We start from the raw sequence: 57,671 nt of genomic DNA, 5'->3' as shown, positions 1-57,671 counted from the left end.
TTTTCCGGCCCCCGAGTGTCCCGCAAACATATAGGCTCTGCCTTTATCTATCGCACAGGATGAGTGAATCAGCAGTCCGCACTGATGGTAGACCAGATAGGAGCTGTATAGATTCATCAGCGCGTGTTTTAACGCCAACTCATTATGCACAGAAATGTTGGAGTCCTGATAATCCAAGCTGGTCTCGATGCAATAATCTGCCCTTTGAAATAAGATCTTGTGCGATTCTTTGGAAATCTCCACGTGATAGTCAACAAAAGGAGTCCCATATCCCCCTGTAAGTTGAATGAAGAGATCCGGGTTCCGATTGCTCGTATCTGCCACGGGGAAATTCCGCTCTATCCAGTATGTCATCTGATCGGAGTCGCAAATCATTTGAACAAGATGCTCCCCAATCATTGTGTGAATGCGCGCCATTGTACATCCCCTTGGGACTTTATTGATTGTTGAGGCCAACGGCAGTTAGCCGTTAACCTCTTTGAATAAATTCACTTATTCTTGCCGTTTCCATTGCCATTATGAGGTCCAGTATACGGAGGGTTGGGATAATTAATGCCGCCATTCCCTTTACCAGGGTGATTCAAATTGCCGTGGCCTTTATTCCAGCTCTGCGCTGTCTCAAAGCGAACCGGCTGTTGACTTAGAACCATGGGGCGAGTATACAATTTGGGTACCTTCTTCGCTTCCTCTTTCATCGCATTCGCTCTCCTATCGTTTCACAGTTTGGACAAGGCGTCTTGCTTCACCAAATGGCGTATCAATGATTTCATAGATCCGAAGATAGACGGTATTTTCCAATCGGTCCGCGTTAAAATCGATGGATTGTGCGCCGCTAACCAGCTTATTATCGCCTGTAAAGGATAAGACCTTGGAAGCCATGACTCTGTTTTTGGCATCGGCGAACTCGAGTCTCATCTGGGAAAAGCTTTGATCAACGACGATTTCATCCTGAAGTTTAACCCCAAAATCCAGATTGTTTTTATATGTGTAGGGTAAACTTCCTTGTCCCATACTGTAGTTGACTCCACCTGACCAATTGTTCAATGTGACTTGGAAAGGAAAGAAGGCTGCATCCTTATCGTCCGTCTCATCCATAACTTTCGTCTTGAAGGCTGCAAGTGGAAGGTTGTAAGGCTCTACACTTTTCCCATCCGTAATTTCCATGGCTAACTGCTCACCGTTTTCTGCATTCGGAATAATAAAGGAATAGTAGATGACGTAGCTTAGGTTAGGAATAAGTGTTTCTACCTGCGTATTTTGTCTTGTACCCACATATTTTTTACCGCTGATGCTTGTTAGGACTGTCTGAAAGTGTGGAACCTGCAAGGGACTTTCGCTCTTATTGAGCAGCTTGAATTTGGCCACAGCTGCTTTAAATCCGCCACCTGCGCTTTCATATACACGAAGATCTACCATGGAAACACTGATTTCTGGTCGAATCAGCTTCGTTAAAGGGTCTATCTTAAACGGTTTGTTCCACTCATATTGTGTCAATTGATTCATAAAGTACCGTACATCGTTAGCTCCTGGCGGCGTGATCGTCAATCTGCCGATTAAATATTCGGTATGTTTGTTGTCTTCTCCCACAAAGTCTTCTGGCGTCAGGACCGACAAACTTTTCAAATCCATCTTGTTTCTGATCGGAATGGCATAATGGACATAATTTTCTTCACCGGGTTCGAGGGTGATCGGATCTTTCTCGATTCGCTTTCCGCTGTAAATCTTATTCTCTGATTTGCCATTGATCCGGAAGTCAGGGATATTGGTTTTCTTATCCCCTGTATTCTTAGCCAGTAATGCTACAATAGTCATAGGCCCGTCCGGCGTATTCTGTTCAGCAAGACTGACCGGCTTGTATGACAACGTGCTGGACAGCACCGGGATCGCAAACGGATCTTCCCACTTCTTCGTCGTAGAAGGATCTGTAAGGATTGCCTTTTCACCCTTCCATTCTAAGTCTGAAATCGGCAAGGATATAATTTTCTTTTCTTGCTTGGGATAAACGAATTCATCTACATCATAGAAGGAAAGATCCGTTAATGAAAAAACATCAAAGCGCTCGATGTTCGTCATGTAACTAAGTTCTACCGTCTCTTTGGGCTGAATGTTTTTGGCGTTAGCCTGACTTGGACGCACGATATATTCCAAGCCCTCTTGCGTCTTGGCACGAACTTCATACTCCGGTACGCCCGTCAGGCGATCCCCGTCGTTATACAAACGTACAACCGTGCCGATTCTAGCTCCTTCGGGGGTTGATTCGTTTAAAATACTTTTCACTTCTACCTTGATATCACTTGTCAACGAATAGCTTTTCTCCGTCGTTGTTGATGCATATTTTTCATCGGCTGCTACATGAAAAGCCGCTGATGGAATCACGAGTGAAACGGATAAAATGAACATAACCATCGTATGTTTCCAATTTATTTTCAAGTCAAGTCACTCCAATTTTATTTATTGCTCTTCAATAGCCGTCATTTGAACTTTTTGTTTATTGCTTAACTGACTTGGACTCGTTTTTACGACCAGTTCTCCCTCTTTGAGGCCCGAGAGCACTTCTTGATTAGGCTCGTTCAATCTGCCTAATTGAATGCTGCGTTTCTCTACGGTGTCTCCATTGAGCACGAATACGAAAGCATTTTCACCTTCTTTAACAATACTGTAGGTAGGGACGGTCACTACAATCTGATCCTGCTCTTCCGTCAGTTGAAGCTTCAGCTTCATGCCAGGTTTCAATGCCAAATCTTTATTCGGCACTTCGAGATTAATTTCATAGGCCTTCGTTTCCGGATCGATCACTTTGGAGAGATAGCTGATGGCTCCCTTGTATTTCTCATTTGCTCCCACGATGAAATAAGAAAGCTGGGTTTTATTACCGATTTGGTTCGTTTCCGCTTCCGATAGCTGTGCTTTAATTTTAATCGGATCCAGCCTTTGAATAACCCCGACCTTAGATCCCGCCTGCAGCGCCATCCCTGCTTCCATCGGCATCTCCGTCAATAAGCCGCTTACCGTAGCTCTCACTTCAAGGTTTTTCATCGATTGGTCAAGCTGCTGCAGGTTAACCTGGGCATTTTTGAGCTGCGCGTCCAATTCAGGAGAAACTTCCTGCGGTTCTACTGCGCTTAGCTTCTGTTTAAGCTGATCCAGATCCATACGGGCACTCATCATTTGAGTCTCCATCTGATATAGCTGAGCTTTCGTAACCAATCCGATATCATAATCGTTTTTCATTTTATTGTAGTTTCGCATTAATCCAGTCATCGATAGTTCCATCTTTTGAATGGCATTGCTCATATCTAACTTTTGGTTTTGCGTCTCTTTTTTAGCTCTTAATTTCGCTTTTTCTATTGCATCCTGAGCCGTTTGTACAGCAAGAGCCGCGGTTTCTCTCTGCGTCTGGAGATCGCCGGATCTCAACCGGAGAATCACATCGCCTTCTTGAACCATATCTCCGCGTTTTTTCAAAATTTGATCGATATCTCCGGATGCCTTGGATGTAAGATCAAATTGAGCTGATGATTGTGCTTCTGCCGCACGTTCCAACGGATCACCGATTTTTTGTTTAATGACCTTGAAAGCTTTAATGCTTTTCGGCGCTTGATCACTGTACATGGAATTGCTGTCTGCATTGTTCACTGCCGTATCCGAGCACCCGGCCAATATGCCAATGCTTAAAGTCAAAATACAAAGGGTTCTCACGACTTTCGGTTGCTGCTTCCGCCGTTTTTTTCTCATTGGATATGAACTCTCTCCCCTTACTTTGATTTCCCGCAACAATTAAAGATACGACGACGCATGATCGCTCTTCACTTCATTCATGACGACGCCAATTAAATTCACATTGGCCAGATGAAGCTCTTCTTTCACTTTCTTGGCGATCCCGCGTTTGACTTTACCGGATTTGACGATGAGGAGCGTGCCATCGCACTTTGTTGCCATAATCTTGGCATCCGTTACTGTTAGAATGGAGGTTGTGTCCACAATAACCATGTCATATGTCGCACTAAGCTCTGCCAGCAAGACATCCATTTGTTGGGATGCCAGTAAGCCGGAAGGATTTTGAGGAGCAGGACCCGACGTAACGAATGATAAATTTTCAATATAAGATTCCCGTACGATCTCGTGCAATGTACTTTGATTAGCCAGATAATTGGTCAGCCCTTTAGTATTATCCTCACGAAACGTTAAGTGAATGGAAGGATTTCGCAGGTCAGCATCTACAAGCACCACTTTCTTGCCCGTTTGTGCATACGCAACGGCTAAATTAATAGCCGTCGTTGTTTTCCCTTCACCTCTGCCTGAAGATGTGACGGTAATCGTCTTTGCTTCACGCCCGAATACTGAACAATCGATATTAAATCTTAAAGATCTATAAGCTTCGGATGCAGGAGAGTTAGGATTCTTTTGCATCGTTATGGAAGAATCAGTGGATAGTTTTGGCATATGCAATATCCTCTACTTTTTTTCTGGATTTATTTTTCTGCGCCGCCCTTAGTGCTTTGGTTTTCACTTTCGGTATGTAAGCTAAGGTTGAGAGTTCAAATGCCTCTCGGACATCTTCATCCGTTTTCAAAGTATCATCTAAAGCGTCCACCAGAAGAATGATACCAACTGTAACAGCGAGTGATGCAACAAAACTAAGAATGATGTATTGATTTGACTTTTGTTTCACGGGTATAGGATTGTCCTGAACTTTGGCTCTATTCAGAATGGTGATATTATCGACCTTCATAATTTTGGGGATTTCTGTTTGGAAAACATCCGATACGGCATTCGCAATCTTCACCGCTCGATCATGGGAAACATGCCGGGCCGTAATCGACATCACTTGCGTTTCATTGAGGTTCGACACATTAACAATAGAAATTAATTGGTCGGTAGATACGTTGAGGTCAGGGTAGCGTTGAACGACTTTATCCATAATTGCCGGGGTTCTAATGATTTCTTTGTAGGTATTAATGAGGGCCATATTAACACCGATGGCTCCATAATCGATTTGCTCCGTGCCTAGTTGACCTTGTTCAGATGTTTTGTTGACAATCAATTTTGTCGAAGCCTGATAAATCGGAACGTAATTGGCTGTCGTATACATGGCGGTTAGAAGGGTACAACCACATACAATTAATGCAATTAGCCACCAACGCTTCTTTATAATCATCAAATAATCTTTTAAATTAATTTCCATGTTTCCCCTCCGTGAGAAGTCATCTTTTTCGAAATTCAATGATACTATTTGTATCTTAATTCTATTACTACTTTAAGATACTTTTCGTATCATGTCAACAAAATATTCCATTTCTAAGTTCCAAATTGTATCGGAAAAAATGCCCATAAAAAAAAAGAAAAGCACCTCGAAAGGCCTTCTCTTTTTCTTAATTCATCCCCACGGATTTCACTAAATTCTTCTCACTTGTAAGCCCTGAAACCATCAATGCTTGCTGCAAAAGTAGTGCCAGCAGCCGGCGCATCGAGCCTATGCCAATTTTGCTCATAATATTCGCTAGGTGAATCTTGACTGTTTTCTCGCTGATGCAACAGCTTTCAGCAATTTCCTTGTTTGTGTACCCGTGAGTTGCGATCAGGGAAAGAATTTCCGATTCTCGCTGCGTCAGCCCATAATTCGTGAAAAATTGTTGCAAAACTGTATTCTCTGCGTTTGAATTATGCATCATACAACAACTTCCTTTATATGAATGTGGCGTTCTCGGCTAAGGTCTACAAATGCTTCATCGACTCTTACAAGTGGATTTGTATCATCTGTAGGATTAATATAGACGACTTCCGCCCATCGACCATCCGTCAATTTCACTTTCCTGCCAACTAAACTTCGAATGATATTCTTTAGAAACACGGATACGATATGTGGATCCAACTCTCCAAAAAGACCTGCGCGCATCTGTCGCACAACTTCGTAGAACGGCATCATTTCATGATAAGGCCTATTCGAGGACATGGCATGGAAGACATCGGCAACGGCAACAATCCGGCTCAAGCGATCGATTTGGCTATCTTTTAAACCCATAGGATATCCACTTCCGTCTGCTCGCTCATGGTGCTGCAAGGCAACAAGTGAGACTCGGTAGTTGACTCCAACAGTCTCCCTCAGCATGTTATAGCCCCGAATGGTATGCTGTTTCATGGTGTTAAATTCATCTTTTGTTAATTTCCCCGGCTTTTGGAGAATGTCTTGCGATATTTTAATTTTACCAACATCATGCAAAGTAGCAGCTAGCGTCAATAAGGCTATCTCTTTATCATCCATCTTAAGCCACTTACCGATTAGTGTCGAAAGTACGCCTACTCCGACATTGTGCTGATGCGTGTACTCATCTTTGGCTTTGACAGCTTCAAGTAATTCGAATAAATCAGGATGTTCGGCAGCTTGCAGAACAATAGGAATGAGTTGACTCTTAATTTCAAGCAATGGGATTTTATTCTCCGACTCTATTTGCTCAAATATTTTCTTGGCGAGCTGAGAAGCTTGCTGTACTAGAATTTCTGAAGAATCTTGGGTGTCGGCGACGACTAGTTCTTGTTCCAGTTGCTCTTGGGGATTTGTCGTAATAATGTCCATGAAGTCAATACGATGCTGTCTAAATAAATCTAAATGCTCTGCCGTAAGAACGGTTAAGCTTGGTGCCAATACAAGCCCATAGCTCGTTGTTACATCGTATTTCAACATTTTCCCCGTAAGTTCTTTCAATTAACCCCGCCCCAATTATTTCAAAATATAACCAATTTCTATTATATACGACAAATTAGGTTCCAGCCATGGGAGGTAAATCCCGTATTTTTCCTGAATTACTAGGATAAAAAGCCTAGAGCCTTCATAAATCAAAATATAATTAGGACTAATGGTATAGTTTGGCAAAATCACTCCCATTGACCAGTTCTAACCGTGACATTCGTCTAGCCTCCTGCATATAGTAAGTATCGAATAATCCGCTTTAACCTAAGGAGGAACTTACATCCATGACTTCAAACAAAAAACAAGAGACTCGGCAGTTGGAACGGGAAACTGACGTATTGCAGCAGCCCGAAATTAACCCTGCGTATGCGGAAGCCTATCCTCAAACCGCGCCTTATGCATACGGCTATCCTGTACCGCAAGCCTACGCTTGGGTACCTGTATATGACACACGCATGTTTGGGCTTCCCGGCTTGCCTGGCATGGGCTTGCCTGGATTCCCAGGGCAATCTGGATTCCCGGGGCAGCCTGGATTCCCGGGGCAGCCTGGATTCCCGGGGCAGCCTGGATTCCCAGGGCAGCCTGGATTCCCAGGGCAACCTGGATTCCCGGGGCAACCTGGATTCCCGGGGCAACCTGGATTCCCAGGGCAGCCTGGCGTGCCTGGCGGCAATGAGCAAGCGCCAACTTCGGCTCCGCCTGCGTATACCCCGCAAAAGCCGCAATCTTTGGCTGGTTCTACATTCGCAGTAGATCCGGGTGGCATTAGACGCTGCATGTTCCGCTTTACCTATGTATGGCTAAGCAATGGCCAGCAGTTCTGGTATTATCCGACGTTCGTCGGTCGTAATTCCATTGCCGGCTTCCGTTGGAATGGTTTCTCCTGGATGTTCTTCGGTATCGATTTACGTTTTATCGATTCCTTCACCTGCTAACAGAGCAATGAAAGCACAAAGTCCGACACACGTTAAGTGGGTGTCGGACTTTCTGCTTTACACGGCGGCTGTATAGACGGCCATCCCTGCCAGGCCCGGATCGCCAGTTACCCGTCGTACCTCCATATTCAGTACGCCTGCCTTCACGATGACACTGTAAGGACCATATTTGGCCCAGCTGTTTAGAGCTAATAAACCGATTGGAGCCGGTGTTACCTGCACACCTTCAAGAACCACATCAAATGAGCAAGGATTTGCTTGAGAACTTTCAAGAGACCAAACATACACTTGATAATTGCCATTGGAGAGCGCTTGAGCAACCGTAACACTGGATTCTGAAGCATAAATTTTAGAATTAAGCATTACGCTTGAAACGCTGTCAACAGCTGGAACCGGTGTAATTGCCGGCGAATTGACGTAAGTTTTGACATTGGAGGAATACGTGAATAGTACATGATCTCCTGCTAACCATGTTTGCTCATCCATCGTGACAGATGCTCCTCCGAAATTAATCCCACGAACAAAACTCGTATAAATGGCATCCGTTGTCACCGTGAGCGGTGGCGTAAAAGCAGAATTATTCCCCGCAGCATCTTTTGCTTTTACTAGAAAACGGTACGCCGTATTCGCCGTTAAACCCGTGACCGTAAAGCTGGTCGTGGTCGTAGCTCCCGCTAAGATTGTGTTATTCACATATATTTCATACCCCGTAACGCCAATATTATCTGTGGATGCCGTCCATGTCAGTGTAACTGAAGTCATTGTCTTGGAAGACGCCGCCAAATTCAACGGCATTGTCGGTGCTTGCGTATCCGGAGTTGGTGTCGTGGGGATATTGACCTTACTTCGATTCAACATTCTTTCTACGGAAGTCGAGTATAAGGCATTTCGCTGAGATGAGGTATTATAGTCATATAAATAATTTGCCCACTCCATAAACCATACCCATTTGGGTTGCTTCGCAAAGGTTGAGCTCGGAAATAATTGGCCGATTTCTGCAATAGCAACCGGTTTTCCACCTGAAATAGCGACGAGACCATCATAATATTCCTGCTTAAAGGGTTCACTGCCATACATATATAAATCTGTTCCTAAAATATCGCATTTGCTTGTCCCTACGAAATGTGTCAAGTAAGGGTTAATGTCTGAGCTCTTAGGCGCATTCGCATTCCAAACCCATAGCAAGTTATTTAAGCCGTGAAAGTTTGTAAACCGATCATACATAATGTCCCAAAGGAGTTTAAAATTTTGCTTCTTCCCCCACCAGAACCAGTTCCCGTTCATCTCATGGTACGGGCGCCATAGAACGGGAACATCGGCATCTCTGAGCTGTTTCAAAAAAACCGCAACCTTGTCATACTCCGAAATCAGCCAATTGTACTCTGCTGTTCCTGGCGTGCACACACGGTTGAATTCCGCATCCGTCGTATTCCTTTGAACATTGGACCAGGTGTAGGTTGTCAGCGGATAGTTCTGATGCCACATCATGGTCACGAGACCGCCGCTTTGAACATATTTCTTTGCTGCATTCGTTACATTTTGCCTTTGAGCTGTGACCTGCGCTGCTGTCTGGCCTGAAATGGGCCCCATCTCGTACCCGGCAACACCAGGGTAATCACCGTACAGCTTGTTAATCTCATTGACATAACCGCTCGGGTCCTCCAGCCAGTTATGAATACCTGTTAATGTTTTGGAACCTGATATCGCATACAAATAATTCAAAACATCAATGGCTCTCTGGCTAGCCTTTGCATTAATCGGAAGCATCCTCCTACTCACCTCGCAATGTATTGGTATAATGGCGTACATGTTATATGAATCTAGCATGTTTTATGACTGCCATAATCCTATACTATGTATCTTTAGCACTATTTGCTTAGGTTACCTGTAGTAAATTGTAGAAAATACAAAAAAACCTCTAATATATCGAGAGAATCTCTCTCGCATACTAGAGGAAAGAGCTATTTCCTGCCAGAAATCGACAAAGAAAATAGAACTTTTTGAATATAAAATCCGCCGTGACAGAATGTCTTCAATCCCTGCTTGCCGTTTCCCTCAACCAGCCCTTCAGCTTAACGATTTCCGTACCCGCCAGCATCATAATGCCTACCCCGTGGTTATCGTTCGTAACGGTAAGCAGATCCTTTTTGTAATAATCCGCTGTAAAAGCGTACCGCGAGCCGCTGCAAACACCGTGCACGTTACCCTGCGCGTCAATGGCATACCGCGTTAAGCCATCCCATGCTTGGAGCGCAGCCTGGATGAAGCGCTGCGGCTCCGCGAGCCAGCCAAAGCGGACGCCTCTGGCAAACGAATACGCAAACATCGCCGTACAAGAAGCCTCTTGATACGCATCAGGATCATTCAACACCTGATGCCATAGTCCGCTTGCTGCCTGAAGCTCGGCATAGCCTGCGCACAGCTCGTTAAAGAAGCGGACAAGCTCAGCGCGAAGCGAATGATCTGCCGGCAAAGCCTCCAGCACCTCGGTCAGGGAGAATAAGGTCCATCCGTTGCCGCGCCCCCACGGAATCCTTGTTGGCATCCCGTATTTGAAATCAAATACGTGGGACATGATGCGCTGCTCCGGCATAAACAAGTAGTTCCGGAATAACAGGAACTGCTTCGCCGCCTCATCCAGCGCTTCGCGATTCCCCGTTACCGCCGCATAGCGGCACAGGAACGGCGTGCTCATATAGAGGTCGTCCGCCCACATGGTATTCTCCGAATACTCATCCTGGCACACCCGATAAAAGGCTCCGTCTTCTTTTCTCTCCAACTGCAGAAGCATGAAGTCGGCAATCCTTTGGGCAATCGGCAGATAACCTATATGCTGATCTTCTTTATACGATTCCAACATGGCCGATCCGAATGATCCGCAGTTGTCGAGCATTTTCATCATGACCAGCTGCTGATTGATGGCCGGGAACCCGTACTGCTCGCGGTCCCATAGCGAGTACTCGAACATATCCGTACAACTCTGGACATGCTGCAGCGCATACGAGAGAATATCCGGCCGTTCCAGCAATCGGCCGGTTTGCAGCAGCCCGTAGATGGTCACTCCTAGCGGATAGTCCCAGCGGGCAAAGTTGGTCACATGGCCAACGGTCCATTTATTGCTCAGCATGGCGTTCTCATAATAGGGACGAATCCACGTCTCCGGGCGGTCCAAGCGCCAATAATTGCCTGCAAAAACGCGCTTCGTCGTAGCGATTTCATCCTCATTCAGTTCCACATTGGCATCAAAAGGACCCAAATAGAGCCAAACCTCATCCGAGCCATGCACGTCCACAGGCGAATGGAACGGTACCTGCTCTCCGCCTGAATAAGCCTGCACGGTGAAGCCCCACGCACGCGAAGTCGGTTCGCACTCGCTGCGGATCACCATATCGTGTTTGCCGAAGGCCAGCGGTACTTCCACTTCGAAGCTGCCCGCCGTCTGAACCGCAGCGACTGGATGACCGTTCACCCAAACCGTCAGCGGCCCGGTTGTGCTCCCCTTTAACACATAAGGAGCCTTACCCATGCCGGTAGCATTCAGCTGGGTCCATGCGTATGCCCGCTTGCCTGGCTGAAGGCCAAATAAGCGCTCGCAAACCTGTAGAGCCAGCTCCTTTTCACGCCAGTCGGACTCCGGGAGCCAATTGACGCCGTGCTCTTTCTCGGAAGAGAACGCTGCCGGCAGCGGGCTCTCCTCGAACAGGTCAGCGTCGATTGGAGCGGAATATACCCATCCCGCTTGCCCCATTCTTTCAGCAAAAGGAGAACGCACATTCAAAATTCTTACTTTGGCTTCATCCGAGCCGAATAAACAGCCAAATCCCGCCGCCGTTACCCTCGCTTTTATAAAAAGACGATTCCAGCCTTTGACGAAATTGAGATTCAACCTGACGGTCGCATCCGGTTTCAGCTCATCCATAACGTTGGAACGGTAGAATAGCTCATCATTAAAGTAAAACTGAATCGGGCCCAAACAACGTATCAACACGTCTAGATTCCGGTCACTATCACTCCATACTAGCGAGTAAGCATAAGAAATTTGCCCCTGCTTTGCCTCTGGGAATCTGTGACGAAGATTGAGATCAAATAAGCCCTCGTCATTTTGCAGAATACCTGCTCGATTGAACGCCCGAAAAGCAAACGGTACAGGCGGATTGGCCCCGATATAGCGATCAGCAAGCACTTTCAGCGTGCGTTTTTCGTCCTTACCTAAGCGGGACTGGATGCTCTCTTGTTCATTGAAATAGGTGGTCATCTCTCCACAATCCTTTCTACAGCAGTCGTACCGTGAAGGTTCGGTCAAACGGCGTTACCAAGTTCACATGGACATATTGGCAGCCTGCCGGGTGCTGGTCTTCACGAAGGATAGGCAATAAGTGTTCGAAAGCTCCTGAAGATATTTCAATGCTGTCTTCCTCCACCCGATAGGTCATAGACCCGCTTTTGAGGAAATATTTCCCGTCGCCTGCATCCTGCAGATCTTCTCCCTCTACGGCTCCTTCATTGCCCAGAATAAAGGTTAGCTGCGTAAAGACGTCTTCACGCTCATCGGAATGTATGCGCACTGTCCATTCGGACGAATTTTGGTTAATCTCCACCTGCAGCTCATGAGTTTGCAAATGCGTCATCGGCCGGTGTTGATGCGGCAGCAAATACCACGGACTTACCGACCCTTTCGCCGAAAGGGGAAGATGCTGCTCTGGAATAGGTCCATTGTAGCCTTTTTCCATAACGACACCTAGCCGATAGACGCCGTCTTGGGCGGTTAGCTGATCAAATTTAACGATACCCGGAGAAAAGGACGTGGAAAGCTTAATGCCCAGCAGCCTGACTTTCCCATGGCGAAGCGAGAAAAAGGACGGCGTTTGCGGCATAATCGTTATGCTCTTCTCCTTCTCGCGAATGCGCACCACCGGCGCTCCGAATGCCAGATGCATGGAACTGTGCTGAATTTTCAGATGATGGCCGACAGCATCGATTAACCCCAGGTGCTCATTCATAGGATGATGCTGATTCAGCATACAAGCATATTGATTGGGAAGGTCGGCGCGTTCCAAATCACGGATGGTTTCTTCTACTTCCGGATAAAGCAGCACGTGCAGCAGAGCATTATTGTTTACGCCGTCAGGACGCTTGACGAAACCAGCGGCATAATCGCACATAGCGGCGAAGAGCGGGTCCTTGTCATGTGCAGCCATCAAGCGGTAAATTGTATAATAGGTAGCCATATCATAGGTTTGGCCAAAATCCTGCCGGCCCGAATAGTCGGTTACCACTTCACCTGACGGATGGATGAGGTAGACCATCATACGCAGATTCCGGCGCACGCTGTCCAATAAATCGGGACGATGCAAGATGCGAGCCGTATGATACATCGCAACATTGCTGACGGCATTGTAAATGCCGTTGCTCCGCTCCGTCCATTCGCCATCTGCCGTAATGTCCAGGCCTTCTGCGAGCCATTCATCCGCTCGCGCGAGGAGCTCAGGCTTTTTGAAAATATCATACAACTGGGCTAAGGCAGCCGTAAGCACCCATCGATGATTCGGCGTATGGCAGCCGCCCGTCAGCATGGCCGGTATCGTCCGTTCAAGAAACAGCTTTAATTGGCCCGCTATTGGCTGTAAGACCGACCAATCATGAGCGTCGAGCAGTTGATAAATCTGCGCTACGCCGCCAATCACGAAGCCGGTGTCAGGCGGGGAGTTGTAATTGGTTGATCCCAGCGAAATCGTCCCGTCCGGATGCTGCCTGTTCAGCATGAACGCTGCTGCTAGTTCCAAGGAAGCTGCTAGTGTCTCGCTATGGTAGAATCGGGAGTCTGGATTCACCAAGGCCGCTGCCCAGGCAGCTATATAAACAGGCGTACTGTGATGACTGGCACGTGCAATACCCGTCTCATCAATAATTCCGCCGTAATACTTGGATGCTGGATCAAGCACTTGGCTTTTAAGTGCAGATGCTGCCAGTTCGTCGTTATTTTCCACCAACCGTTTATATATGAAGTCCATGTGTATCACCTATTGCCCTTTCCCGGCCGCTATTTTACTTGTAATAAGTCTGTGGCTCTCCTCGATCTCATCTGGTTGACATACAGCCTTCAACTCGTACACTTTAACCTTGGCAATGTCGATAGCCTCAAGGAAATGGTCAAAGAAATGCAGATCCTTACTATGTACATAAGGGCACCAATGGTCGGAAAGCCCGAGTGTCTCATGAATATGAACACCGTAAATATACGGCTTAACTTCCTCCAGCTCCTTCAAATTGTCGTACAAACCCATTCGATCCATCATCATGGCGTGACCGATATCGTACCAAAGGCGAACGGGACTTCCCCCCAAATTGTCACAAATCGTCTTGGCTTCCATCAGCGTCGGCATCTGATACGATCTTGAACGCGTTTCGATGCCAATTGCGATATCCCATCCTTTTTTCGCTGCATAATCACTCACTTCGTCCAAGCTGTCCTGAATCCGTTTCGTATACCGAGGACTGAGCCTCTCGCGCCTTTCCAGCATATTCTGCCACAGCCCTTGATACTCCGCCGAAGCCCTTCCATGCTCCTGATAAAGCTTCTTCAAATCCAGATCAATATTATACTCAAAAGGGACTTCGCCAGGATGTACGACTACGGCTTTCGCTCCATAGCGGTTAGCATATTCCATGGATCGAATGAGCAGCTCAACAGAGCGTTTACGCTTCTCTTCGTCATCAAAGCCCAGCATCACGGAATCGGTATCATAATCCTTATCGTCGATGAACGGAAATACATTATGCACACTCGAAACGCCTATTTCCCCTTTTTCAATCATTGGTTCAATGGTTTTCATCATCTCTTCAGTTACATTGTAATTCAGTTCTACATATCGAAAGCCAAGCCTCTTAATTTCCTCCACCATCTCCCGGCCAACGGTATGTTTCTTAATATTCCAGCATGTTGAAAATGAGTATTCCCCTTTGTCGATCATCTGTGTGCCTCCTTAATATTATGACAAAGACCAGATCACCCTGCTTCCATATGCAGGGGATGAACTGGCCTTTCTGCGGAAATGCCGCCTTATTCGGTAAGATCTCGCAAATAAATAACTGTGCCCGTCTGTGCCGATTGCGTTGATGCTTCCATTAAACGTGTTAAATCAAGCGCTAATTGAATGTTCTCTGAAGCTGTTGTTTGGTTCTGCATATGTGACACCCACTGTTCGAACGGAGTCGGCAGACTCGCCGGAAGTTCCTGCACCACTTGCCATTCTGCTGCTGCCTCACCTGATAACTTGGAGCTGCGGATATAGACCCGATCATCAGTGCGAGAATACTTCATGCTTCCCTCGGTCCCCTGCACCTCAATGTCGAATTGCGAGTAGCTATTTACAAATCCCGCTTCAACAATCCCTAGTGCTCCGCTTGGATAACGCAACGTAGCTACAGCACTATCCTCTACCTCACGCCCCGTGATGTAGCCGAAGCTGGCGCTGACGCTTTCCGGCAAACCCAGAAATAAGCGGGTTAAGTACATTGGATGGCAGCCAAGGTCCATCAAGGCTCCTCCCCCGCATGACTTCAAATCGAAGAAATACGAAGGCAGCGAGCCGTCCGGATTTTTCTCTGTCGGGAGCGCGCCGTTATGAGCAAGCCGGATACGCACCGTCGATATCGTGCCAAGATAGCTTTCATGAATAGCCTTCATGATGCTTTGCGTGAACCCGGTGTATAACCGCGGCAAAGAGACGGTGAGCTTCACCCCAGCTGCTTCAACCGCCGCTAGTATTTCTTTGCTTTCCTTTGTTGTAGTGGCAACAACCTTTTCTGTAAAAACATGCTTACCCGCACGAGCCGCGGCGATAATTACATCGCGGTGCGCCGTTGTGGGTGTATCCACAATAACCGCATCGATCTCAGGATTTTCCAAGAGCTCCTCCAGTTTCTCATAAAACCTGACGCTGAACTCACCAGCTTTCTCTCTGCCACGCTGCGCATTTTCATCCCAAACAGCCACGATTTCGGTGTCGGGATGCTGACTTGCCATACGTGCGTAATCTTTGGCATGAACATGCCAAAAGCTCAACATCGCAACTCTAATCATCGTTTGAGACTCCTTTTCCTATCTTTTTTCGATCATTTAGTCAAAATATACGGCTTTTCCAGTTCGATTCGATTCATAAATCGCTTCAAGGATTTCCGATACGATGCAGGACTGCTCTGGCGTTACGATCGGCTCTTTATCATGCATAATGGCATCAATCCATAGACGAATTTCCTTATCCTGCATGCTTTCTTTCTTGCCTTCGTAGAAGTCTGCACCCTTGGCTTCAAACTGCAATTGGTTCACATATAGACGGCTATGGTTCTCGCCATTAATGCGCAACCCGTCTTGCATATCCGCTCCCCCTTCGGTACCGCAAAGCGTACACTTCGCTTCCTTGGTATCGAGCGTATTGAGCGCCCAACTGGCCTCCACCATAATGGTCGCCCCATTTTTCATGACAATCATAGCGAATGCCGAATCCTCAACCTTGAATTTATTCGGGTCCCACGGTCCCCATGCATTAGCAGCGTTCTCTTTGCGTGACAATTTATGATAAGCAGTGCCCAGCACCACTTTAGGTTCGTAGTTATTCATCAACCAAAGGGTTAAATCAAGAGCATGCGTACCGATATCGATCAGCGGCCCTCCACCTTGTTTATCTTCATCCAGGAAAACACCCCAAGTAGGGACGCCGCGTCTGCGAACGGCATGAGCTTTCGCGAAATAAATCTCGCCCAAATCTCCGTTTTCAACGACCCGTTTCAAATACTGACTGTCTGCGCGGAAACGATTGTTGTAGCCAATCGTTAATTTTTTGCCTGTCCTCTTGGCAGCTTCCACCATACGGCGGGCATCCGCAGCTGTTTTCGCCATCGGCTTTTCGCACATGACATGCTTGCCTGCTTCCAAAGCAGCAATCGAGATTTCCGCATGCGTATCATTCGGCGTACAAATATGTACAACATCAATCGCAGGATCTGCCAATAATTCGCGGTAATCGTCGTATACTTTAGCACCGGGAGCGCCAAATTTCGCTGCTACTTGGTGTGCGCTTGCAGGAAAGATGTCGAAAAAACCGATGATTTCCGCTTCCGCAACCTTGCTCAAGCTAGGCAAATGTTTCCCCGTTGCGATACCGCCACAACCGATGATAGCTACTTTAACTTTGTTCATTATAATTTCCCCCATGATGCAAGATGCTGGACACCGATGAGAGGCTTGAATGCACAGGCAGCCTAATCGATATCCAGCCCTTCTTCAAAAATGATTTACTTGACTGTTTCCATCTGTTGTTTCGCGATAATCATCGCATCCTTAGCCAGGAATGCTGTATCTTTATTCTCTTGGTACCATTTGTTCATAAAATCCTCGAGCTGTTGACCGCCTGCTTTCGCCCAAGCCGCTTGCGAGTCTTTGATCGCTTGCTCCGGCGTGTATTTAGCGCCGCTAAGAATGGCTTTCACGAATAAGTCGCCTTTTTCTTTCAAAATCGTGGTGTTAATGACTTGCAAATCTGCACTGTACACCGGCATATGGTCACCTAATGCAATTCCCGGATATTCTCTTTGCGGATCAAAATAGAGCTTCTGCACCTCTTTATACATATCCATTCCTGCTTTTTGCGCTGGTACTTCTGCATTAAAACCATTCAGTACATACGTACATTTATCTACGCCCGATGAGAAGAACATGGTGTAGTCGTACGCGTAGCTGACTTCATTTTTGGACTTAGCGGGATCTATCGCTTGCGGACAACCATTGGGAGCTTTCTTCCAGTGTGTGCCTTCGTCTCCATTGACAATTTTATTAGCGGTCTCCGGCTTCATAATAAAATCAAGATAGCGGCCAACGGCTTCCGGATCTTTCGCTTTAGCGTTCACAACGGTTGTCATTTGAACAGGGTTATCAATGGCGCCAGTAAATGTCCCCAGCGGTGATTTTGGGTAACCTAATGGAGCTACTTCCGCCCCAGGCGCGTTCTTCTGCAGTGTCGTAAGGTCGTTCATGATAAAGTCATACCAGCCTCCGGTGAACTTCACATATATGCCGATCTTCCCATTCAAAAAGTCCTGTTTCGCCTTGGCGCCGTCTTTATCGTTAATATAGTCTTTGTCGATCAGGCCTTCATCGTAGAGCTGCTTCTTGAAGGTGAGGGAAGCGAGCTCTTTGTCCCACGCACGGACAACTTTGCCATCCTTAAGATCCCAAGCCAGCAGCGAACTTGAAGAGCTCTCGCCGAACATCTCATTGATGGCTTGCTCGGAATAAGTGCTCATATTCAGGCCGTACGTATCTTTTTTACCATTCCCATCAGGGTCTTGATCAGCGAATGCCTTAGCTACTTTCAATAACTCATCCGTTGTCGTCGGCATCGCCAGATTCAATTTCTTCAACCAATCGGTCCGAATGAGCAAAATATGGGCCGGAACCGCCTCTTTCACCTTACCGATCTCGTACAGCTTCCCGTCGGGTTTCGTCCCCGCTTTTTTCAATTGAGGATATTGATCCAGCAGTTTCTTGTATTCAGGCATATATTGCAAAATGTTATCAATAGGAAGCAGTTGTTTCTGATCGTACAAACTTCCTCGAAACGGTGTGTTGTACTCGTTGACGATATCCGGAGCGGAACCAGAAGCAAACAGAACGTTCAATTTCTTGGTTGAATCACTGCGGAGGATAGGAACATACTTCACGTTGACAGGTCCGTTTTGATTGATCCATTTGCTCCAGCGATTCTCTTCATACGATCCTTCGGATGCAGGTACCGCACCCCGATCGTACATGGATACCGTCACATCACCACGCTTAGCCGTTTTCTCTTCACCCGGTTTGCTGCTTGTCGTCGCTGCTGCCCCTTCTTTTTTGTCACTGCTGCAGCCAACCAACGTTGCACCAAGCGCGACAACCCCTACGGTGATTCCAAGCCAGAGTTTCATGTTTTTCATGTGCATTTTCCCCCTGCAAAATTTTATAGTGAAGTTTTGTTAAACGGGAACACCAACGATTTTTACCCCTTTACGGATCCAAGCATGACGCCTTTGACAAAATACTTCTGCAAGAAAGGATAAATCACCAGCATAGGCACAACCATCACAACAACGCCCACAGCTTTCACCATCTCTGTAGCAACCGCTGCTTGCTCCTCTGTATTCAGGGAAGGAGAGTTCAGCAGATCGTTTTTTTGCAGCATGGCTTGCACAACGACCGTTAAATTCATCATATCGCTTTTATTGATATACATTAGAACACTCATGAACGCGTTCCAATAGTTGATGCCATAAAATAACGCCAGAGTCGCCAACATCGGCAAGGATAAGGGTAGAATGACGCGAATGAGCAGTGCGGTGTCACTGCATCCGTCAATGCGCGCAGCTTCCTGTACTTCATAAGGAATATTCTCAAAATAGCTTTTCATCAGCAGCATATTGTATGTACTAATGAATCCTGTCAGCCATAAGGACCAATAGGAATCGATGAGATGCATGTTTTTAACAACGAGATAAGTTGGAATTAAACCACCGGCGAATAACATCGTAAATACCATGCCGAGAACCAGATAGCGACGGGCGAACAAATAGGATCTGGACAACGGATAAGCAGCTAAAATGGTGCCCAATAAACTTAATACCACGCCAACCACGGTGATGAAGATGCTATTTTTGAAGGCGTTGAAAGCCGGGCTTGCGATGAAGAAAATTTTATAGGCCGTGAACTGCAGACCTACCGGCCAAAAGAAGACATGGCCTGAATCTACAGATGACCGATCGCTAAGCGATAACGCTATGATATGAATAAACGGCAGGATGCAAGTTAAGGCAATGAGTGCAAGCAGCACGTAATTAACTGTATAGAAAAGCTTTTCTCCTCTTGTCGCTTTCACTACATGTCCTCCTCTCTAGAACAGGGCTTGATCAAATTTTTTGGCAATCCGGTTAGCGATCAGCACGAGACTGCAGCTAATGACCGATTCGAATAGTCCCATGGCCGTCGTTAAGCTGAATTGCGAGCTACCTAGTCCTATTTTATAAATGTAAGTACTGATAACCTCCGACACGTCCGCAACGGCAGCGTTCTGTAAGTTATAGACTTGATCAAATCCAACTTCCATAATTTTACCCATCGCTAATATCAGCAATAAAATAATGGTGTGCCGAATGCCGGGAAGCGTTACATGCCACATCTGACGCCACTTGGTAGCTCCATCCATACAGGCCGATTCATAAAGCGACGGATCAATGGTCGTTAGAGCAGCCAGGTAGATGATCGTACTGAAGCCCATTTCCTTCCAAATGCCAGATCCGATAAAAATGCTTATCCATGAATGCGACTCATATAAAAAAGTAATGGGCTCCAGATTGAACAGCTTAAGCACCTTATTGATGGAACCATAATCGGTGGCAAATAACGATAATACGATACCTGATACGATGACCCAAGAGAAGAAGTGCGGTAAATAAATGATCGTTTGCACCCATTTTTTGAACCACGACTTCCTGACCTCATTGAGCAAAACAGCAAGGAAAATGGGAACCGGGAATCCGAGGACCAAGCTTAGAAAGCTCAGCCAAAATGTGTTCCAAATGATTTGGAGCGTGTTGGAACTGGAAAACAACAGTTTAAAATTCTTTAGTCCCACCCAAGGGCTATTCCAGATGCCATCTGCAAAATTATAGGTTTTGAAAGCGATAACAAGTCCGCCCATAGGCCAATATTTAAATATCACATAATAAGCGATAACTGGAATCAACATAATGAACAAAGGAATATTTTGTTTCAATCGCCTGCTCCGCTTTAAAGAAGCTGTCTTGTGCAGGTTCACAGATGATGAAGTGACAGGGGATTCTCCGATTCGACTGCTCATGCTTGCTCACTCCCTAATTCGTTGGTATGCATCCTATCATACCCGGGTTCGTGTATCAAAACCCTTAAAAAATTATAGAAGATTCTATAAATTCATTTGGTCATGTTTGAAAGCGATTTTTATATGAAAGAAATATTGTATAATGACCTCAGCAACGTTATAGCTTGCAAACTATAAGCAAATTGGGGAATCTGAGATGCAAATCTGGCGACAACTACTCATAGGCATCAACCGCAGCTTTCGAATCAGACTCATTATTAGCCTGTCCGCCATCATTTTACTTGCCTTCGGGATTACCGGTTATTTGACTTATCAGTATAATCTGAAATTATTCGAAGAGGAGATCAGCAAGCAGTTTTCCCGTACAAATGAAGAGGCTTTGGCCAAGATTGAGATGAAGGTTCAGGAAATTGTGCGCGTATCCCAGACCGTAGTATTCAATCCGCAAATTGAAATGCTCATCAAACGTATCAATTCCCAAGAGGATGCCGATGCCTTTAATCTGTATTATGATAAAAAGCAAATCGAAGAGCAGATTTTCCAAATCAAATCAGACGCGCCTTATATTACAGGGATGTATCTGTATGACTTAAACGGCAATCCCTCTTATTTCAGCTATACGACTTCTGCGATCAAAAACTTGGATGAACCAACCTTTCAAATGATCCAATCCAAACTAAACGATACCTATGGGAATCTCGCCTGGATGAGCATGCCTCTGCCCAGCTCCATTGAACCGAGTGGCTTCAGGCAAACCATTATTATCGCCAGGCTGATGAAAAATAGCGCACTGCAAACCTATGGTGTTCTCGTCATGGCTGTGGATGAATCCTTTTTTGCCGGGATATTGAAGGAGTTAATCAAGGACGGTACAGGCGAAGTCTATTTGTACAACGAAAACAAGGAATTGCTCTATAGCAATTCCACGCTTGAAACAGCGGAGAAAGCCCAGATGCTGCAGGATATGAGCGAAACCCGGGTGATGAACAATCATCTCTATGTACAGGGGATATCCAAAGCAACATCCTTCAAGCTTGTCAGCTCAACATCCCTTTCCGACATTCAAGTTAAAAATAAAATTTTATCCAAACGTATTGCGTATACCGGCTTCATCAGTATTTTGTTAACGAGCATTCTCATCGCCATCTCGACAGGCAAACTCTTGAGACCGATCAAGGATCTGCTGCTTGGGCTTCGCAAAGTACGTTCCGGTGACTTCAGCGCCCGTATTGAAATCCGTACCAAAGATGAACTCGCTTATATGGGCGAGAGCTTCAATGCCATGGCTGAGCAGGTCGGCAGGTTGATTACGGAAGTCTATCTCACACAGCTAAGCGAAAGGGAAGCTGAGCTCAAAGCGCTGCAGGTTCAGCTTAACCCTCATTTTCTGCACAATATGTTCAACGAAATTTATTGGAAGCTTTATTTGCAAAATGAAAAGGACACCGCCGCCTTAATCGCCACCATTTCGGAAATGCTCAAGTACTCCCTGATGCCCGTCCGGACACTGACAACCGTGCAGGAAGAATTTCAGCAAATTCGCAATTATGTGAAGCTGCAAACCGAATTGTTCGAACCTGATTTGGAAACGATTATCCAAGCGGATGAGCAGGTGCTGGACAACGAGATGATGCGTTTCCTTCTCCAGCCTCTCGTAGAAAATGTATTCGTACATGCCTTTCGGAATAAGGTGTCACATAAAATCTTGGTTATTCGAGCTCGTCAGCATCTGGAGCATTTGGAAGTAGAAGTGACCGATAACGGCTGCGGCATGGATGAATCCGCGATCGCTATTCTGCTCGGGCCGAAGGGGACTTCTCTGCCTCAACGCCCGGATGGACGGGAACACCTTGGCGTTCGCAGTGTCGTTAGACGGCTGGAGCTCGTTCACGGGCAGCCTTACCGGCTCGAAGTTGAGAGCGTTGTGAATAGCGGAACGACGATGCGCCTCATCCTGCCTAATCACCCAACTAAAAAGGAGCTGAGCCAACATGCTGAAGGGTAACGTGGTCATCGTGGAAGATCAGCCCAACTTCCGTAAGGGCTTGATCAAAATGTTCGAAGAAGGGCAAGTTGGCTGGAATGTTGTCGGCGAGGCCAGCAATGGGCAAGACGCGCTGGCCTTGGTAGATCGGGTCAAGCCTGATCTCGTGCTTACGGACATTCGCATGCCTGTCATGGATGGGATTGAATTTGTAGGGCACCTAAGGAAGCATTACCCGGACCTGCTGGTTATCATCCTTACAGGCTATAAAAATTTTGAGTACGCCCAGGCAGCCGTCAGGCTCGGAGCCCTCGATCTGCTTATCAAGCCTTGCACGGAACAAGATGTCATGCAGGTCATGAATAAGGCTTCCGAGCGGTACTATGAGAAATACGCGCAGCAGCAGCATCTTCTAGCTCAGCGCAAATTGCAGCAGGATCAAGAGCTGCGTGCAGCTTTATTAGATCTCCCTTCGTCTTACGAAGCCATGAAAAACATGGATGAGGTTCTTCTGACGAAGGAGCTGTGGCTGCTTCAACTGAACAGCGAAGACTTGGCCCTCAAAAACTATGGCAAAGCCGACCTCAGCCTCATCCAATTCGCCTTCTCCAATATCGCCGAGGAGCTATTGAAAGGCGCCGGCATTCCTGTCAGGCTCCTTTTGGTCGAACATGATCGTTTCGTCGTGGTTGCCGACCAGCCTGGGCCTGACGAAAGCTTCATCCAAGCTGTGCAGGATGCTTCCCTTGAGTACTTGAACATTCGTGTGAACGTTCAAGCTATGGGTGCGGCTCCCCCTTATAAGCAGCTGGCTGAATTCTATGACCAGTTCAAGAGCAGTGAGGCCCCTTCGGATTCTGACGGCGAACGAATGGATAAAGAAGCGGGTACAGGCTCAGGCATGACGCTTTCCTTAAATCAGGCGAAAGTCAATGAGTTGGAAATGAAGCTAATGTCCGCTATTCTGATCGCACAGGAAAACGCACTGCAGCAGCTTCTCAATCAGCTGCTTGCCGATTTATCCCATCAGCCGCCTGAAGATATGAAAATTCAGGCGCTCACGCTCTCGATTGCTTTGCTGGGAACCATTCAGAAACAGTTTGATCCCGACGGTCGTGAAGCGACAGCAAGAATACCGGCCGATATGCCGCAGGCCCATTGGGCGGTGGATGAAGTCCTTCGCTGGGCAGACGCACAAGTGAACAACTTCCTGCTTCTGTTCAATAACTGGCAAGCGTCCAAGAGCGACAATGTCATTGAGAAAGCTACAAAGTACATCGAGGAGCACTACAACGAGGAGTGCCGCCTAACGGATGTAGCCGCTCATCTTCACCTCAACTCCAGCTATTTTAGCGTGCTGTTTAAGAAAGCAACCGGGGAAAGCTTCACTCGCTTCGTGACCCGTCTGCGCATGGATAAAGCAGCCCTGCTGCTGCGAAACACGGATATGAAAATATTCGAAATCGCATGTGCCATTGGCTTCGACGAGCCAAACTATTTTACCAACGTATTTAAACAGCAATTTCAAATGTCTCCCAAGGAGTATCGGAATCATCGGTAACAGGGGTGTCGTTAAATCGACATCCTTCTCTCCAACACTTAAAAAATGCTAAAAAAAATCATCAAAAATTAACGAAATCCGTGACATAAACCGACATATATTGAATCCAACTTCGTTTATAATCTAAAAATATGAAGATTGCCAATTCTATACAAGAGTCGGGAGTGTTATCCGTTGGTCATCCAGATAATCAAACATATAGGTATCCCCTTTATTTGTTGCTTGACCATGGTATCATCCATAGCAATGGGGAATGCACCAAATACCGCAGCAGTCATCCTATTAGGCTGCGCTTTTTACCTCAGCATCGCCCTCGAGCGAAAGCTCCCTTTTTTACCCAACATCCAGTTTATCTTCCTCGCGCTGTTTCATTGGTCCAGTCATCTGAATTGGTGTTTGCTGCTGTATTATATGTTGATCGGCTTTTCGATACAAAATGGGCAAAAGTATGCCTACACCGTGCAGAAAGCACTCATGTACATCGGTTTATATACATGCATACGTTTATCCTATGTGCCTTTTACCACTTACAATCTCTTAGTTTCGATCTACGATATTGCAAGCGCCATTATGTTCGTGCTGCTTGTCCAATATGTGATCAGATCAGAGTTAGAAAAAAAACGTTTACGCGAAGAAAAGGACTATCTCACGACGCATGACCCGCTGACAGGGCTATTGAATTATGAAGGCTACGTAACCACCGTCGAAAACTTAATGGTTAAGCGCTTCAGTTTTGTTTTGGTGCTATTGGACTTTCAGGATTTCAAGTCGGTCAATTACGAGAATATCCACAACGGAAATGAAACCTTGAATCAGATTGCGCTGTTGCTGGGCAGCATTTTCTATGATTCCTATGCGATATCCCGTTACGCGGGAGACCGGTTTGCCATTATTTTACCTGCAAAAGAGAACCTTATTTCTAATATTAGCGAATCCTTGAATTCCAATATATTAGGTTTCCAAGTGACTTATAGCTTTGCCGAGCACCCTCTTGAGGCTGCAACGAAGGAAGAACTCATCTCTTTGGCCGAGGAGCGTTTGTTCAAGAGTAAACGGGAAATATGGCTCAAACGAGAGGAGCATTTATTCCGCTCCGAGAAAATGAAGATGATCGGTGAATTAGCGGCTGGGATGGCGCATGAAATTCGAAACCCGCTAACAACGATCAAAGGCTTCATGCAAATCGCGACCAAAAGCCAATACAATATCCAGCCATGGCATGAATTAATAATGAGTGAAATCCGTAGAATGAATGAGCTGACCGCGGAATTCCTGCAATTCTCCAAACCGCATATCAGCAACATGAAGCCGGAGTCCATCACGGAGTGCCTGGATCGGGTTCTATCGTTAGCGGAATCGGATGCGCTTTATCGCGGACACACCATCATTTTCGAGGATACGAAAGAGGCTCTTTATATCTTCATCGATCGGGATAAAATTGTACAAGTCCTGCTGAATCTGATCCAAAATGCATTCGAAGCGATGAAGCATCCCGGCGATGTTCACGTGCGCATAAAAAAGGAAAATGAACTCGCGATCATTGAAATTGAAGACTCCGGCGAGGGCATGTCCGAAAGCGAAATGGAGCAAATCTTCAATCCTTTTTATACTACAAAAGAAAACGGGACAGGTCTGGGCCTCTCCATTTGCCAAAAGATCGCCGTTGATCACGGCGGCTCGCTGGAAGTGAAAAGCGCCATTGGCCTCGGGTCCATCTTCAGCTTTAAGCTGCCGACCGTTGAAGTTTAGCCGCGGCTCCATTCTTCCACATAAAAAAGCAGATCGGGGAGTTCCCCGACCTGCTTTTTATTTTATGAAGGCTGACCGACAGCCTCAATTTCAATTGAAATTTTGACCTCGTCGCCAATCAAGACTCCACCAGTTTCCAATGCGGCATTATAGGTTAGGCCGAAATCAGCACGTTTGATGCTTCCCACCGCACTGAAACCCGCTTTCTCATTCCCCCAAGGATCTTTGCCCGTACCTTCAAATGTTACTTCGAACGTCTCGGGCCTCGTAACGCCGCGTATCGTCAAATCGCCGGTTAACGCGTATTCCCCATCTCCGGTTTTTGTCACTTGAGTGGACTGGAATGTCATTGTAGGGTGTTTCTCGCTATCAAAAAAATCGGCTGAACGCAGATGTGCGTCTCGATCCGTATTCCGAGTATCAATACTGCTTATATCCACCTGAAAGTGAATATCGGCCGACGAGAGATCCGTCGCATCCGCTTCAATCTGAGCTTCGAACGAGTGGAATGTGCCTTTAACCTTAGCAATCATCATGTGCCTAACGGAGAAGTCAATACTGCTGTGACTTGCATCTACTGCCCATTTTGACTTGGCCATAAAAGTTACGCCTCCTAAGTAATAACTTATTAAAAATAATTTACTAACTATTACTCATTCCATTTTATCGTAACTCGGCGCCTATCTTTTGTCAAACAATTTCTGGAAGGAACACGTTGTTTAATTCCTTTTACCGTCATACATTAATGTATCGGCAGTAGCCCAAAAAAATCCCTTTTGTAGGAGGAAACAGGAATGGCGGCAGAATCGAATAAACCTGTGTATTATGATGGAAGCGGTATCATTCAATTGCCACCCGGGAAAACCGCTCCCACGGACATCACGATTAAACCTGCCAATGTGAACAGTGCGCCCATCCCAATTCCGTATTTTCCTTATTTACGCTAAAAAACACAGGAAGACCGCCAAGGCCCCGAGCCCTGACGGTCTTCTTTCCTATGCCATATGGTTCAAGACAGCTTGCGCATAACGCGCCTCATACTCCTCTGCCTTTAAAGGAGCTGCAAACAAATAACCTTGCACCTGATGGCAGCCATGACTTTTTAAATAAGCAAACTGTTCCTCGGTTTCTACCCCCTAAGGGGCACCTTTCAATAACCTAAACCAGTTCCACGTCAATGAGCTTAAACTGAGTTACATCGACTATTCCACGGTTTGAAATCCGAACTTCAGGGATAACCGGCAGTGCGATCAATGAAAAAGTCATAAACGGTGCGTTTAACGGACAGCCGATTTGTTTCCATGCTTTTTCGAGCCCGGCAACTTCGTCAACGACTTCAAGCAGAGATTTGTCGGACATAAGGCCTGCTATCGTTAACGGCACCTGAGCCAACACACGGCCGTTCTCTACGACGATAGTGCCGCCTCCCAATTTGACCAGCTCATTAGCAGCGAGAGCCATATCTTGCTCGTTAATCCCCATAACAATCAAATTATGGCTGTCATGCGCAACGGTAGACGCTACAGCGCCGGATTTCAATTGAAATCCGCTCGTGAAGCCAAGCGAAATTTCACCTGTGCCGCGGTGCCGCTCAATACAAGCCAGACGGACAACGTCCTGCTGGATATCCGGTTGAATAATGCCATCCTCGACGCTTAGCGTGGCTGTCATTTTCGCTGTTCTTGCACTATTTTCAATCACCTGAATGACATTGACGCTTGTTCGCTCATCGTTACCGCGGCTAGCAAGCTGAAAGTCCTGCGCCGTCAGCTCCCGCTTCACATTCATGGAGCTGCGAATATGCGACGGATACACATACGTAGGGAAATCTGCAACAATTTGGCCCTGGTCAAAGATAATGTTCCCGTCAGTAATGACAGTTACAGGCTCAACTTTTTGCAAATCATCAAGCAATAAAATGTCTGCGCATTTTCCTGGCGTAATACTGCCCAGATCCTTCTCCAGATTAAAATAGCGCGCCACATTAATGGTCACCATTTGAATCGCGGTAACAGGATCGACGCCCTCTTCAATCGCACGGCGCACCACATGATTGAGATGTCCTTTTTCCACCAGTGTTTGCGGACTGACGTCATCCGTGACGAGGGAAATGTTAGAGGTGTTCACTTTATCTTCGGTAACCACCTTGATGACCTCTTTGACATCATGCCAAGCAGAGCCTTCGCGAATCATCAAATGCATGCCCATGCGGACTTTGTGCAGCCCTTGCTCGCGTGTTACGGTTTCGTGATCGGAGGTCACGCCGGACGCGATATAAGCTTGCAGCATATGGTCATCTTCGCTTGGAAAATGCCCCGTGACGGCTTTACCGCTGTTAATCGTCGCTTCAATTTCTCCGCACATTTTCGGATCCCCGTAGACGACACCAGGGAAGTTCATCACTTCACCTAGTCCGACTACATTTTCCCACTGCAATCCTTCTTCAATATCCTTCACTTCCAGGCTGGCACCCGCATCTTCCAAGTCTGTTGTCGCAGGCACGCAAGATGGAAACGTCGTGAACACTTTGAGCGGCAGCTGCTGCCCCTCTTCATGCATCAGCTTTACTCCTTCGGAACCGAACACATTGGCAATCTCATGAGGGTCCATGAAGATCCCCGTTGTTCCTTTGGGCAGAGCCGCTTTGGCAAACTCCGTAACAGAAAGCATCGTGCTTTCAACATGCATATGACCGTCCAGGAATCCAGGAGCTATGTATTTCCCAGCTGCCTCAATAACAATCGTATGATCACCAATCGTGTGGTCGGCGTTCCCGACAAATGCCACTCGTCCCTCGGCCACAGCGACATCCATATGCGCAATTAATTCCCCTGAATACACATTGACCAGTGTACCGTTTCTAATGACCACATCCGCATAAGCGCTGCCCATGGCGACTTTAGCCAACTTGCCGCTCACTTCAACCAATTTATTTCTTTTATATTGAGTCATGTTAGTTCTCCCTATTATGAATTTCAACTCCTATTATAGCCCATTTAGATGACAACCCAAAGCCGGAGAAGCAGAAAAAGACTATCCCTGCAACGCTGCAGAAAATAGTCTTCCTATCGCAAATCATGTAAATCAGTCCTCATACCTGTACCCGGCGACCCGCTCAAAAAAATCCACGCCGCCAACTTGGCCGCCCTTGAGAACAAGCTCCAGACCGTCAAACGAAGGCTCATTGGCATAAGCCCTGCAAAGCGGTCCGCCAGGGTCAAGAATGGAAATGCACTCAAGCGCGTAGACGCCAAGTTCTCTAGTCACATATCCTGAGGTGTCTCCTCCTGCTATCAAAACACGCGAAATACCGAGCTGCCGAACGAGCTCTCTCGTCAGCTCGCCTAGCGCATGGCCAAGCAGACGGCTACTTTCTTCCGATCTAATCCCCCGGGCGGACAGCACCTCTCGCAGGCGCCCAATGCTTTCATCGTTAGGCCCCGTGGCCGAGTATACAATGACGCTTCTGCCGCCAGCCAGCCATTGCTGCGCTTCTTGCTGCAAGGCAGTCTTTGCCGCTTCCCGCGTTTCTGGGCTAAGCAAGTCCTCCATAGGAACCCGGATGCCTGCAAAACCGGCTTGCAGCGCATGCCCGATCTGAGCCTCGGTTATCGGCGAACAGCTGCCTGAAACCACCAACAGTGGCCCAGCCTGTGAGGCCTCCGCTCGTAACCTGCGGCTGTCCGCTGCGGCATCCAAAGTCCCCGCGTCTATGCGCCATACGGCTCCAAGCGCGTATTCTACACCGGAAGACCCAATGACGAACAGGCCATCATGCTCCGCTGCTTCTTCCCAAATCATTCTGCCGGCCGCTTCCAAACGCTGCTCGTCCAGTACGTCAAATAGCAGCAGATCCGGCTGCTCTTGGCGGATGACTGCCTCCAAGCGCTCCCGCACATCCGCATACGAGCCGTCTAGCGCCTTAATATCCAGCAAAGCCGTTTTCAGCGCTGTCTGCTGCGCCAAATGCTTGCGAAGATCGGACTCCGCCATAGGCGTAACCGGATGCTTGGACATCGTTGGATGGCGATCCAAGCGATGCACCGTTCCTCCTACGCCCCCAGCTGCAAAATGGTTGCCGAACAGCGTATACCGGCCCAGATACGGAACGCCGACAAGCAGCGGAATGTACCGGCCGCCAAATACCTCGCGCCCGATTTCCGCCGCTTTGCCGATGCTGCCCGTGCCGGGCGAGGAGTCGAAGGTCGAGCATATTTTATAGTGCACGACGGCGGCTCCGGCAGCTTTTAGTGTCATAAAAATCGGACGCAGCTCCCGCTCCATCTCCTCGGGCGTTAAGGAGCGTCCCACACCGGCGACGCCGAAACAATCGACGTCTTGAAACTGCTCCTGCAGCAGCTCGGGCGTGGGAGGGTCCAGAAACAGGACGGTTTTCAGCCCCGCCTGAAACAGCGACTCCAATACATCCGTAGACCCGGTGAAATCATCACCGTAGTAACAGAGCGGCCTTCTGGCGGTTCGCCCAATGGCCACTTCCTTTTTAAACACTTTAGGGGTATCTTTCATCGGCTTTCACCCCTTCCCGTATTTCTCAATCGCCCTTTGCAGGGAAGGATGCTGCGCCGCATAGGCATCCAGCGGTATCCCCTGAACCGCCGCCTCCCAGCCCAGCTTCATGCTCTCAAAGCCGGCTGCAGGGCCATCCGGATGAGCCAGCATGCCTCCGCCTGCCAAGTGCATCACATCGACGTTCCCCGTTGCCGCATACGTAGCCGGAGCCATCCCCGCCCACTGGGCTGAGGATACGACAGGCATTGCTTTATAGCCACCGAGCAGCGGCGCCGTGCAAGCCGCAATCGACCGGACCACCGATTCGTTGCTTTCATAAAACTTGCTATTTAAACCGTTAACGTGCAGATGATCAGCCCCGGCTAACCGGCAAAGCTTCTGATAAGCCGTGAATTCAATGCCCAGCAACGGCGAACGTGTCAGCATGCCCCATTGATTGCGATGTCCGTGAATGGGAACCTCGCTGAATTGGTTCAAATACGTCAGCCCCGACAGCCCGACGCTTAGTATGCTGACCATCACGCAGGTGCCGCCGGCTTTTACAACCAAATCATGATTCCGGCGCAGTTCGTCATAATCCCCTGTGATATTAAAAGCGTACATCAGCTTCTTGCCCGTAGCATCTGCAGCTCGCTCGACCGCCTCCATGACAGCCTTGATTTTGTCCGCTAATGGCGCATATGGGGGATTTGCATTCAATTCATCGTCTTTGATGAAATCCATGCCCGCTCTCCCCAGCTTCTCCACCAAAGCCGACAGCTCCTCCATGGATAAGCCTACGCTGGGCTTCACGATCGTCCCAAGGATCGGCCGGTCATACACGCCCGTCAGCTTCCGTGTCCCCTCTATCCCAAATTTTGGGCCAGGGTATCGCACCGTAAATGCCTCTGGCAGCTCCAAATCCAAGAGTCTCAGCCCTGACAATTCTTGAAGCTCATACAAATTGCCTGCAACAGCAGACATTAAATTCGGTATGGAAGGCCCGAAATTATGAAGGGGAAACGATACCGTCACTCGCCCGCGACGATATTTGCCGTCATGCCCCGGCGGCGCCTTCGCGCCCGGCAGGGAGGGCGTATCCGTATTGTCCAACGGCTCGATACGCTCCACTCTTGCGCCATGCCGCTCCTTCACGGCATCGGTCTCTCCAGGCACAGCCGTGAACGTCCCCGTGGACTGCTCGCCGGCGATGGATGCGGCAGCCCGCTCCAGCGAATACGCCGTTTCTACTAGGTAGACGGCTGTAACACGATCTTGATCCATATGGTTTCTCCCCTCTCTCTAAGCCAAATCGCTTTAGGACCCTGTCTTCGTTTCTTTGGCTGCTTCAAGAACAGCCTTTACATGTTCTACGCCGGATCTTGGGGATGAAAGCACAGGCTTGCCTGTTGCTTCTGCCAACGCTTGCTCCATGCGCGCCATGGAGCCTTGCGCCAATACCAGCACATCGGCGTCATTTGTTGCCCGTTTCGCCGTTTCCAGCAGCAAACGGTCGTGTTCTTCCGGCTTGCCGCTGATCAAGGCATCAAAGGCGCCTTCCGCGAGCCCGCTCACAAGCTGCACCTCTCGGCCGGCTTCGTCCGCCTTGCGCTGAATAAGCCGCAAGGTTGGCTCCAAAGTAGATGGCAGCGTTGCCAGCACGGCAATCCGCGTGTAGCCGGCTACCGCTTTGGCCGCCATCCATTCGTCGATTCGCACGATCGGAATGCCGATGGCCTCCACAGCTTCATCCGCCACATCGCCAACGGAGGAACAGGTGTTGAGGATTACATCTGCACCCAGCTCTTCCGCGTGCCGATAATACTGCACCAAATGGCGGGACACGACTTCGGGTATGTGCCCGGCACGCACGACATCGCCAATCAGGCTGTCATCGATAATATTCACGAGCCGAATATCCGGCAGCATCTCTTGAAACACCTTTTTCAAAGGGTCGGCTAAACCTTGACCTGTATAAATCGCAACAACGGTTTGCATGGAACTCCTCCTAGTCGCTTTCACTCCGAAAGCAGAATGTCTTTCACTCATTTGCTCATTTGCTCTTTCACTCACTCATTCACTCACTCATTCACTCACTTACCAAACAAATTCCTTACCCAATCGGCGATACTCCCCAGCCCGCATAGGAGCCTCCTCAAATACCTGCCGTCCACTGTACAAAGGTTTCTTCGTACCCTTCGGCGTTATATTTACAACATCATCCCCACGCCATTCCGTCTCAAAGGTTTGACCTACCGCATTCTCCAACGTCTTGCGGAAGCTCAGCGGGAAGGTCACCGTAATTTTCTCACCTGCGACAGCTGCCCCCAGCAAGAGGAAGTGCTTGTTCACCAAACTACTCGCTTCGCTGCCTTTGCCTTCAATCACTTCGCCATTACGTTCACGCACATACTTGATTTTCGTAAAGCCGGCCCACTCCGGGATTCGGATCTGCAGACGAGAGATATCCGTGTGAATATCGAGCACGACTTTCCCTTCATGCGGCAGGTAGGAGCTGACGTCCAGCCACTTGGAGCCGCGATTTAATAGAAAATTGACGCTGATCGTCCCTTTTTTCTCCGTAATCGTGTTACTCCAACCCATGAAAAGCCCGCGTGTGCCTGAGCCTAAGCAGCAAATTTGCAAATCGTTCGTATGGCCGCGTCCCTCATTCACATCACAAACGAAATCATTAGGCGCCGAATAACCTGCAAAAGAACCCCGTGTCCGCTCCGCTACTTTATAGAAGCTTTTATTCGCAGGAATGTCAGCCGACTTATCATCCGCTTCCTCCACCCAATCCAGATCCAGCAGCTGTGATTCCGCCAGATGGTTGCGCAAAAACCGTTCCACCGTTCCCCAATATTCCACATAGCCGCTTTGAGCCAAGGTAATGCCTGTCGCGATTAAGTCAACCAAGGAGCATGTTTCATGCTCATAAGCTTGCTCATGCAGATCGCCTGGCGTCCAGCCGAAGTTCGTGCATTTGGTCAACGCCCAATCGTAGCATTTCTTGACCCAAGCGAGCATAGCCGCATCGCCCGTGTAGACACCAAATCTCGCGATAGCGTCAAGCGTGCCAATCCGCGTATGAAAGTGCCCGCTTCGATAAGCCAGCGAGTCGTTGAAACTGCCGTCTTGATTGAATACACCGCTGCGCTCCATAATTAATGCCGTAAAAAATTGGCATAGTTCATAAGCATCCTGATTGCCCGTAAGCTCATGATATTTCAACAAAGGCATGACTAAACGGCCGCAGAAAGCTGCCGGATCGGGCGCCAAACGCAGTTGGATCGCGTTATTCGACGGCCAGCCCGTTTCTTTGTATTCCGAAGCCGGATAATACCAGACATCGCGCTCTTTAATCGCGATACGTTTAAGTGCCGCTACGTGGCGATCGGCCGCTTCTTTAACCTTCGTGTCCCCCGATTCCATGAACCAAGTCGTCAAAGATAAAATAACCGCCCGCTGATCAATCAGGTTCGCATTCGGCTCCCAATTGCGGGTTGGATTGATCTGTCTGTAGCTCATCCCGTCTTCTTTGAAAAAAGACAACAGGTTCGCACGATAACGCTCCTCGACCTCTTTGCCGAACTCTTCTCCTGACATGTGGCGGGCAAGAATTAATCCATCGATCATCCGTCCGTGCGAGGAACCATAGTCCCAATCGCCATGCGTCATAAAAGCAGGTTTGTGCATCAAATCAGCTGCAAAAAAAGGAATATAGTTATGGTCGCGGTCCGCCATGCCGATCATGGCATTGATGGCGTGTGCGGCGCGTTCTTCGAGCATAAGCGTATCGGGAATTAAATGTTTCGACATACCGTTCTCTCCTTATTGGTCCGCTTGACCGATGGCTTTGCGGTATTCACCGATGGTCATGCCGATTTTTCTTTTGAAAATTTGGCTGAAATACCGGTAATCCTCATAGCCCACCTTCTGCGCGACTTCGTAGTTTTTGTATTTTGATTTATTCATCAGCTCTTTGGCCTTATGCAAACGGATATCGGTTAAATAATCGACGAAATTTTTCCCCGTCATCTTTTTGAAAATCCGACTTAAATAGTCAGCATTTAAATAATAGCTGCTGGCAATTTGATGCAAGGAGAGGGACTGATCGTAATTGCTCTCCATCCATTTTTTCAGCTCGCTGACGACCTTCTCTCCCTGCTTTTCCCCGGATTGGCCGTAGAAACAGAGCACAGCAGGCAGCAGGTCATCTTTGAAAATCTTTTTCATCGCGTCCACGTCGTTACGTTGGTGAATCAGCTCCGAATACATGTGCGTATTTTTGCCGCAAATCTCCTCTAATCGAACATCCTTCGCCTGAAGCTGCTTCTCCACCGCATGCAGGAGTAAATCCGCACTCCACTGCAAATGCCCCACCGTCGTAACATCGCTTACGAATGCCGCAAATAACCGCTCGAATTCCTGCTCCACAGCCTGCTTATTTCCGGATTGAAGCACCCATAAGAACGAATTCTCTTGGTCCTGCGGATACATGCCGGATAACGGCACCGCTTTGTTCTCTGCAAAAAGCAAGGCGTTCACCGCTGACAGGAGTTTCCCAGACAAAGCTTTTCTCGCTTCGTGATAAGCCTCCCCCAGCTTGGCAGCCTCCAGCTTCCTAGTGCTCATGCCAAAGCTGATACTAACGCTTCCCGCCTGCTTTATAGCAGCCAACACACTTGTATGCAGCCGGCTAAAATCTTTGGCGTCCAACCGAGCCCCGCAAAGCGCAATCGCAATCTCCCGGCTGCTATCGTGCAGCGTCGTAACCTCGTACTCCCACCGCCCCCCAAAAAGGAAGGGCTTCATCCGGTTTAACTGCTCATGAATCACCGGCATCAGACGAGCATGATCGCAATGCTCTTGGAAAGTGTCCGTGTGACCGAGCATCACGGCATATTCACCGGCTTGCCAACTGGAAGGAACGAAGGCTTCCTCCCCTTCCTCGGCATGCAGCAGAAGCTGCCGCAGCCAATCCTCTCCTTGGACGCGGGAGGCTTTGCGTTTCTCCGCTTCGCGCCGATCCAGCTCAAGAAGCGCCTTTTCCACCACCGCAGCCAACTCTTCCTTTTTCACCGGCTTAAGCAGGTAGTCAAAGGCTTTGTGGCGAATGGCTTCCTTCGTATATTCGAAATCCGAATATCCGCTGATCACAATCGTCAGCAAGTCCGGGAGCTCTTGGCTGAACATGCCCAGCAGCTGTTTACCGTCGAGGCCCGGCATCCGCATATCCAGGAAGAGCAGGTCCGGCTTTTTATCCAAAGCCATCTCATAGCCTTCTCCCCCGTCACTTGCTTCGCCAACAAGCTCCAAGCCCCATTCGTTCCAGGAAATAGACTGAATTAATCCTCTTCGTATCCACTTTTCATCGTCTACAATGATGACTCTTCGCATTTCCTGTACCTCCTCAAAGACTTAGAATTCGCTTGACTCAACCTTTCATGGAACCCGCTGTCAGCCCGTCAATAATGTATCTTTGCAGCAGTAAATAAATGATCAGAATCGGGGCAATGACAAGCACCATGAAGGCAAACACAACGCCCCAATTCGTGCTGTACATCGTGACAAAATTGAAGATTTGCAGGACGATCGTCCACTTCGTGCTATCTGTCATCAGATAGAAAGGTCCGAAGAAATCGTTCCAAACCGACACCATCACCACAATGGATACGGTTACAAGCACAGTAAGCAGCAGCGGTAAAATCATCTGCCAATACAATCGGAAATAGCTGCAGCCCTCCAGCAAAGCCGCTTCATCCAATTCTCTCGGGATCGACTTCATAAAGCCCACGAGCAAAAACACAGCAAAAGGAAGCAGCACCGCCGTATAATACATAATCAAACTGAAATACGTACCTTTAATATGAAGATCACCCAACAGCTTAATCGTAGGCACAATGGAGACCGGAACAATCAGCCCCATAATGAACATGTAATAAGCTCCTTGCAGAAACCGATCATCTCTTCGTTGAATGATGAAAGCAGCCATGGAGGCAAATAAATTCACACAGACGACAACCAAGACGGAAATAAGAATACTATTTTTAAAGCCCCGCCAAATGTTTGCCTGCTGAAAGACTTCTTTGTAATTGGTAAAATGCCATTCGGAGGGAAGGGATAGGCCAAATAACGCCGATTCCCGAATGCCTTTAAACGAATTGACCAGAATCATCAGAAAGGGAATCAGAATCAGACAGGCCAAGCAAACTGCGACGATTTCCAGTATCCAGAGTGTCCACTTTTTCCTCATCACATCTCGACCTCTCTCTTCTTCATCGCCATCAGTACCGGAACGCCAACAATGGTGACTAGGACGAATAAAACAACGTTAACCGCCGTCGCGTAACCGAATAACCCTGTACTGAACATCCCGCGAATGTAGGTATAAAATACTTCTGTGGTATAACCCGGTCCACCTTCTGTCAGGACCATGACCATTTCAAACACCTTCATGGAACCAATCATGGAGAGAAGGACGTTGACCGTAAGTGCCGGAGCTAACAGTGGGAATATAATGGAGCGGAAACGCTGCCAATATTGCGCCCCATCCATGGATGAGCTTTCAATCAAATCCTTCGGAATAAACTGCAAGCCAGCCAAATATACAACCATCGAAAATCCGGCAACACGCCACAGGTCCGTCACAATAATTGAGAATAGGGCATACTTGGGGTCATTCAACCAGTCCTGCGCCATCACATGCAGCCCTACTGCATCAAGTACCGTGTTGACAATGCCATGCTCAGGGTGATAAATCGCTCGAAAAATATAACCTATGACAATCGGCGCAATCACATAGGGCAGAAAAAAGATCATGCGCAGCAGATTTCGCAGTTTAAGTGCTTCATTCAGAATTAAAGCTAATCCTAATCCCAAAAAGTTTTGCATCAAGGTCACAACCGCCGCAAAAATCAACGTATTGATCAAAGCCGTTTTCAATCTGGGTTCTTTGAACAGCTCGATATAGTTATCCAGCCCGTTGAAACGAATCTGCTCTGCATTGATATTCCAGTCCGTAAAGCTGTAATAAAACCCAATGATCGTTGGAGTAATGAAAAACAATAGAAACACGGCGAGAGCCGGGAATGAAAAATAAAGCGGGTATTTCGTCTTTCCCATCTCGTCTCCCCTCCTTCTTCATAAAGTGTTCCGGCCGGAACCAAGCTCCGACCGGACAGACAGACTTGGAACGAACCAGCTTATTTAAAGCCGTCAAGCAGTTTGGCTTTGCCATCCTTCTCATAGTTCGCAGAGAATTCCTTCAGCGCTTTGTCGACATCTCCGTCAATGAAGAATGTTTGCAGCGTTTTTTGGAAATCAGCGAAGGTTGGTGTCAAACGATTTTGCACGTTAATTTTCGCTTTATTCGCGTCGATCAGATCCTTCACCGTTTGTTGCACAGGATACAAGCTGCTCTTAGCGCCTTGGAAAATCGGGATACCTGGGCTCGTTTGGTAGTACAGGTCCACCATCTCCGGCGAAATCATGAATTTAACCAGCTCAGCAGCCACATCGGCATGTTTCGCTTTATTCGGAATCATCAATTGGTTCGGCGGCGTGATCATGGCTGTTCCTGCATCCGCAGCGGACGGGAACGGGAAGAAGCCAATTTTATTCGTCACGAACTCTTTCCCGAATTTCTTCTCCAATTGCGGAATAATGCCGTCGAGCATGAAGGCCATACCGACTTTGCCTTCGCCCATCAAATTTTGCAGCTCGTCAAATGTGCCGGCCAGCGGATTGGATTGAATCAGTCCAAGATCTTTTAATTCCTTCTGTTTGGCAAAAAGGTCTTTGAGTGCCGGAATATCGGCCAACTTGAGCGCATTTTTCTCTAAATTTTGAACCCCTGCATCTCCGATCGCCGGGTCCACATTCGATACCCAACCGGTGAAGTAGAACACTTGTGGCGGCCAACCGTCTTTGACACCTTCATAGAAAGGCGTGATGCCTGCTGCCTTTATTTTCTTAGCGCCTTCAATCATATCCGCATAATTTTTGGGAGGCTGAATGCCCGCTTTGCTGAATACATCCTTGTTATAATAAATGCCCATCATGCCGGTAGCTCCGAAAGGGACACCATAAATTTTCTTGTTCGCATCCGCCTGAAAATCTTTCATCGTCGGAATAATGCGATCCCATACCGCCTGATCCCCCGACCACTCGCGAAGCGTTTCAGAAGCTCTCAGCTTAACGTACTGCTTAGGGCCTGGCTGCATGAGGAAGAGATCAGGGAAGTCGCCCGTGGAGAAGCGCGTTTTCATCATGTTGTCGAAATCGCCGCCAGGCAGTGCCTGCAGCTCGACCTTATTGCCTGTTTTCGTTTCGAACTCTTTGAAGATTTTATTAAAAGGTGTGGCATCAACCGTATTGGCGATCGCAAACGTCAGTGTGACAGGATCTTTTTTCGCTGGAGCCGCTGTTGCTGCGGCTGTTGATGCAGCGGGCGTTGCAGCTGCCGGTGTGCTGCTCATTGTATTTGTGCCTGCGCTTCCACAAGCCGTTAATGCCATAACTGCCGCAACCGACGCAGACAGTGTTACCGTTTTCATTTTCCTCATTTTCTGTACCCCTCCTTCAATATTCCTTACAGATTTGATTATATTGCAACCGCTTACTTTTGCCCCATGCACGATAACGACTTTCTATGTTGAATATTCCTACATCCTAATCTCAACCAAGTTGCTGAAGCAGTTTCAGCGTCACTTCCGTTCCTATCCCTTTTCTGCTTTCAATTTGGAATTGAAACTGCTCGCCGTAACGAATCGTGTACCTGGCATATACGTTCTGGACGCCAATCCCTCCGCTTGCGGCAGACAGCTTATATTCTTCCTGATAAAGCGGTTGTCTCAGCGAGGCCAGAATCTGCTCCAGCCGTTTCTCCGAGATGCCGACACCGTCGTCTTTGACTTGGATATACACCCATTCCGCTTCCCTCCAAGCCTTGAGGCGAATCGTGCCCTTTCCTCTCTTGCGCTCAATACCGTGAAAAACCGCGTTTTCGACCAGTGGCTGCAGAGTCATTTTTAACATTGGAAAATGGTACAGATCATCTTCGATTTCCAATTGATAGTCAATCTTACCATCGAAACGGATACTCTGAATGTTGATATACGCGTCAATCTGTACGAGTTCTTCCTGCAGCGTAACGATTTCATCCGTATTTTTCGTGTTATAACGGAACATATCGGCTAGCGATTGCGACATCTGGCCAATCTCTTCTACATGGTGATAATCAGCCATAGCTTTGATGCTATCCAGCGTGTTGTACAGAAAGTGTGGGTTAATCTGCGAATAGAGCATCGCCAGCTCCACCTGTTGCAGCTTAATTTGATAAACATACTTCGTCTCGATTTGCTTCTGCAACTCATCCTGCATAGCGTTGAAATTCATCGCGATTCGGCCGATTTCATCTTTCCGCTTAATATCCACCCTCACGGAAAAATCGCCACGTTTAATGTGATTAACGGTTTTATATAAATCCAGAATCGGATTGGTAATGCTTCTTCCGAACAACAGCGATAGAATCGCAGTCACCAGAAAAGCAACCAAAGCTGTCCAGATAGCTGTCGTTTTGATGGAATCCAGCGGGCTGAATATTTCTTCTTTCGGCATGATAAGCACGGTTTTCCAATTGGAGTATTGGGAGCGGGTGTACGAAACCAGCATCGTCTGATCGCCGCTGCCCGTCCAAAACTTGCCGCCATCCCCTTTAATCTGGGATAAAGCTTCTGCATCCATTAAGGCTGCATGCCCCTCTGCGGAATCGTAAATCGGATTATTAATCTCATTTAAAATAAGAAAACGGCTGTTCTTCGTCAGGTCTGCACGCTGACCGATGCCTTTAAACAGACCGTAATTATAGTCGGCGCGCACCACAATAAATCCAGTCGGATTCGAGAAATCGCGAATCAGCATCGAAGTCGAATAGGCTGTCGGACTTTCCTCCTGCCCACTTACCGGGGGGGAAGCGAAGAAATTCACGAGCCCGTCTTTGGCTATTGTTTGCTTGAACCATTCGGCGTTCAGCACCTGGCTCGGGCTGCCGAAGGAGGTATTATCAGAGGAATTAAGCATCTCCCCATCGCTGTAGTAGATCTGAAAACGGATAAAATCGGGAATCGGCGTAATGTTAAAGCTTTTTAAAAACAGATCCCCAAGCTTCTGGCGGAATAGAAATTTATTTTGGCTGTCCATCGTCGGGTAAGCATTAATGTTGTCAATATATTCCTGTGTATAGTAGGGGGCGAGGAGCAGATTTCTTTTATTATGAAAATCATTATCCATGTTAAATTCAATCTGCCGGACGATTTGCGAGCTGGCGGTTTCTACGCGTTCCGCCATGGAATTGTAGGAGATATAAAATGAAGCGGTTCCAATCAAGGCAATGCAGAAAAGAATAATGACGAAATAACTTAATAATAGCATCGTACGAATTCTAGGAAATAAGGTCTCTAATCTCTTCCTTAAGCTTTCCATCCAACGCATCTTGATGACCCGCCTTTCTATCTATGCGAAAACAGCCGGAATCGGTTTAGAAGGCTGCGCTACCCGCTCACCCGCTATCCGATTCCGGTCTGTTTGACTTGCCTTTAGTTTAGCATAGAAACGTTTTCAAACACATAACTTCCTGAACCTACCTTGTGCACAGCCGCAGATGGCCCAGGGACATGAATGGTTGCTGTCGTATTCGCAGGCACATTCACATGAAGATGGAAGTCCCCATTCTCGGATAAACGCCACTCTACCGTTACTACGCCGTAAAGAGATTCATAACTTGCCTTCACCCAGCTCAAGTTACCGCCCGGCTTCGGCCTTATAATGACATGCTGAAAGCCTGGAGCCGCAGGATCCGCTTCAATGCCGGCCATATACCGGAACATCCATTCGCCGACAGAGCCAAGAGAATAGTGATTGAAGGAATTCATCGACGGCGTCTGAAAGCCTTGCTCCTCCGTCCATCCATCCCAGCGCTCCCAGATCGTAGTTGCCCCGTGTTTGATGGAATACATCCAAGAAGGGAACGCTTCTTGCGTCAAAAGCTTGTAAGCGACGTCCAAGCAGCCATTATCCGTCAGCGCCGGCAATAAGTAGCCTACGCCGAGGAATCCTGTTGATAACCGGTCGCCGCGCCCCTGAATGTCCGCCACCAGACGTTCCCGCGCTTGCCCGCGCTGTTCTTCCGTTAGCAGCCCGAACTGCAGCGCTAATACGTAAACCGTCTGCGTATCGCCGTGAATGCGCCCGTCCTCAGCGACAAAAGCTTTGCGGAATGCCGCAGCAATATCGCCAAATAAAGCTTGATATCGGTCTGCTTCCTCGCTTTTTCCTAATACGTCGGCAATTTGCGCAAGCAGCTTCGTGCTGTAAGCGAAGTAAGCTGTTGCGAGCACTTCGTTCGGCGTGTCAGCCCCGATAGATAGCCAATCGGCGTAATTGGCATACCCTGGACGCACCAGCTCATTGGTGGTGTTTTTCAGGTAGTGCACCCATTTGACCATCGCCTTATAATGCGTTTCGAGGATACGTACATCACCGTACATGAGATAGATCGTCCATGGGATAATGACGCCGGCATCTCCCCAACCGGAGTTGTCCGGGGCGAACCAGTTCAGCCTCGTATTCCAGTTTTTATGGCGAATCCAGCCCGCGTCGGGAGCGACATCCGTGAATGCACCTGAAGGCTGCTGGCAATCCACCATGTCCCAGACATATTTGCTGAAAAATCGGGAGACATCCATGTTGTATGCCGCTGTACGGGCAAAAATTTGCGCATCTCCTGTCCAGCCAAGCCGCTCATCCCGCTGTGGACAGTCCGTCGGCACCGACAAGAAGTTCCCGCGCTGCCCCCATGTAATGTTCGAATACAGCTGGTTCACCATTGCATCGGATGTCTCCAGCTTCCCGGTAACCGGCGTATCGGAATGAACAACTTTTCCTGTGATAGTAGCCAGATCAGGCTCTCCGGGGTAGCCAATCAGTTCCACATAACGGAAGCCATGGAACGTAAAGTGGGGCTCGTAACTTTCCAGTCCCTCTCCTTTTAAAATATAGTGATCCTGTTGGCAAGCCTCTCGCAAGTTATCCACATATAGTGTGCCATCTGGATTCAGTATCTCCGCATGACTTAATGTAATCATCGTTCCTCGCTCACCTTGCACCGTTACAGCCGTCCAACCGACCATGTTTTGCCCCATATCATAGATATAAGTACCTACGGCCGTCTTCTTCACGCTGATCGGTTTCATCGTCTTGGTGATGCGGATCGGCGGCTCAATCGCTGCCACAAGTAGTCCGTTATACCCTGAGCGCACATCCGGCGCTTCCCAAGCTGCGTCCACATAACCCGGCTCATGCCATCCGGTTAATTCCTCTCTCGCATCATAGGCTTCCCCCTTGATCATATCGGAATATTGAATCGGCCCTCTGGCCGTCATCCAGGAACGATCTGTAATCACTCTCTCCTTCGTTCCATCCTCATAATCCAAGCTTACCTGCATGAGGAAAAACGGTCTTTCCCCGTAAACTTTATCACCGAGAAACCCTACCGTTCCCGCGTACCAGCCGTCTCCCAAAATAACGCCGAACGCATTATCGCCAGCCTTCAGCTTGTCTGTAATATCGAAGGCCTGAACCTGTACACGAATGTTGTAATCCGTCCATCCCGGAGCAAAACGGTCACCAATTCGCTCACCATTCACATGCAAGTCATAGACGCCTAATGCTGTCGCATACGCAATAGCCCTACGCACCTTTTTCTTGACCTCGAACGATTTTCTGAAAAATGGAGATGGCTGCATGAGCGCGCCCGGCTCGGATTTGCGTCCGATCCATTGCGCCTTCCAATCGCCTCGTGACAAAATCCCCATCATCCAGAACGCCGTCTCGCTCCATTCCGTAACTGCGCCAGCGCCATCCCAGACGCGCACTTTCCAATAATATTCCCCTTCAGACTGGGGGGGTTGCCCCTCATACGGGACATGAGTCGATGCGTTGGAACTCACTTTGCCGCTGTCCCACATATCCGCTTGATCACTCGCCAACTTTTCCCTAGAAGATGCAACCATGATGTGATAAGCGCTCTGCACGACTTCTTGGTTATCTGCTTCCAACTGCCAGAAAAACCGGGGCTTCAGGACGTCGAGGCCGATCGGATTCCGCATATATTCGGTTTTACAATGTGCTACTCTTGTCGTCATTAGGTAACCCTCCATTTATTGTGCTGTTAATGGTGAAACAGGTCTCAAATGTATCTTAAAATTCATCGGCTCAGCTTTAATCAAATACTTGTCGAGCGTAGGCGCATAGCCGCAGCTATGATTGCCTAAACCACTCTGTCTGGCATCCAGTTTGACAATGGTTTGCTCCACCCTTGTGAGGTGATGAACATGTTTCGTTGCTGCCAAATCCTCCGTCGTGTAGTGGTGAACACTCGTGTCGAAGGTCGGCTCACCTGTGAACAACAGCCCGACTCCTTCTTGATTCCGAAGGGACGACCACCTTACGTCCGCCTTATTGCCATTCTCCTGCGGCTTGATATACGGCACGAACTGCTCCTGTACCGATCCGCTGTATACGCCCAGCTTGCCGCTCTCTTTACGATCCGCATAACATTCGTGCGGCCCACGGCCAAACCACGTCAGCTGGTCGAAGCTGTCCGGCATCACAAGCTCTACACCGAACCTAGGCAGCGGCGGCAGCTCCTCCCTCGGGTCAATCTGCACGTCCAGCGTCATTTCACCGGCTGCGGCGATGGTATAGACCACGCGGGAATCAAAAGCAATCTTCCCGCCTCGCGCCCCAACAACGGACTTGACCGTGATCCGGCCGCCTCCCGCTTCCGTCCGGTCAACGGCAACGTCGCGCACATCCGTAACAAGCCGATTGTAGCCGGCTTTCACCCACTCTTTGGCGAGGTGAACATCGTTATCAACCGGAGCACGCCATAGATGGAGCTTGGGGCCTGCCGTCAGCAAGGAAACTCCTTTGTACGTCCACGCTGTCATTGCGCCTTGATTTCTATCAAACACCACTATGAAATCTTGGCCTGCAAGCGTAATTTCATTGCCCGCTTCTTGCAGTATCAAAGGAGTTGCCTTTTGAACGGCATCCTTCGGCTCAGATGCCTCAGTGACCGTTAGCACCGGAATATCCGCCCAGGCGATTTCATGGCCCTTTTCAGCCCAGATGGCTGGATCCCGCAGCATAAAATGGATGTGAAGCCAGTATTCACCCTTGTTTTTCAGCTTGTGTACGTCAATAGGGACGTGGATGTCCTCAGTCTGGCCCGCAGGCGTGTGCAGCCTTGCAAGCTCCCCTTTTTCCACCATGACGCCATCCTGCCACAAGCTCCATAATCCCTGTAAATGGGATAAGGACACAAAATCATACCTGTTCCGGACCCTCAGCTTGCCTAGCGCTGCATCCGTAACCTCGATTTTCACCGGCTCAATGGCTTTCTTGTATTCCAACAAAGAAGATTTGATCGACCGATCCGGGAAAAGCAGCCCATCCAGGCAGAAATGGCCGCTGTGGGGCTCTTCACCGAAATCGCCGCCATACGCATACCAGGCTTCTCCTCGCTCCGCCTGCTGCCTGATGCCTTGGTCCGCCCATTCCCAAATCAGGCCGCCAAGCAGCCGTGGGTATGCGTAGATTACCTCCCAATACTCTTGCAAATTCCCCACCGCATTGCCCATGGCATGCCCGAATTCGCACATGAGGTAAGGGCGTTTATCGTCCTTGCAGCCTTCTTGTATGACGGTTTCCACCGCCGGATACATCGAGCTGACGACATCAACGACGGGTGCATCATAAGCACGTTCGTAATGAATCGGACGCGTCGGATCGGCCTCCCTGATCCATGCTGCCATGGCATCATGATTAGCCCCGTAGCCGGACTCATTGCCAAGCGACCACATGATAATGGATGGATGGTTTTTATCCCTTTCAACCATACGTTTCGCCCGCTGGACGAACGCTTCTTCCCACTCAGGCTGCTGTGCCAGATGCCCTTCATTCCCGTAAAAGTGAAATCCGTGCGTCTCCAGATCCGTTTCATCGATGACATATAAACCATAACGGTCGCACAGCTCCAGCCATCGTGAATCATTCGGATAGTGCGATAAGCGCACCGAATTGATGTTGTGCTGCTTCATCAAAGTGATGTCGCGCAGCATCGATTCTCTCGTCGTTACATAGCCTAGCTCAGGGTCGAACTCGTTACGATTAACGCCCTTAATAATAATCGGACTGCCGTTAACGAGCAGTTGTCCCTCCTTGATCCTAATGTCCCGGAAACCGACGTGAATGCTTTTGACCTCTACGATTTGCTGTTTCTTGTCATACATGGTGAGTAGTAATGTGTATAAATAAGGCGTTTCCGCCGTCCACAATCGAGGAGATAGCACCTCATGAATTAGCTCTGCTACAGGTTCATCCTGCCGCACATGATGGTAGCGATCACAGACGATATGCCGATCCGCATCCAACAGCGTCGTTCGGAGTTGAAAGAAATCCGATTTGGAAAAAGACGCCTCCGTTACGCCCGCAAAAGCAACGCGGATCTCTAATTTCACTTTGGCATAACCCTCATCCAAATGAGTCCTGACTCTAGCGTCCCTCACCGACACTTGAGGGGTGGACAACAAGTAAACGTCGCGAAAAATCCCGCTCATCCGCCATTTATCCTGGCTCTCCAGATAACTGCCGTCGCTCCATTGATACACTTGTACGGCAATAACATTTTGTCCTTCGTTTAAGTAAGGGCTTACATAAAACTCGGAATGAAAGTGGCTGCCTTGGCTATAGCCGATGAAATGGCCGTTTATCCAAACGTGAAAGGCGGAATCCACCCCTTCAAAAACAAGATGAACCCGTCGATTGTGCGTTGTCTCTTGGAAGTGAAACTGCGTTCTGTAGCAGCCAACCGGGTTTTGGTTAGGTACATATGGCGGATTGATCGGAAAAGGATACGGGCAGCTGCTATAATGGGGTCTCCCATACCCGTGTAACTGCCAGTTGGAAGGGACCGGTATTGTAGCCCAGCCGTTCGGTTCAAAGCTTGCCATATAGAAATCGACCGGCACTTCCGCCACAGATTCCACGTATTTAAAATCCCATTCGCCATTCAGCAACTGCACATTAGGCGAGCGTTCTCTTTCATTAAGGAGGGCACTCTCCCAATCGTCATATGGAATCAAATCCGCATGCGGCGCCTCTGTATTTCTCTCTAGAATGCTTAGATTTTGCCAATCTGGAATGTGATCTCCAGGCATCATGTTATTCGCCTCCATCGTCTATCCTTTTCAGCATAGTCTACGAATAGCCATGGTGACTATTCAAAAATCCGACCACTTTTGTTGTGAAAACTGTGCTTAGACTACCTTAAACATTACACAAAAATCCCCTTAGCAATGCCAAGGGGAAATAAAATACCTATTTAGTTACTTCTGAGCCCTTAATCGTATAATTCATATTGTTTTCATCAGGAACATCGACCTTAAATCTGCCAATTACGGTTTGTCCATCTACATCATATAAGGAGATAAAACGATCACTTGAGACTCTATTTTTCTGTTTTTCAATTGCCTCCTGGGGGCTTTTCGGCTCGTCCCCAAACAAGTCTGAAGATTTGATATAACCAGAAGTGCCATCAACCCCAGTTGCACTAATTAAATCGGGTGCGTCATCAGGAGATTTAGCTGTCGCTAATGAACCATAGGCTTTTCCTTCTTTATTTCTGGGATAATCATTTTTTGATTTGGTTTGTGCATGAGTTTGAGGAGGATTAGAATCAGCTAAAGCTTTTGTAATACTAATACTTCCCACTCCAACTCCTAGTGCAAAAACAAGACCCAACGCAACAGGTTTTAGAATCGTCCTTTTAAGTGCCATATTAAATCATCTCCTCAGTTGTTAAGATTTGGACTTTGGTATGTGCTTTGAATATCATATCCATTGCCATTATAAGCTTTGGTGTAACCTTGACTATAGTACGTCCCGCTTACAGTATAATCTGATGTAGAATAACCAATTCCGACAGCGGAAACAGAGTTATAAACAAAGTCTGTATATGAAATTAATTGATTAATATCATTGTAAAGCCTTGCTGATACTCCCATATAGCCTGAAGGGACATTGACGCTGCTTACATTACTAATGTTTGTTGTTGCTCTTACTTTAGGACTAAACGTTGTAACAGAAGCAGAATTATAATAACTGTAACCATTGATCGGACCAAAAGTTATAGTGTTACTGGTTGCAGAAGCTGCATATGCGGCTGATGCACTAGCTCCGAAAAGAGCACCAGCAATCATTTAATACCTCCATTTAAATTAGATTAAATCCGCCAAAAAAAATTCTTTGAATTAGTCCAAGGCATTCACCTTCACTTGATGTAAGGATTCTTAATTGGTTGTAATAGAGGTTTCCCACGCTACAACCAATCTTAATAAAATAGATTAATACTACGTTTCTAGGTCAAATCGGAAGATGCAGAAACATATAATTAGTGGCTAATATTGTAATAATACCCCTTATCTATTTTCCATTAATAATATTTTAATGGAATTTTTTTGAATTTAAATTATACCCAAATTTTAGCATAAAGACCTATATAGTTCAATTCATATTCTAGTAAAGTTTTTATTAATATTATTTTACATCTAATCAAAATACTAGGCGCATTGTAATCTGTATACGTTGAATTTGCTTATTAAAATTTATCGGGTTGAAAGTGAGTTTCGCCTCTAGGCTTTCCAGCAAAAAGTCATAGCTGCTCATACAATCGCTCTTAATCTCAGATACAAAACAAAAAACCTGAAACTCCTTATGAATCAAAGGAATTTCAGGTGCCGTAAATCAAAAGGTACATCATCCATACTTTGAGTAATTACAATTCCTCTTTACCAATCGTGTGCGCAATCCCTGTCTCGTTAAAATACACTTGGGTTCCAGAATTTCCTTTTAAACAATTGTTGAGCGACTACAATTTCCACTTCCTTTGACGATACTCCGTGGGAGTGAAGCCCATATGACGCTTGAACATCTTGGAAAAGTGCACATAATCCGAAAATCCAACAGCCGCACTAACTTCGTAAACTTTATTAGCCGAATCCGCAAGCTGTTTGGCGGCTTTATCCATTCTCAATCGGATCAGATACTGGCTGAAGGGAACGCCAAGCTCTGTTTTAAACATATGGCTGAAATTAGCCGGTTTGACTTCCAGCTGCTGGGCAATTTTCGTTAATGTAAGCTCAGGATCGCCAAAATGCTTCTCCACATAGGCAATTCCCGCTTGAATCACCTTTCCGTATCCCCAGTTTCTCGTCCCCCGAATCGACTTCATGGCGGCATAGATATGGGCAATGAAGGTGTCGAAGTGATGGGTACTCTTATCCGAACCTCGCGGAAACGGTAATTCTTGCCCTGAAACAGAACGAAATTCATCTTCCAACAAGGCGATATAACCCGTCAGTTTTCTTTCCATATCATAGGCAGTCAACCGGTTATTCGTTAATTCATGCTGCAACGAGTTCAGCTCCTTCTCAATCTCCAGCTCCCGGAGATCCCATAAATCGCGGGCCAGCTGCTTCGCACTCGTTTTGAATGACCATAACTGCTCCTTGTTGTCATGAACAATACGTGCTTTCTCTAGCAATATCTTCTCCCGCAAGGCATGTAATGTTGGCAGCAGGTGTTCCTCATTAATCGGTTTCAATAAATAATCCGCTGCACCGGCACGCAAAGCTTGCTGAGCGTATTCAAATTCCCCATAACCGGATACTACGATGACCGAAGATGAAATGCCTTCCTGTTTAAGAGCCGACATTAAGGCTATTCCATCCATGACAGGCATACGAATATCCGTAATAAGGATGTCCGGCACATGCTGCCTTGCCAGGGCAAGGGCCATCTGCCCGTCCTCTGCTTCCCCTACGATTTTGAATCCTTCGGCTTCCGTCTCCATCAGAGCGATCAGCCCCATTCTTACGATCGGTTCGTCTTCGACAACGACGACGGTCATCATACGGATCGCTCCTTCCGATAAGGCATTTTAATCTCGACAATGGTTCCCGTGTTATCTGAGCACACAATGGAAAGGCCATAGGGTTCACCGAATTCAAGTCTTAACCTGCTGTGAACGTTCCACATGCCGATCCCTCCGAATGGAGCGCCTGCTTGCAGCATTTGCTCCTCCGACATGTAGGCAAAAGCTTGATTATACGTCTCCACCAGATCTGGCGGCATCCCCCTGCCTTTGTCGATTATCAAAAGTTTGATTCCACCATCATCGAAGCTGGCTCGAAGGCCAATATACGTGGGCTTAATCGAATAATCCTCATAGCCATGAATAAAGGCATTTTCGACAATCGGCTGGATCGTGAGACGAAGTGTATGAATATCCTTCAAACCATTCAAGTCCAAATCGACGTCTACTTCCAAGCTTTGATAACGTTCCTTCTGAATGTGAATATAGTTGAACATGTGCTGGATTTCTTCAGCCAGCGATACCGTGTCCTCCGGATTGTCGATGCTGTATCGGAATATATCGGACAACCATACCGTCATCTGACTGATCGGCTTCACCTTGGCGATGATGGCATAGGCATTGATAACTCCCAACGTATTATAAAGAAAATGGGGGTTAATTCTCGCTTGCAGCATCTGAATCTTGGATTCTCTTTGGTGAATGGCCATCTCTTTTTCCTTCTGATGGGAAGTATGTATCATTTTAATCAGCCGATTCAAATCTTCTAACATCAGGTTGAAACCTCTGTTCAGACTTCCGATTTCATCCTTACGCAGCGGAGCGCGAATGCTCAGGTCGCCCATCTCCACTTTTTTCATTAAATTCATTAAGTGCGAGAGTGCACGCGTGATGGAGAGTGAAAAGCTGAGAATCGTCACAAAGGCCAAAACAATGAGCAGCAAGACAAACCCTAAGGTTAGATTGCGAAAATAAATCAAATCTTCCATCAGTTCCCGCAGCGGAACTTCCGACACAATCGTTAACCCTGTTGATGCTGAGCGGTTATACACAACAATTGACTTGCCTGCTCCTGTCCCGTTTGTAAAGTAAGGCGTATTTATGTTTTCGAAATGACTCTTATATTTTGCCGGCAGTAGCTGCTGCCATTTTTGCGGATCAGGATGATACAAATACTTGTCGTCCGTGTTCACGATGGAGATCATCCCTGTTTTACCCAGTTGGGCTTGGTTAATGATGTCGGTCGTTCGGTTCAAGGATAAATCAATGATCAGATAACCTGCGGTTACATATGTCTCATTATCGATGATTCTTCGAAAGACCGTAATAACCTCCGTACCGTCTCCTGTCATGCTAATACCCAAAATTCGAAAATTGTCCTTGTTGTTATCAGCGAATTCTTTTCTATAACTATCTACACGATCTGAGAAAGCTATGTTGCTATAATAAGGACCTTTCAGTGAAATAATGGACAGTCCATAGATATCATCTCGATTATAGACCATGTTGGGAATGAGATCCGCCCGAATACGCGAGCTTAAATCATAATAGTCATATTGATTATTAGGGTCTATTTTGACAAATTGCTGTACGAGTGGATGGGCAAGCAGAGGAAGTGTCGCCTTTTTTATATCAGAAAAATAGACATCAAGGTTGTAGTTGATTTGGCGCATAAGCTGTTGGTTATTATTAATGGCATTATCCTCAATGGTTTCCATGGAACGATCGTACCAGAACTTACCTAGGATTAAAAACGGCAAACAGAAGAAGCCGAAGAAGAGCAGAACCAGCTTTAACTTAATCGTCATCGTCTTGATTCGCATACTGCATTCCCCTTTTTCTTCCGTCTGATCTTCTATGTTGTCTACTATAAAAATAACGTATTTTACGAAATCAAGATACCCTAATCTATTCTTTGACCGAACCTAGCATCGCGCCTTTTACGAAATGCTTTTGAAGCAGCGGATACACGATGAGAATCGGTAAGGTAGCGACGAGCACGATGCCCGCTTTCATCATTTCCGGCGTAAACTGCGTACTTAGTTGGAAATCGCTCATTCCGGTATTGGCACCATTGTCTACAATGAGATTACGCAGCAGAACTTGAAGCGGGTACAAGTCTCGCGAGCGAATGTATATGGTTGCTGAAAAATAGGAATTCCATTGACTGACGGTATGAAATAACGTAATAGTCGCCAATACGGGCATAGATAATGGCAAAACAATTCGCGTATAGATGCGCAGTTCCCCGCAACCATCCATTTTGCCCGCTTCAAACAATTCCCCAGGAAGTGCTTTAAAAAAAGTCCGAATGATCAGAACATAAAATGCGCTCATCGCTCCAGGAATAATGAGAGACCAAAGCGAATTAATCATGCCCAACTGTTTGACTAACAAATAACTCGGAATTAAAGGGACAGGAAACACGAACGTAACGACAATAAGCTTCAAAATGATTGTCCGCCCCGGCATCTTCGGCCTCGTAAGCGTGTAGGCTAAGAGCGAACAGAGGAGCAGCGTCACAAGCGTTCCCACGACAGTAATATAAATGCTTACTCCCATGGCTTTCCAAATCTCGTCTAACGCAAAAATAGATCCATAGACATCAAACTGCATGCCTTTGGGCCAAAGCCCTACCAATTTGGCATTCGCATATTCCGGGAGGCTAAGCGACACAGCCAATAAGTGAATTAATGGCGCGATCATGCTCAAACTGGTTACAATCAAGACCGTTATATTTACAACTGAAAACCATTGAAAGGAACGAGCGATTTTCAGGTCAATCCCCTCCTGTTTGTCTAATAAACACTTTCACCTGTTGTTTTTCTGCTTAACGTATTCACCAACGTCAACAATATCAACCCAATGACGGATTTAAACACACCAATTGCAGTAGAGTAACTATACTGGCTGTCTAGCAAGCCAACTCTATAAATAAAGGTATCGAATACTTCACCGACATCTCGCACAAGCGGGTTTAAGAACATCAGCATTTGTTCAATATTAGCATCCAATAGATTCCCTACTCTAAGAAGCAGCAGAACGATAATTGCCGGCATCAGCGATGGCAGCGTAATCGACCATATTTGCCTAATTCGACTTGCCCCATCTACAGTGGCAGCTTCATATAAGCTCGGATTGATTCCGGCTAGCGCGGCCAAATAGATGATAGTGCCCCATCCAATTTCCTTCCAAATGCTAATAGATATAATCGTTCCTAGAAAGGTTGTCGAGTTCCCCAGGAAGTCAAAGGGTCCAAGACCAACGTAATGAAGCAATTGATTCATCCAGCCCTTAGCGTCAAGCAGATTGGAAAAGATACCGCCCACAATAACCCATGACAGGAAATGCGGTAAATACAACATCGTCTGAAGTGGACGTTTCAACCACATTGCCCGTAATTCGTTCAACAATAAGGCTAGAATCAAAGGCGCCGGAAAACCAAATAAAATGGAGTAAAGCCCCAATTTTAAGGAGTTGCGCATAATAATCCAGAAATCATCGTATCGGAACAACGTCAGAAAATGATCCAACCCCACCCATTTGCTGTGCATAAAACCTTGAAATAGGTTGTAATTCTGAAATGCGATGAGATTACCTGCCAGAGGAATGTATTTGAAAGTAAAAAAGTAGAGTAACCCGGGGATTGCCATGAGAATAAGCACCCAGGACTCTTTGGATCGGATCTGTGCAAACAGGGCGTTCTCCCCCTTTGTGAAATAATGTGGATCGAGCAACAGAAGGTCCAAGTCGGAGCTGAGCTCGATCCACGCTTAACCGGGTCTATCCGTTATTTCGTATTGAATTTGTTATACCATTCTGTCGCTTCTTTAATTGCGGCATCGCCGCCCCGCTTTTTCCACTCCACCACAAAGTTATCGAACGCTGAATCCAGCGGTTCCTTCCCCGTAAGCACCTTGGCGAACATGTCCAGGAAAAGCGTGCCTTGAGCAGCCCCGATATTTAATTCCGGATGGCTTGCAAGCGATTCCAAACGAGGCATATATTTCGCTTCATTCGGGATGAGACTTTCTTTGGACGTGGCATACCCTTTGGTAATCTTATCGGATTCCGGCAGCGCCTTAAGCACAAGTGGAGCTGCGAAACCGATCTCACGCGGGTTCAATGAAACCTGGTACATTTGGAAAGCATTTTTCTCTGCATTGACCGGCTGGTTAATATCGTACTTAATTTGCCCGTTTTCTTCCGTGAAGTTTTGTCCTTTGATGCCATATGCAAAAAATTGGTCAGCATCAGGACTGCTGTAAGCCCACTCCAGATACTTAATGATGTTCTCCGGATTTTTGGTTTTGGCCGGAATCACCCAGACGAAATAAATCTCATCGGATTGCAGCGCCATGCCTTTATCACCGCGTGGACCTTGTGGGGGGGCAATCATGCTAACTGAGGCTGACGGTTGGTTAAGGAACGTTTTTGCTGCGTTATCCTTGCCGTACCCAGCCAGGTATTGATAAACGGCAGCTCCCCATACCCCAACTTCCCCTTTGGCAATGGAAGCATTCTGTTCATCTTCTTTTTTCACAAATAAATTGGGATTGATGTAGCCTTTATCGTATAACTGCTTGTAGAAAGCGATCGCTTCCTTCATTCTTGGATCGATAATGTCCGGAACGAGCTGCCCGTTCTTGAGGCTCCACTTGTTCGTATGAACACCGAATGCAGGTGTGAAAATATCCGTCCATACAATATTGTTGAACATGCCTAAACCATATTCATCATTTGGATCGCCGTTGCCGTTCATATCTTCTTTTTTAACCGCTTCGAAAAAGGCTAAGTAGTCGTCAAGTGTCTTAGGAGTATCCATTTTCAGCTTATCCAACCAATCCTGGCGGATAAAGATAGAACGGTCGGCCGGTACCCCACGGGTAACAGGGATGCCATAGATTTTACCGTCCTTGGAAATACGGGGACTTTTCCAGAATTCTGCGGGTATTTTCTTTTTCAGCGTAGGCGCGTATTTATCAATGAGGGGACCGAGTTCGAGAAAAACGCCTTGATCGACAGCACCGCTGTGAATGGTAGATACGATACTGTCCGTCCGGATCAAGTCAGCCAGATCACCGGATGCAAACCGTAGGGATAACTGCTGGGCATAATCGCTATGTCCCAAGAAATCATACTTCACATTGAAACCGGATAATCGGTTCAGTTCTTTCTTGTAGATATCATCTTCTTTGGCTTGTTTGGCATAGGCAAATTCGGAATGGGACAGAAGAATATGAATGGGATCGGAAGCCGATGCACCTGAAGTGGAAGTTGCTTTTGGATCAGTATAAGAATTGCCGCAGCCGGCTAGCATAACAACAGACATCAAAGCTCCAACTATCGTGATTGCGCTCCGCTTGCGAAGGAAACGGGAGTTGTTCGAAAGTGCTTTCAAATGAAGTAGCCCCTCTCTATACACTTTATTATCATGGGCCCATGATAGTTTTCATTATATTAACACTTACAATAAATTTACATGTGTTTTTAGTCGGAATTATGTGTTTATTCAAAATACATAGATAGCAAGGTAAGAAGGTTGTTTGGCACGTTATGGACAACTACTTCAACTTCGTAATGGACAAGAGCGAGTGGCAGGATACCGACATTGTCTTTGAAATCACCGTGAAGGACGGAACAACAGAAGTTCGCTTTACGCACGTAGGTTTAGTCCCATCATACGAGTGCTACAGCGTTTGCTCGGACTCCTGGGGCACCTATATCAACGGAAGCCTACGCAGCTTGATTACGGAGGGTAAAGGCCAGCCCAACCAGAGCGAGCGGATTGCGAATAAACACGGCTTGGAAAACTCTTAGGAAGACTAGGAAGACTCGGCAATCCCTTATCCCTTACCCACAATTCTCTCCTCATGCAAAAAACCAAGGAGCTAAGCGAGAAAAGCTCGCATAGCTCCTTGGTCTTTAAATGTTTGAAAATCTGGGATGCGGTCGGAGGGATTTGAACCCTCACGCCTTGTGAGCGCCACCCCCTCAAGATGGTGTGTCTGCCTTTCCACCACGACCGCATAAGAGGATAAAAAACTGACCCGTAGGGGACTCGAACCCCTGTTACCTCCGTGAAAGGGAGGTGTCTTAACCACTTGACCAACGGGCCACGAAAGTCATGAAGCTTGTGCAGCCCATTTTGACGACAATTGTTATTATAAAGGATCAAATCTCAATTGACAAGTGCAAAATCTGGATCACTTCCGGACAAATATGGTATGCTGAAACCAATTCAACCTGACCGAGGTGTTTGGTTTGTCATCCATGCTCATATATGATTCTACACAGGCAACCGTCCACGAGGAAGAGGTGCGCATTCCATCCCCAAACGAAGTTGTTTGGGTGCGAATGGAGAACCCGTCGCCCGACGAAGTCAAACATGTCCTTGGCGATGTATTCAAGTGCCACCCGCTCCTCGTTGAGGATGCCATCAAACTAAACCAACGGCCGAAGATGGATACGTATAAAAATCACGTCTTCCTAACCTTCTTTGCTGTCTCCGAGGGGCTGGAGCCCCAAGAAATTGCGATCGTGATCGGCTCTAATTTTGTTATCACCGTTTACAAAGACAAGCTCCCTTTCATGGATCAGCTCTACCTGACATGCCAAGAAGTGCCTGAACGAATCAGCCATCCCGGCGTCATTTTGCACGCCATTCTGGACCGCTGTGTTGACGATTATACCGTCATCGTGGAACATCTGGACGATCGGCTCGACCACATGGAGCAATCCGTCTATCAAAATCCCGCGATTCGCATCGCGCAGGATATTTTCCAGCTGAAAAGAATCATGCACCAGCTCCGCCGCGTCATTGTCGATGAGCGAATTGCCCTGGCGGCTATTGCTCACCACTCTTTTCCATACACGCGGGAAGAAGATAATGTCTACTTCATGGATGTTATGGACCATATTTCGCGCGTCGTAGATTCGCTGGATATTTTCCGTGAGTCGCTGACAGGGCTGCTTGAGCTCCAAATGAGCATGAAATCCGATCGCATGAACGAAATTATGAAAACATTAACGGTTTTCAGCACGATTTTTCTGCCGCTCACCTTTATTGTCGGCGTCTACGGCATGAACTTCAAAATCATGCCCGAGTTAGGTTGGGACTATGGTTATCTGTATGTCTGGATCCTGATGATTGGCATTGGTTTCTTGATGTGGTACTTTTTCAAACGTAAACATTGGTTTTGACTATCATCCATTGCGCAAAACAACGAAAGGCACCCGCCGTGATATCCACAATCACCGAGTGCCTTTTTTCCTTATGCTATTTTAAAATAAGCAACTGATTCATTGAGTGTATTCACAACCGAGCGAAGCTGCTCGGATGCTGCAGCGATATTCTGCATCATGGCTAACTGCTCTTCCGTTGCAGCGGCAACGTTCTGCGATTTGATCAGAATCTGCGACGAACTCGCAGCCGAGTGCTCCATCGTCGCAGAAATTTCCTGCGAGCTCGCCGACATTTGCTCCGTGATGGCTGAAGTCTCATGGATTTGCGTGACAATGTGCGTGACGGATGCCATGATCGTATGGAAGCTCTGATTTACTTCCTGCATCATCGCAGATCCCGTACCAGCCTCTTGCTTCGTCACTTGCATGGACTCGGACACACTTGCAATCTCAACTCGCGTCTCGTGAATCAATTGATTAATCCCATCGGCCGAAGCGATGGACTGCGAGGCCAGCTTGCGGATTTCGTTGGCGACGACATTAAATCCTCTGCCGTGCTCGCCTGCTCTGGCCGCTTCAATAGAAGCGTTCAGTGACAGCAAGTTCGTTTGATTAGCGAAAGAGGTAATGCTCGAAGCAATTAACCCGATTTCATCGGATTTGCGCGTCAACGATAGGACGGTTTGCGAGAGTTGATCCACCGATTTCAGGATGCTCGCGATTTGCTGCTGCAACTTCTCCAGCAGTTCATTGCCTAACTCCGCATGGCGCGAAGTTAGCGACGAGTGGTCCGCCATGACGCTCGAGTTTTCAGCCACCTTTTGAATACCAATCGCCATTTCCTCAATCGTTCTGCTCGTTTCTTCACTGCTTCTGACTTGAATCTCAACGTCATGCGTCATATCTTGAATGTTCGTAGCGACGTGCTCGGCAGCCGTAGCTGATTCCTTGGAGCTATCCGAGAGCTCGATTGAAGCGTCATGGACGAATTGCGTATTGGTGGCAATGACAGCGATCAAGCCTTTTATTTTCATAACCATCGTATCGACAGACTCTGTAATTTTCCCCAGCTCATCCTTTGCGTACTTGTTCCCCGGCTCATGCCGCAAATCTCCAGCCGCCACTTCAGAAGTGACCTTCATGATGGACCGGACCGTCCTCATGATTTTACGA

The 57,671-nt window shown here is 47.4% G+C and carries 45 protein-coding genes and 2 tRNA genes (2 of these 47 only partly in view); 7 read left to right on the top strand and 40 right to left on the bottom strand.

Going from position 1 to position 57,671, the window contains the following annotated elements; all coding sequences use genetic code 11:
• The 8 genes from AC3WTJ_RS15705 to AC3WTJ_RS15670 all read right to left on the bottom strand — a co-directional run.
• Nucleotides 1-417, bottom strand: partial view of a hypothetical protein gene (locus AC3WTJ_RS15705; protein ID WP_492522563.1) — the 5' portion only. Its footprint begins 366 nt before the window's first position; the window shows 417 of its 783 coding nt (coding positions 1-417); its start codon is at nt 415-417; the stop codon falls past the left edge of the window.
• Nucleotides 418-488: 71 nt separating this feature from the next.
• A complete protein-coding gene (locus AC3WTJ_RS15700) occupies nt 489-695 on the bottom strand; it encodes a hypothetical protein (protein ID WP_492522562.1) in 207 nt (68 codons plus the stop codon).
• 13 nt (nt 696-708) lie between these two features.
• The gene (locus AC3WTJ_RS15695; RefSeq protein ID WP_492522561.1) at nt 709-2,430 is read right to left on the bottom strand and encodes a hypothetical protein; all 1,722 of its coding nucleotides are present in this window, start codon (nt 2,428-2,430) and stop codon (nt 709-711) included.
• Nucleotides 2,431-2,451: 21 nt separating this feature from the next.
• The gene (locus AC3WTJ_RS15690; protein WP_492522560.1) at nt 2,452-3,735 is read right to left on the bottom strand and encodes an efflux RND transporter periplasmic adaptor subunit; all 1,284 of its coding nucleotides are present in this window, start codon (nt 3,733-3,735) and stop codon (nt 2,452-2,454) included.
• Nucleotides 3,736-3,777: 42 nt separating this feature from the next.
• Nucleotides 3,778-4,443: a CpsD/CapB family tyrosine-protein kinase gene (locus AC3WTJ_RS15685; protein ID WP_492522559.1), complete on the bottom strand. Its 666-nt coding sequence runs from the start codon at nt 4,441-4,443 to the stop codon at nt 3,778-3,780.
• Nucleotides 4,424-5,185, bottom strand: coding sequence for a YveK family protein (locus tag AC3WTJ_RS15680; RefSeq protein ID WP_492522558.1), 762 nt, complete (start codon nt 5,183-5,185; stop codon nt 4,424-4,426). Before AC3WTJ_RS15680 ends, AC3WTJ_RS15685 begins: the two co-directional genes overlap by 20 nt.
• Nucleotides 5,186-5,372: 187 nt before the next feature.
• Nucleotides 5,373-5,672 carry a response regulator transcription factor gene (locus tag AC3WTJ_RS15675; protein WP_157317915.1) on the bottom strand — a complete coding sequence of 100 codons (300 nt, stop codon included), beginning with the start codon at nt 5,670-5,672 and terminating at the stop codon, nt 5,373-5,375.
• Nucleotides 5,669-6,703, bottom strand: a complete 1,035-nt coding sequence (locus AC3WTJ_RS15670) for an HD-GYP domain-containing protein (RefSeq protein ID WP_492522557.1) — start codon at nt 6,701-6,703, stop codon at nt 5,669-5,671. The genes AC3WTJ_RS15675 and AC3WTJ_RS15670 overlap by 4 nt, the downstream gene beginning before the upstream one ends.
• 440 nt (nt 6,704-7,143) lie before the next feature.
• On the opposite strand from AC3WTJ_RS15670, the gene AC3WTJ_RS15665 reads away from it, so the two are divergent.
• The gene (locus AC3WTJ_RS15665; protein ID WP_492522711.1) at nt 7,144-7,623 is read left to right on the top strand and encodes a collagen-like triple helix repeat-containing protein; all 480 of its coding nucleotides are present in this window, start codon (nt 7,144-7,146) and stop codon (nt 7,621-7,623) included.
• 57 nt (nt 7,624-7,680) lie between these two features.
• Here AC3WTJ_RS15665 and AC3WTJ_RS15660 read toward each other — a convergent pair whose 3' ends face one another.
• From AC3WTJ_RS15660 to AC3WTJ_RS15620, 9 genes are all read right to left on the bottom strand, one after another.
• Nucleotides 7,681-9,390 (bottom strand): glycosyl hydrolase, encoded by a 1,710-nt coding sequence (locus tag AC3WTJ_RS15660; RefSeq protein WP_492522556.1) that lies wholly within the window; start codon nt 9,388-9,390, stop codon nt 7,681-7,683.
• A gap of 265 nt (nt 9,391-9,655) precedes the next feature.
• Nucleotides 9,656-11,878, bottom strand: coding sequence for a glycoside hydrolase family 88/105 protein (locus AC3WTJ_RS15655; RefSeq protein ID WP_492522555.1), 2,223 nt, complete (start codon nt 11,876-11,878; stop codon nt 9,656-9,658).
• 16 nt (nt 11,879-11,894) lie between these two features.
• Nucleotides 11,895-13,634, bottom strand: coding sequence for a hypothetical protein (locus AC3WTJ_RS15650; RefSeq protein ID WP_492522554.1), 1,740 nt, complete (start codon nt 13,632-13,634; stop codon nt 11,895-11,897).
• A gap of 9 nt (nt 13,635-13,643) precedes the next feature.
• Nucleotides 13,644-14,594: a sugar phosphate isomerase/epimerase family protein gene (locus tag AC3WTJ_RS15645; protein ID WP_492522553.1), complete on the bottom strand. Its 951-nt coding sequence runs from the start codon at nt 14,592-14,594 to the stop codon at nt 13,644-13,646.
• A gap of 89 nt (nt 14,595-14,683) precedes the next feature.
• Entirely contained in the window at nt 14,684-15,706 is a 1,023-nt protein-coding gene (locus AC3WTJ_RS15640) for a Gfo/Idh/MocA family protein (protein WP_492522552.1), read from the bottom strand.
• A gap of 36 nt (nt 15,707-15,742) precedes the next feature.
• Nucleotides 15,743-16,822 carry a Gfo/Idh/MocA family protein gene (locus tag AC3WTJ_RS15635; protein ID WP_492522551.1) on the bottom strand — a complete coding sequence of 360 codons (1,080 nt, stop codon included), beginning with the start codon at nt 16,820-16,822 and terminating at the stop codon, nt 15,743-15,745.
• A gap of 95 nt (nt 16,823-16,917) precedes the next feature.
• Nucleotides 16,918-18,594, bottom strand: coding sequence for a type 2 periplasmic-binding domain-containing protein (locus AC3WTJ_RS15630; RefSeq protein WP_492522550.1), 1,677 nt, complete (start codon nt 18,592-18,594; stop codon nt 16,918-16,920).
• 62 nt (nt 18,595-18,656) lie between these two features.
• A complete protein-coding gene (locus AC3WTJ_RS15625; RefSeq protein ID WP_492522549.1) occupies nt 18,657-19,529 on the bottom strand; it encodes a carbohydrate ABC transporter permease in 873 nt (290 codons plus the stop codon).
• A 15-nt stretch (nt 19,530-19,544) separates the two neighbouring features.
• On the bottom strand, nt 19,545-20,399 hold the full coding sequence (locus AC3WTJ_RS15620) for an ABC transporter permease (protein ID WP_492522710.1): 855 nt from the start codon (nt 20,397-20,399) through the stop codon (nt 19,545-19,547).
• 307 nt (nt 20,400-20,706) lie between these two features.
• Between AC3WTJ_RS15620 and AC3WTJ_RS15615 the strand changes: the two genes are divergently transcribed.
• From AC3WTJ_RS15615 to AC3WTJ_RS15605, 3 genes are all read left to right on the top strand, one after another.
• Nucleotides 20,707-22,515, top strand: a complete 1,809-nt coding sequence (locus AC3WTJ_RS15615) for a cache domain-containing sensor histidine kinase (RefSeq protein ID WP_492522548.1) — start codon at nt 20,707-20,709, stop codon at nt 22,513-22,515.
• A complete protein-coding gene (locus AC3WTJ_RS15610; RefSeq protein ID WP_492522547.1) occupies nt 22,502-24,055 on the top strand; it encodes a response regulator transcription factor in 1,554 nt (517 codons plus the stop codon). The genes AC3WTJ_RS15615 and AC3WTJ_RS15610 overlap by 14 nt, the downstream gene beginning before the upstream one ends.
• A 228-nt stretch (nt 24,056-24,283) precedes the next feature.
• Nucleotides 24,284-25,804: a sensor histidine kinase gene (locus tag AC3WTJ_RS15605; protein WP_492522546.1), complete on the top strand. Its 1,521-nt coding sequence runs from the start codon at nt 24,284-24,286 to the stop codon at nt 25,802-25,804.
• A gap of 62 nt (nt 25,805-25,866) precedes the next feature.
• Here AC3WTJ_RS15605 and AC3WTJ_RS15600 read toward each other — a convergent pair whose 3' ends face one another.
• The gene (locus AC3WTJ_RS15600; RefSeq protein ID WP_492522545.1) at nt 25,867-26,403 is read right to left on the bottom strand and encodes a YceI family protein; all 537 of its coding nucleotides are present in this window, start codon (nt 26,401-26,403) and stop codon (nt 25,867-25,869) included.
• Between the two features lie 195 nt (nt 26,404-26,598).
• Between AC3WTJ_RS15600 and AC3WTJ_RS15595 the strand changes: the two genes are divergently transcribed.
• The gene (locus tag AC3WTJ_RS15595) at nt 26,599-26,751 is read left to right on the top strand and encodes a hypothetical protein (RefSeq protein WP_492522544.1); all 153 of its coding nucleotides are present in this window, start codon (nt 26,599-26,601) and stop codon (nt 26,749-26,751) included.
• A gap of 211 nt (nt 26,752-26,962) precedes the next feature.
• Here AC3WTJ_RS15595 and ade read toward each other — a convergent pair whose 3' ends face one another.
• The 19 genes from ade to AC3WTJ_RS15500 form a co-directional block, all read right to left on the bottom strand.
• Entirely contained in the window at nt 26,963-28,756 is a 1,794-nt protein-coding gene (gene ade, locus AC3WTJ_RS15590; RefSeq protein ID WP_492522543.1) for an adenine deaminase, read from the bottom strand.
• 132 nt (nt 28,757-28,888) lie between these two features.
• Nucleotides 28,889-30,331 carry a four-carbon acid sugar kinase family protein gene (locus AC3WTJ_RS15585; RefSeq protein WP_492522542.1) on the bottom strand — a complete coding sequence of 481 codons (1,443 nt, stop codon included), beginning with the start codon at nt 30,329-30,331 and terminating at the stop codon, nt 28,889-28,891.
• 6 nt (nt 30,332-30,337) lie between these two features.
• Entirely contained in the window at nt 30,338-31,597 is a 1,260-nt protein-coding gene (locus tag AC3WTJ_RS15580; protein WP_492522541.1) for a ribulose-bisphosphate carboxylase large subunit family protein, read from the bottom strand.
• Nucleotides 31,598-31,630: 33 nt separating this feature from the next.
• Entirely contained in the window at nt 31,631-32,311 is a 681-nt protein-coding gene (locus AC3WTJ_RS15575) for an aspartate/glutamate racemase family protein (protein WP_492522540.1), read from the bottom strand.
• A gap of 99 nt (nt 32,312-32,410) precedes the next feature.
• Entirely contained in the window at nt 32,411-34,135 is a 1,725-nt protein-coding gene (locus tag AC3WTJ_RS15570; RefSeq protein ID WP_492522539.1) for a hypothetical protein, read from the bottom strand.
• A gap of 12 nt (nt 34,136-34,147) precedes the next feature.
• Nucleotides 34,148-35,716, bottom strand: coding sequence for a response regulator transcription factor (locus AC3WTJ_RS15565; RefSeq protein WP_492522538.1), 1,569 nt, complete (start codon nt 35,714-35,716; stop codon nt 34,148-34,150).
• Nucleotides 35,717-35,753: 37 nt separating this feature from the next.
• Nucleotides 35,754-36,572, bottom strand: a complete 819-nt coding sequence (locus tag AC3WTJ_RS15560) for a carbohydrate ABC transporter permease (protein ID WP_157317894.1) — start codon at nt 36,570-36,572, stop codon at nt 35,754-35,756.
• A complete protein-coding gene (locus AC3WTJ_RS15555) occupies nt 36,572-37,441 on the bottom strand; it encodes a carbohydrate ABC transporter permease (RefSeq protein ID WP_326059176.1) in 870 nt (289 codons plus the stop codon). The genes AC3WTJ_RS15560 and AC3WTJ_RS15555 overlap by 1 nt, the downstream gene beginning before the upstream one ends.
• Nucleotides 37,442-37,521: 80 nt before the next feature.
• A complete protein-coding gene (locus AC3WTJ_RS15550; RefSeq protein WP_492522537.1) occupies nt 37,522-38,883 on the bottom strand; it encodes an ABC transporter substrate-binding protein in 1,362 nt (453 codons plus the stop codon).
• Between the two features lie 112 nt (nt 38,884-38,995).
• Complete coding sequence (locus AC3WTJ_RS15545) at nt 38,996-40,810, bottom strand: sensor histidine kinase (protein ID WP_492522536.1); 1,815 nt, start codon at nt 40,808-40,810, stop codon at nt 38,996-38,998.
• A 104-nt stretch (nt 40,811-40,914) separates the two neighbouring features.
• Complete coding sequence (locus AC3WTJ_RS15540) at nt 40,915-43,521, bottom strand: family 78 glycoside hydrolase catalytic domain (RefSeq protein ID WP_492522535.1); 2,607 nt, start codon at nt 43,519-43,521, stop codon at nt 40,915-40,917.
• Nucleotides 43,522-43,536: 15 nt separating this feature from the next.
• Nucleotides 43,537-46,602 (bottom strand): beta-galactosidase, LacZ type, encoded by a 3,066-nt coding sequence (lacZ, locus tag AC3WTJ_RS15535; protein WP_492522534.1) that lies wholly within the window; start codon nt 46,600-46,602, stop codon nt 43,537-43,539.
• A gap of 157 nt (nt 46,603-46,759) precedes the next feature.
• Nucleotides 46,760-47,218, bottom strand: a complete 459-nt coding sequence (locus tag AC3WTJ_RS15530) for a hypothetical protein (RefSeq protein WP_492522533.1) — start codon at nt 47,216-47,218, stop codon at nt 46,760-46,762.
• Nucleotides 47,219-47,232: 14 nt separating this feature from the next.
• A complete protein-coding gene (locus AC3WTJ_RS15525) occupies nt 47,233-47,640 on the bottom strand; it encodes a hypothetical protein (RefSeq protein WP_492522532.1) in 408 nt (135 codons plus the stop codon).
• Nucleotides 47,641-48,308: 668 nt separating this feature from the next.
• Nucleotides 48,309-49,352, bottom strand: a complete 1,044-nt coding sequence (locus tag AC3WTJ_RS15520; RefSeq protein ID WP_492522531.1) for a response regulator transcription factor — start codon at nt 49,350-49,352, stop codon at nt 48,309-48,311.
• The gene (locus AC3WTJ_RS15515) at nt 49,349-51,136 is read right to left on the bottom strand and encodes a sensor histidine kinase (RefSeq protein ID WP_492522530.1); all 1,788 of its coding nucleotides are present in this window, start codon (nt 51,134-51,136) and stop codon (nt 49,349-49,351) included. The genes AC3WTJ_RS15520 and AC3WTJ_RS15515 overlap by 4 nt, the downstream gene beginning before the upstream one ends.
• An 85-nt stretch (nt 51,137-51,221) precedes the next feature.
• A complete protein-coding gene (locus AC3WTJ_RS15510; protein WP_157317886.1) occupies nt 51,222-52,019 on the bottom strand; it encodes a carbohydrate ABC transporter permease in 798 nt (265 codons plus the stop codon).
• A 92-nt stretch (nt 52,020-52,111) separates the two neighbouring features.
• On the bottom strand, nt 52,112-52,966 hold the full coding sequence (locus tag AC3WTJ_RS15505; protein WP_492522529.1) for an ABC transporter permease: 855 nt from the start codon (nt 52,964-52,966) through the stop codon (nt 52,112-52,114).
• Between the two features lie 137 nt (nt 52,967-53,103).
• Nucleotides 53,104-54,714, bottom strand: coding sequence for an extracellular solute-binding protein (locus AC3WTJ_RS15500; RefSeq protein WP_492522528.1), 1,611 nt, complete (start codon nt 54,712-54,714; stop codon nt 53,104-53,106).
• A 155-nt stretch (nt 54,715-54,869) separates the two neighbouring features.
• On the opposite strand from AC3WTJ_RS15500, the gene AC3WTJ_RS15495 reads away from it, so the two are divergent.
• A complete protein-coding gene (locus AC3WTJ_RS15495) occupies nt 54,870-55,133 on the top strand; it encodes an SRPBCC family protein (RefSeq protein ID WP_492522527.1) in 264 nt (87 codons plus the stop codon).
• A gap of 127 nt (nt 55,134-55,260) precedes the next feature.
• Here the strand turns inward: AC3WTJ_RS15495 and AC3WTJ_RS15490 are convergent.
• Both AC3WTJ_RS15490 and AC3WTJ_RS15485 read right to left on the bottom strand, forming a co-directional pair.
• Nucleotides 55,261-55,342: transfer RNA gene (locus AC3WTJ_RS15490), tRNA-Leu, on the bottom strand.
• Nucleotides 55,343-55,359: 17 nt separating this feature from the next.
• A tRNA-Glu gene (locus tag AC3WTJ_RS15485) sits at nt 55,360-55,431 on the bottom strand.
• A gap of 155 nt (nt 55,432-55,586) precedes the next feature.
• Here AC3WTJ_RS15485 and corA point away from each other — a divergent pair.
• Complete coding sequence (gene corA / locus AC3WTJ_RS15480; protein ID WP_492522709.1) at nt 55,587-56,516, top strand: magnesium/cobalt transporter CorA; 930 nt, start codon at nt 55,587-55,589, stop codon at nt 56,514-56,516.
• Between the two features lie 71 nt (nt 56,517-56,587).
• On the opposite strand, the gene AC3WTJ_RS15475 is transcribed toward corA, so the two are convergent.
• Nucleotides 56,588-57,671: the 3' portion of a methyl-accepting chemotaxis protein gene (locus AC3WTJ_RS15475; protein ID WP_492522526.1), read on the bottom strand. It continues 659 nt past the right edge of the window; 1,084 of the gene's 1,743 nt are visible here — the last part of the coding sequence; the start codon falls outside the window, past its right edge — the gene reads right to left on this strand; it ends in the stop codon at nt 56,588-56,590.

This window comes from Paenibacillus sp. FW101-FHT12H11, from assembly GCF_058790355.1.
This window is presented reverse-complemented; position numbering and strand designations above follow the sequence as displayed.

Coding starts and splice junctions, on each gene's coding strand:
- AC3WTJ_RS15645 (WP_492522553.1), bottom strand. CDS start 14,594: ATGATCGACAAAGGGGAATACTCATTTTCAACATGCTGGAATATTAAG.
- AC3WTJ_RS15650 (WP_492522554.1), bottom strand. CDS start 13,634: ATGGACTTCATATATAAACGGTTGGTGGAAAATAACGACGAACTGGCA.
- AC3WTJ_RS15700 (WP_492522562.1), bottom strand. CDS start 695: ATGAAAGAGGAAGCGAAGAAGGTACCCAAATTGTATACTCGCCCCATG.
- AC3WTJ_RS15620 (WP_492522710.1), bottom strand. CDS start 20,399: ATGTTGATTCCAGTTATCGCTTATTATGTGATATTTAAATATTGGCCT.
- AC3WTJ_RS15495 (WP_492522527.1), top strand. CDS start 54,870: ATGGACAACTACTTCAACTTCGTAATGGACAAGAGCGAGTGGCAGGAT.
- AC3WTJ_RS15510 (WP_157317886.1), bottom strand. CDS start 52,019: ATGATCGCGCCATTAATTCACTTATTGGCTGTGTCGCTTAGCCTCCCG.
- lacZ (WP_492522534.1), bottom strand. CDS start 46,602: ATGATGCCTGGAGATCACATTCCAGATTGGCAAAATCTAAGCATTCTA.
- AC3WTJ_RS15585 (WP_492522542.1), bottom strand. CDS start 30,331: ATGAAAGATACCCCTAAAGTGTTTAAAAAGGAAGTGGCCATTGGGCGA.
- AC3WTJ_RS15555 (WP_326059176.1), bottom strand. CDS start 37,441: ATGGGAAAGACGAAATACCCGCTTTATTTTTCATTCCCGGCTCTCGCC.
- AC3WTJ_RS15515 (WP_492522530.1), bottom strand. CDS start 51,136: ATGCGAATCAAGACGATGACGATTAAGTTAAAGCTGGTTCTGCTCTTC.
- AC3WTJ_RS15640 (WP_492522552.1), bottom strand. CDS start 15,706: ATGATTAGAGTTGCGATGTTGAGCTTTTGGCATGTTCATGCCAAAGAT.
- AC3WTJ_RS15600 (WP_492522545.1), bottom strand. CDS start 26,403: ATGGCCAAGTCAAAATGGGCAGTAGATGCAAGTCACAGCAGTATTGAC.
- AC3WTJ_RS15635 (WP_492522551.1), bottom strand. CDS start 16,822: ATGAACAAAGTTAAAGTAGCTATCATCGGTTGTGGCGGTATCGCAACG.
- ade (WP_492522543.1), bottom strand. CDS start 28,756: ATGACTCAATATAAAAGAAATAAATTGGTTGAAGTGAGCGGCAAGTTG.
- AC3WTJ_RS15665 (WP_492522711.1), top strand. CDS start 7,144: ATGTTTGGGCTTCCCGGCTTGCCTGGCATGGGCTTGCCTGGATTCCCA.
- AC3WTJ_RS15575 (WP_492522540.1), bottom strand. CDS start 32,311: ATGCAAACCGTTGTTGCGATTTATACAGGTCAAGGTTTAGCCGACCCT.
- AC3WTJ_RS15615 (WP_492522548.1), top strand. CDS start 20,707: ATGCAAATCTGGCGACAACTACTCATAGGCATCAACCGCAGCTTTCGA.
- AC3WTJ_RS15595 (WP_492522544.1), top strand. CDS start 26,599: ATGGCGGCAGAATCGAATAAACCTGTGTATTATGATGGAAGCGGTATC.
- AC3WTJ_RS15565 (WP_492522538.1), bottom strand. CDS start 35,716: ATGCGAAGAGTCATCATTGTAGACGATGAAAAGTGGATACGAAGAGGA.
- AC3WTJ_RS15690 (WP_492522560.1), bottom strand. CDS start 3,735: ATGAGAAAAAAACGGCGGAAGCAGCAACCGAAAGTCGTGAGAACCCTT.
- AC3WTJ_RS15530 (WP_492522533.1), bottom strand. CDS start 47,218: ATGGCACTTAAAAGGACGATTCTAAAACCTGTTGCGTTGGGTCTTGTT.
- AC3WTJ_RS15630 (WP_492522550.1), bottom strand. CDS start 18,594: ATGAAAAACATGAAACTCTGGCTTGGAATCACCGTAGGGGTTGTCGCG.
- AC3WTJ_RS15680 (WP_492522558.1), bottom strand. CDS start 5,185: ATGGAAATTAATTTAAAAGATTATTTGATGATTATAAAGAAGCGTTGG.
- AC3WTJ_RS15655 (WP_492522555.1), bottom strand. CDS start 11,878: ATGACCACCTATTTCAATGAACAAGAGAGCATCCAGTCCCGCTTAGGT.
- AC3WTJ_RS15580 (WP_492522541.1), bottom strand. CDS start 31,597: ATGGATCAAGATCGTGTTACAGCCGTCTACCTAGTAGAAACGGCGTAT.
- AC3WTJ_RS15570 (WP_492522539.1), bottom strand. CDS start 34,135: ATGTCGAAACATTTAATTCCCGATACGCTTATGCTCGAAGAACGCGCC.
- AC3WTJ_RS15505 (WP_492522529.1), bottom strand. CDS start 52,966: ATGGCAATCCCCGGGTTACTCTACTTTTTTACTTTCAAATACATTCCT.
- AC3WTJ_RS15660 (WP_492522556.1), bottom strand. CDS start 9,390: ATGCTTCCGATTAATGCAAAGGCTAGCCAGAGAGCCATTGATGTTTTG.
- AC3WTJ_RS15605 (WP_492522546.1), top strand. CDS start 24,284: ATGGTATCATCCATAGCAATGGGGAATGCACCAAATACCGCAGCAGTC.
- corA (WP_492522709.1), top strand. CDS start 55,587: ATGCTCATATATGATTCTACACAGGCAACCGTCCACGAGGAAGAGGTG.
- AC3WTJ_RS15545 (WP_492522536.1), bottom strand. CDS start 40,810: ATGCGTTGGATGGAAAGCTTAAGGAAGAGATTAGAGACCTTATTTCCT.
- AC3WTJ_RS15520 (WP_492522531.1), bottom strand. CDS start 49,352: ATGATGACCGTCGTCGTTGTCGAAGACGAACCGATCGTAAGAATGGGG.
- AC3WTJ_RS15560 (WP_157317894.1), bottom strand. CDS start 36,572: ATGAGGAAAAAGTGGACACTCTGGATACTGGAAATCGTCGCAGTTTGC.
- AC3WTJ_RS15550 (WP_492522537.1), bottom strand. CDS start 38,883: ATGAGGAAAATGAAAACGGTAACACTGTCTGCGTCGGTTGCGGCAGTT.
- AC3WTJ_RS15675 (WP_157317915.1), bottom strand. CDS start 5,672: ATGATGCATAATTCAAACGCAGAGAATACAGTTTTGCAACAATTTTTC.
- AC3WTJ_RS15685 (WP_492522559.1), bottom strand. CDS start 4,443: ATGCCAAAACTATCCACTGATTCTTCCATAACGATGCAAAAGAATCCT.
- AC3WTJ_RS15610 (WP_492522547.1), top strand. CDS start 22,502: ATGCTGAAGGGTAACGTGGTCATCGTGGAAGATCAGCCCAACTTCCGT.
- AC3WTJ_RS15540 (WP_492522535.1), bottom strand. CDS start 43,521: ATGACGACAAGAGTAGCACATTGTAAAACCGAATATATGCGGAATCCG.
- AC3WTJ_RS15525 (WP_492522532.1), bottom strand. CDS start 47,640: ATGATTGCTGGTGCTCTTTTCGGAGCTAGTGCATCAGCCGCATATGCA.